Source organism: Aidingimonas lacisalsi, assembly GCF_008079445.1.
Lineage (GTDB): Bacteria > Pseudomonadota > Gammaproteobacteria > Pseudomonadales > Halomonadaceae > Aidingimonas > Aidingimonas lacisalsi.
This window is the reverse complement of sequence record NZ_VRYH01000005.1, coordinates 1-55865: the sequence shown is the minus strand read 5'-3', so window position 1 is coordinate 55865 and position 55865 is coordinate 1. Positions and strand designations below refer to the sequence as shown.

General features: G+C 56.4%; 58 protein-coding genes and 1 tRNA gene (1 of these 59 running past the window's edge). 42 read left to right on the top strand and 17 right to left on the bottom strand.

The features are described 5' to 3' along the window. A protein-coding gene (locus FVV99_RS11630) for a TetR/AcrR family transcriptional regulator (protein ID WP_148254260.1) crosses the window boundary here: on the bottom strand, positions 1 to 447 show its 5' portion. It extends 180 nt beyond the left edge of the window; the window shows 447 of its 627 coding nt (coding positions 1-447); the start codon lies at positions 445 to 447; its stop codon lies beyond the left edge, outside the window. 171 nt (positions 448 to 618) lie between these two features. Between FVV99_RS11630 and FVV99_RS11625 the strand changes: the two genes are divergently transcribed. Continuing rightward, entirely contained in the window at positions 619 to 1017 is a 399-nt protein-coding gene (locus FVV99_RS11625) for a RidA family protein (protein WP_148254259.1), read from the top strand. 125 nt (positions 1018 to 1142) lie between these two features. Here FVV99_RS11625 and FVV99_RS11620 read toward each other — a convergent pair. Both FVV99_RS11620 and FVV99_RS11615 read right to left on the bottom strand, forming a co-directional pair. Further along, a tRNA-Gly gene (locus FVV99_RS11620) sits at positions 1143 to 1216 on the bottom strand. A 348-nt stretch (positions 1217 to 1564) separates the two neighbouring features. Next, complete coding sequence (locus FVV99_RS11615; RefSeq protein WP_148254258.1) at positions 1565 to 1975, bottom strand: CBS domain-containing protein; 411 nt, start codon at positions 1973 to 1975, stop codon at positions 1565 to 1567. Positions 1976 to 2491: 516 nt separating this feature from the next. On the opposite strand from FVV99_RS11615, the gene FVV99_RS11610 reads away from it, so the two are divergent. Both FVV99_RS11610 and FVV99_RS11605 read left to right on the top strand, forming a co-directional pair. Beyond that, complete coding sequence (locus FVV99_RS11610) at positions 2492 to 2821, top strand: hypothetical protein (protein WP_330860364.1); 330 nt, start codon at positions 2492 to 2494, stop codon at positions 2819 to 2821. Between the two features lie 92 nt (positions 2822 to 2913). After that, the gene (locus tag FVV99_RS11605) at positions 2914 to 3072 is read left to right on the top strand and encodes a YqaE/Pmp3 family membrane protein (protein ID WP_148254257.1); all 159 of its coding nucleotides are present in this window, start codon (positions 2914 to 2916) and stop codon (positions 3070 to 3072) included. A 46-nt stretch (positions 3073 to 3118) separates the two neighbouring features. Here FVV99_RS11605 and glpD read toward each other — a convergent pair whose 3' ends face one another. After that, the gene (glpD, locus tag FVV99_RS11600) at positions 3119 to 4633 is read right to left on the bottom strand and encodes a glycerol-3-phosphate dehydrogenase (protein ID WP_148254256.1); all 1515 of its coding nucleotides are present in this window, start codon (positions 4631 to 4633) and stop codon (positions 3119 to 3121) included. Between the two features lie 222 nt (positions 4634 to 4855). Next, positions 4856 to 5359, bottom strand: coding sequence for a DUF6314 family protein (locus FVV99_RS18810; protein ID WP_236645398.1), 504 nt, complete (start codon positions 5357 to 5359; stop codon positions 4856 to 4858). On the opposite strand from FVV99_RS18810, the gene FVV99_RS11590 reads away from it, so the two are divergent. The 8 genes from FVV99_RS11590 (at position 5337) to FVV99_RS11555 (ending at position 11625) form a co-directional block, all read left to right on the top strand. Further along, positions 5337 to 6215, top strand: coding sequence for an EamA/DMT transporter family protein (locus FVV99_RS11590; RefSeq protein WP_148254254.1), 879 nt, complete (start codon positions 5337 to 5339; stop codon positions 6213 to 6215). The two genes, FVV99_RS18810 and FVV99_RS11590, sit on opposite strands and share 23 nt — an antisense overlap. 72 nt (positions 6216 to 6287) lie before the next feature. After that, positions 6288 to 7169, top strand: coding sequence for an NAD(+) kinase (locus tag FVV99_RS11585; RefSeq protein ID WP_148254253.1), 882 nt, complete (start codon positions 6288 to 6290; stop codon positions 7167 to 7169). Positions 7170 to 7203: 34 nt separating this feature from the next. Next, the gene (locus tag FVV99_RS11580; protein ID WP_148254527.1) at positions 7204 to 8187 is read left to right on the top strand and encodes a metallophosphoesterase; all 984 of its coding nucleotides are present in this window, start codon (positions 7204 to 7206) and stop codon (positions 8185 to 8187) included. 237 nt (positions 8188 to 8424) lie between these two features. Beyond that, positions 8425 to 9276: a rhomboid family intramembrane serine protease gene (locus FVV99_RS11575; protein WP_148254252.1), complete on the top strand. Its 852-nt coding sequence runs from the start codon at positions 8425 to 8427 to the stop codon at positions 9274 to 9276. A gap of 37 nt (positions 9277 to 9313) precedes the next feature. After that, on the top strand, positions 9314 to 9580 hold the full coding sequence (locus FVV99_RS11570) for a YeaC family protein (protein ID WP_148254251.1): 267 nt from the start codon (positions 9314 to 9316) through the stop codon (positions 9578 to 9580). A gap of 38 nt (positions 9581 to 9618) precedes the next feature. Continuing rightward, positions 9619 to 10416, top strand: a complete 798-nt coding sequence (locus tag FVV99_RS11565) for a DUF2797 domain-containing protein (protein WP_148254526.1) — start codon at positions 9619 to 9621, stop codon at positions 10414 to 10416. 53 nt (positions 10417 to 10469) lie between these two features. Beyond that, positions 10470 to 10958, top strand: coding sequence for a GNAT family N-acetyltransferase (locus FVV99_RS11560; RefSeq protein WP_148254250.1), 489 nt, complete (start codon positions 10470 to 10472; stop codon positions 10956 to 10958). 124 nt (positions 10959 to 11082) lie between these two features. Next, positions 11083 to 11625 (top strand): Hsp20/alpha crystallin family protein, encoded by a 543-nt coding sequence (locus tag FVV99_RS11555; RefSeq protein ID WP_161598995.1) that lies wholly within the window; start codon positions 11083 to 11085, stop codon positions 11623 to 11625. Positions 11626 to 11698: 73 nt separating this feature from the next. Here the strand turns inward: FVV99_RS11555 and FVV99_RS11550 are convergent, their stop codons facing one another. The 5 genes from FVV99_RS11550 to FVV99_RS11530 form a co-directional block, all read right to left on the bottom strand. Next, positions 11699 to 12499 (bottom strand): DODA-type extradiol aromatic ring-opening family dioxygenase, encoded by an 801-nt coding sequence (locus tag FVV99_RS11550; protein ID WP_148254248.1) that lies wholly within the window; start codon positions 12497 to 12499, stop codon positions 11699 to 11701. 103 nt (positions 12500 to 12602) lie between these two features. Continuing rightward, entirely contained in the window at positions 12603 to 13532 is a 930-nt protein-coding gene (locus FVV99_RS11545) for a metal ABC transporter permease (protein WP_148254247.1), read from the bottom strand. Then, positions 13532 to 14743 (bottom strand): metal ABC transporter permease, encoded by a 1212-nt coding sequence (locus FVV99_RS11540; RefSeq protein WP_148254246.1) that lies wholly within the window; start codon positions 14741 to 14743, stop codon positions 13532 to 13534. Before FVV99_RS11540 ends, FVV99_RS11545 begins: the two co-directional genes overlap by 1 nt. Positions 14744 to 14746: 3 nt before the next feature. After that, complete coding sequence (locus tag FVV99_RS11535; RefSeq protein WP_330860355.1) at positions 14747 to 15547, bottom strand: metal ABC transporter ATP-binding protein; 801 nt, start codon at positions 15545 to 15547, stop codon at positions 14747 to 14749. Further along, on the bottom strand, positions 15544 to 16512 hold the full coding sequence (locus tag FVV99_RS11530) for a metal ABC transporter solute-binding protein, Zn/Mn family (protein ID WP_148254245.1): 969 nt from the start codon (positions 16510 to 16512) through the stop codon (positions 15544 to 15546). The genes FVV99_RS11535 and FVV99_RS11530 overlap by 4 nt, the downstream gene beginning before the upstream one ends. Positions 16513 to 16849: 337 nt before the next feature. On the opposite strand from FVV99_RS11530, the gene FVV99_RS11525 reads away from it, so the two are divergent. Both FVV99_RS11525 and pepN read left to right on the top strand, forming a co-directional pair. After that, entirely contained in the window at positions 16850 to 17296 is a 447-nt protein-coding gene (locus tag FVV99_RS11525; RefSeq protein ID WP_148254244.1) for a YbaN family protein, read from the top strand. Positions 17297 to 17401: 105 nt separating this feature from the next. Then, the gene (gene pepN / locus FVV99_RS11520) at positions 17402 to 20050 is read left to right on the top strand and encodes an aminopeptidase N (RefSeq protein WP_148254243.1); all 2649 of its coding nucleotides are present in this window, start codon (positions 17402 to 17404) and stop codon (positions 20048 to 20050) included. Positions 20051 to 20099: 49 nt separating this feature from the next. Here pepN and FVV99_RS11515 read toward each other — a convergent pair whose 3' ends face one another. Then, positions 20100 to 20393 carry a hypothetical protein gene (locus tag FVV99_RS11515; protein ID WP_148254242.1) on the bottom strand — a complete coding sequence of 98 codons (294 nt, stop codon included), beginning with the start codon at positions 20391 to 20393 and terminating at the stop codon, positions 20100 to 20102. Positions 20394 to 20557: 164 nt separating this feature from the next. On the opposite strand from FVV99_RS11515, the gene FVV99_RS11510 reads away from it, so the two are divergent. Then, positions 20558 to 21253, top strand: coding sequence for an MgtC/SapB family protein (locus FVV99_RS11510; protein ID WP_148254241.1), 696 nt, complete (start codon positions 20558 to 20560; stop codon positions 21251 to 21253). A gap of 16 nt (positions 21254 to 21269) precedes the next feature. On the opposite strand, the gene FVV99_RS11505 is transcribed toward FVV99_RS11510, so the two are convergent. The 3 genes from FVV99_RS11505 to FVV99_RS19000 are packed head-to-tail and all read right to left on the bottom strand — an operon-like array spanning position 21270 to position 23547. Beyond that, complete coding sequence (locus tag FVV99_RS11505; RefSeq protein WP_201745078.1) at positions 21270 to 21656, bottom strand: CBS domain-containing protein; 387 nt, start codon at positions 21654 to 21656, stop codon at positions 21270 to 21272. A gap of 47 nt (positions 21657 to 21703) precedes the next feature. Further along, positions 21704 to 22054 carry a P-II family nitrogen regulator gene (locus tag FVV99_RS11500; RefSeq protein WP_148254239.1) on the bottom strand — a complete coding sequence of 117 codons (351 nt, stop codon included), beginning with the start codon at positions 22052 to 22054 and terminating at the stop codon, positions 21704 to 21706. Further along, positions 22051 to 23547, bottom strand: coding sequence for a DUF1538 domain-containing protein (locus tag FVV99_RS19000; protein ID WP_330860351.1), 1497 nt, complete (start codon positions 23545 to 23547; stop codon positions 22051 to 22053). The genes FVV99_RS11500 and FVV99_RS19000 overlap by 4 nt, the downstream gene beginning before the upstream one ends. Positions 23548 to 23727: 180 nt before the next feature. Between FVV99_RS19000 and yegS the strand changes: the two genes are divergently transcribed. The 3 genes from yegS (at position 23728) to FVV99_RS11480 (ending at position 25923) form a co-directional block, all read left to right on the top strand. Continuing rightward, complete coding sequence (gene yegS, locus FVV99_RS11490) at positions 23728 to 24654, top strand: lipid kinase YegS (RefSeq protein WP_148254238.1); 927 nt, start codon at positions 23728 to 23730, stop codon at positions 24652 to 24654. Positions 24655 to 24715: 61 nt separating this feature from the next. Continuing rightward, positions 24716 to 25144: a VOC family protein gene (locus FVV99_RS11485; protein ID WP_148254237.1), complete on the top strand. Its 429-nt coding sequence runs from the start codon at positions 24716 to 24718 to the stop codon at positions 25142 to 25144. Between the two features lie 164 nt (positions 25145 to 25308). Then, a complete protein-coding gene (locus tag FVV99_RS11480; protein ID WP_148254236.1) occupies positions 25309 to 25923 on the top strand; it encodes a hypothetical protein in 615 nt (204 codons plus the stop codon). 167 nt (positions 25924 to 26090) lie between these two features. Here FVV99_RS11480 and FVV99_RS11475 read toward each other — a convergent pair whose 3' ends face one another. Next, positions 26091 to 26297, bottom strand: a complete 207-nt coding sequence (locus FVV99_RS11475) for a cold-shock protein (RefSeq protein WP_092571174.1) — start codon at positions 26295 to 26297, stop codon at positions 26091 to 26093. Between the two features lie 384 nt (positions 26298 to 26681). On the opposite strand from FVV99_RS11475, the gene FVV99_RS11470 reads away from it, so the two are divergent. Both FVV99_RS11470 and FVV99_RS11465 read left to right on the top strand, forming a co-directional pair. Then, the gene (locus tag FVV99_RS11470; RefSeq protein WP_148254235.1) at positions 26682 to 27104 is read left to right on the top strand and encodes a TM2 domain-containing protein; all 423 of its coding nucleotides are present in this window, start codon (positions 26682 to 26684) and stop codon (positions 27102 to 27104) included. Then, the gene (locus FVV99_RS11465) at positions 27101 to 27742 is read left to right on the top strand and encodes a LysE family translocator (protein ID WP_148254234.1); all 642 of its coding nucleotides are present in this window, start codon (positions 27101 to 27103) and stop codon (positions 27740 to 27742) included. Before FVV99_RS11470 ends, FVV99_RS11465 begins: the two co-directional genes overlap by 4 nt. 36 nt (positions 27743 to 27778) lie before the next feature. Here FVV99_RS11465 and FVV99_RS11460 read toward each other — a convergent pair whose 3' ends face one another. Then, a complete protein-coding gene (locus FVV99_RS11460) occupies positions 27779 to 29737 on the bottom strand; it encodes a transglycosylase SLT domain-containing protein (protein WP_236645397.1) in 1959 nt (652 codons plus the stop codon). Positions 29738 to 29881: 144 nt separating this feature from the next. On the opposite strand from FVV99_RS11460, the gene FVV99_RS11455 reads away from it, so the two are divergent. The 9 genes from FVV99_RS11455 to sixA all read left to right on the top strand — a co-directional run bounded on the left by FVV99_RS11455 (position 29882) and on the right by sixA (position 39486). After that, positions 29882 to 30217, top strand: a complete 336-nt coding sequence (locus FVV99_RS11455) for a YkvA family protein (protein ID WP_201745077.1) — start codon at positions 29882 to 29884, stop codon at positions 30215 to 30217. A gap of 110 nt (positions 30218 to 30327) precedes the next feature. Then, entirely contained in the window at positions 30328 to 32211 is a 1884-nt protein-coding gene (gene htpG / locus FVV99_RS11450) for a molecular chaperone HtpG (RefSeq protein ID WP_148254233.1), read from the top strand. Positions 32212 to 32392: 181 nt separating this feature from the next. Then, the gene (locus tag FVV99_RS11445; RefSeq protein ID WP_161598994.1) at positions 32393 to 33874 is read left to right on the top strand and encodes a protein adenylyltransferase SelO; all 1482 of its coding nucleotides are present in this window, start codon (positions 32393 to 32395) and stop codon (positions 33872 to 33874) included. Positions 33875 to 34014: 140 nt separating this feature from the next. After that, on the top strand, positions 34015 to 34614 hold the full coding sequence (locus tag FVV99_RS11440; protein WP_148254231.1) for an isochorismatase family protein: 600 nt from the start codon (positions 34015 to 34017) through the stop codon (positions 34612 to 34614). Between the two features lie 367 nt (positions 34615 to 34981). Further along, a complete protein-coding gene (locus FVV99_RS11435) occupies positions 34982 to 36109 on the top strand; it encodes a Re/Si-specific NAD(P)(+) transhydrogenase subunit alpha (protein ID WP_148254230.1) in 1128 nt (375 codons plus the stop codon). Further along, positions 36106 to 36456 carry an NAD(P) transhydrogenase subunit alpha gene (locus tag FVV99_RS11430; RefSeq protein WP_148254229.1) on the top strand — a complete coding sequence of 117 codons (351 nt, stop codon included), beginning with the start codon at positions 36106 to 36108 and terminating at the stop codon, positions 36454 to 36456. The genes FVV99_RS11435 and FVV99_RS11430 overlap by 4 nt, the downstream gene beginning before the upstream one ends. Continuing rightward, complete coding sequence (locus FVV99_RS11425) at positions 36453 to 37838, top strand: NAD(P)(+) transhydrogenase (Re/Si-specific) subunit beta (RefSeq protein ID WP_148254228.1); 1386 nt, start codon at positions 36453 to 36455, stop codon at positions 37836 to 37838. The genes FVV99_RS11430 and FVV99_RS11425 overlap by 4 nt, the downstream gene beginning before the upstream one ends. A 102-nt stretch (positions 37839 to 37940) precedes the next feature. Next, positions 37941 to 39008 (top strand): NAD(P)H-dependent glycerol-3-phosphate dehydrogenase, encoded by a 1068-nt coding sequence (locus FVV99_RS11420; RefSeq protein WP_148254227.1) that lies wholly within the window; start codon positions 37941 to 37943, stop codon positions 39006 to 39008. Then, positions 39001 to 39486, top strand: a complete 486-nt coding sequence (sixA, locus tag FVV99_RS11415; protein ID WP_148254226.1) for a phosphohistidine phosphatase SixA — start codon at positions 39001 to 39003, stop codon at positions 39484 to 39486. Before FVV99_RS11420 ends, sixA begins: the two co-directional genes overlap by 8 nt. Positions 39487 to 39574: 88 nt before the next feature. Here the strand turns inward: sixA and FVV99_RS11410 are convergent, their stop codons facing one another. After that, a complete protein-coding gene (locus FVV99_RS11410) occupies positions 39575 to 40522 on the bottom strand; it encodes an AEC family transporter (RefSeq protein WP_148254225.1) in 948 nt (315 codons plus the stop codon). 357 nt (positions 40523 to 40879) lie between these two features. Between FVV99_RS11410 and kdgD (FVV99_RS11405) the strand changes: the two genes are divergently transcribed. The 14 genes from kdgD (FVV99_RS11405) (at position 40880) to FVV99_RS11340 (ending at position 55704) form a co-directional block, all read left to right on the top strand. Continuing rightward, entirely contained in the window at positions 40880 to 41797 is a 918-nt protein-coding gene (gene kdgD / locus FVV99_RS11405) for a 5-dehydro-4-deoxyglucarate dehydratase (protein WP_148254224.1), read from the top strand. Between the two features lie 32 nt (positions 41798 to 41829). Continuing rightward, on the top strand, positions 41830 to 42822 hold the full coding sequence (locus tag FVV99_RS11400; protein WP_148254223.1) for a TRAP transporter substrate-binding protein: 993 nt from the start codon (positions 41830 to 41832) through the stop codon (positions 42820 to 42822). Between the two features lie 58 nt (positions 42823 to 42880). After that, complete coding sequence (locus FVV99_RS11395) at positions 42881 to 43405, top strand: TRAP transporter small permease (RefSeq protein WP_236645396.1); 525 nt, start codon at positions 42881 to 42883, stop codon at positions 43403 to 43405. Between the two features lie 12 nt (positions 43406 to 43417). Further along, entirely contained in the window at positions 43418 to 44698 is a 1281-nt protein-coding gene (locus FVV99_RS11390; protein ID WP_148254221.1) for a TRAP transporter large permease, read from the top strand. A gap of 41 nt (positions 44699 to 44739) precedes the next feature. Continuing rightward, complete coding sequence (locus tag FVV99_RS11385) at positions 44740 to 45876, top strand: mandelate racemase/muconate lactonizing enzyme family protein (protein WP_148254220.1); 1137 nt, start codon at positions 44740 to 44742, stop codon at positions 45874 to 45876. A 3-nt stretch (positions 45877 to 45879) separates the two neighbouring features. Further along, complete coding sequence (locus FVV99_RS11380) at positions 45880 to 46746, top strand: amidohydrolase family protein (RefSeq protein WP_148254219.1); 867 nt, start codon at positions 45880 to 45882, stop codon at positions 46744 to 46746. A 39-nt stretch (positions 46747 to 46785) separates the two neighbouring features. Further along, the gene (locus FVV99_RS11375; RefSeq protein ID WP_148254218.1) at positions 46786 to 47586 is read left to right on the top strand and encodes an NAD-dependent epimerase/dehydratase family protein; all 801 of its coding nucleotides are present in this window, start codon (positions 46786 to 46788) and stop codon (positions 47584 to 47586) included. A 227-nt stretch (positions 47587 to 47813) separates the two neighbouring features. Further along, positions 47814 to 48731 carry a 5-dehydro-4-deoxyglucarate dehydratase gene (kdgD, locus tag FVV99_RS11370; RefSeq protein ID WP_148254217.1) on the top strand — a complete coding sequence of 306 codons (918 nt, stop codon included), beginning with the start codon at positions 47814 to 47816 and terminating at the stop codon, positions 48729 to 48731. A 33-nt stretch (positions 48732 to 48764) separates the two neighbouring features. After that, complete coding sequence (locus FVV99_RS11365; protein ID WP_148254216.1) at positions 48765 to 49805, top strand: type 2 periplasmic-binding domain-containing protein; 1041 nt, start codon at positions 48765 to 48767, stop codon at positions 49803 to 49805. A gap of 90 nt (positions 49806 to 49895) precedes the next feature. After that, positions 49896 to 50339 carry a tripartite tricarboxylate transporter TctB family protein gene (locus FVV99_RS11360; protein ID WP_148254521.1) on the top strand — a complete coding sequence of 148 codons (444 nt, stop codon included), beginning with the start codon at positions 49896 to 49898 and terminating at the stop codon, positions 50337 to 50339. 21 nt (positions 50340 to 50360) lie between these two features. Then, entirely contained in the window at positions 50361 to 51875 is a 1515-nt protein-coding gene (locus FVV99_RS11355) for a tripartite tricarboxylate transporter permease (RefSeq protein ID WP_148254215.1), read from the top strand. A 30-nt stretch (positions 51876 to 51905) separates the two neighbouring features. After that, positions 51906 to 53474 carry a galactarate dehydratase gene (gene garD, locus FVV99_RS11350; protein ID WP_148254214.1) on the top strand — a complete coding sequence of 523 codons (1569 nt, stop codon included), beginning with the start codon at positions 51906 to 51908 and terminating at the stop codon, positions 53472 to 53474. Between the two features lie 91 nt (positions 53475 to 53565). Continuing rightward, positions 53566 to 54891, top strand: coding sequence for an enolase C-terminal domain-like protein (locus tag FVV99_RS11345; protein WP_148254520.1), 1326 nt, complete (start codon positions 53566 to 53568; stop codon positions 54889 to 54891). A 57-nt stretch (positions 54892 to 54948) separates the two neighbouring features. Next, on the top strand, positions 54949 to 55704 hold the full coding sequence (locus tag FVV99_RS11340) for a FadR/GntR family transcriptional regulator (RefSeq protein ID WP_236645395.1): 756 nt from the start codon (positions 54949 to 54951) through the stop codon (positions 55702 to 55704). Positions 55705 to 55865 lie beyond the last annotated feature (161 nt).

Genomic DNA, 55865 nt, shown 5'->3' with positions numbered 1-55865 from the left:
AATAGGCTTCAGAGTACCTTTGGCGATCAGGCTGGTGACCGCTTGTCGCGTCCTTTGCAGACAGGCATTCTGGCTCGGCCATTGCGACGGATCGCCGAGGAATGCAGGTCCGTCTAACAGCACGATCCGCTGCACCTCGGGGTCAAGTGCCATCTCGATATAGGCAGCTCCTTCGGCGAGCAGCCCCTCCCAATCGTCTTCCGTTGCCGCACCAACCTCTTGCGCTCGTTTGGCCATTTCACCATCAATCTGGGCGACAACGGCGGCGAGTAGCCCCTTCTTGTCGCCGAAGTTGTGATAGAGCGCCCCACGGGTTAGGCCGACATCCGCCGTCAGTTCATCCATCGAGGCTGCAGCAAAGCCCTTTTCGGCAAACGCCCTGCGTGCGGCCGAGGTCAATTTGGCACGATTCTCTTCCATCGTTTCGATACGGCTTTTTGCGGCCATGGTTCACCCTTATTCCGGATACGTAACGTATCTGATTTGACATACGTCGCGTACCCTGTATATTTTTATATACGTTACGTATATCAAATCTCGCCACCTCTCGTGAAGTCCCGGCTGCTGATGGCGAAATCGGTTTCGCGCGAGACAACGATACCCTAGAAGGAGTATGATATGACGCAACGCGATGCCGTTTTCCCCGCAAACCGGCATGCTCTCTATGAGGAGCATGGCTATTCGGCCGCGATTCGCTCCGGCGATCTGCTGTTTGTTTCTGGCCAAGTCGGCAGCCGTTCCGATGGCTCGCCGGAACCGGACTTTACCGATCAGGTTCGGCTAGCTTTCGCGAACCTGGAGGCGACGCTCACTGCTGGCGGCTGCACCTTCGGGGACCTCGTCGATGTGACGACCTTCCACACGGACCCCGAAAGTCAGTTCGAAAGCATCATGGCCGTGAAGCGTGACATATTCCCACGAGCTCCCTACCCCAACTGGACTGCGGTCGGTGTCAACTGGCTTGCTGGTTTCGATTTCGAAATCAAGGTAATCGCCCGAATTCCTGATGACGCGTAGCCCGGCGCAAAGCGTGAGTCGCATAGGAGCTACCCGACTGGGAAAAGCCGTTGAGAGATAAAGCGGCGTGGTTGAGGGGGTTACGGCTTAACGGAAAGGACTGTAGAGAACCGTTGAGAGACGATTGGAGCGGGTGAAGGGAATCGAACCCTCGTCTTAAGCTTGGGAAGCTTCTGCTCTACCATTGAGCTACACCCGCAACGCGGTTTCTATAGTAAATCCAGTGGCTTATGTTAAGCAAGCTGTCTCACGTTTTTGCCGGATTCTGCTAGCTAAGCGCTTGTTTTAGCGTTTTATTGGTGTGTCGTGCGAGGCAGTGGCGCCTAGCTATGGCATCCGGACACAATTCTTTCGAATTTCATGGATAATTTTCGTCAGGCTGTGGTCACAGAGTACAGACGCATTCATTTCGGCAATAGCAGTCATGTAGAGATTTGCGTCTTTTTGCTAGTCGTTTCGATCCTTTCGCCGCCACATGACAACATGTGGCGGCTTTTATTTGGGTGTGCCAGCCTACCCGGTGGTGTCTCTTGGGTCGTGTCGTGCGCTATCGCCCCGTGCGCATGCGCAGGATGGCGTTGAGAACATCTCGTCGTGTCACGATGCCTACCAGACGCTGTTGCTCAACGACCGGATAGACTTTCGGTTTGGTGCCGAGCATTTCCTGGGCGAGGTCCGTAATGCTTTTGCTAGGCGTAACAGCTAACACCTCATGACGCATGAGTTCGCGCACCAGCGGCGGTTCATCGTTGAGATAGGCGCTCTCCAGTACCTTCCCCAATACATCCTGTTCAGAGATGAAACCGATCAGGAAGTCGCGTGCGTCGACGACCGGGGCGCCCGGTAGCCTATGCAATGCCAGTCCGGAGACCAGTGTCGTCACCGCGGTGTTGGCACTGACGCGATAGCAGTCACGGGACATGATGTCGCGAACGATGGTGGGTGCCGTGTTGGGCATGGTCAGTCTCCTTGTACCCAGGGTCTTAACCCGAACATACGCTATCATGACGCTGGCTGCCCTCTACCGTTATCCAGGACCGGCCTCGCTCCCTCGTTCAGCGTGTGTCAGACCACGGTTGACGCGAATGAGGTGGGAGCAGCCAGTCCTGTGAACGAAGCATCGCCAAATGCCGGGCAGTCGCAGTCTCCATAACGCTTCACGCATTCAGCATAGCTGAGTCTGGTGCAGGTTATCCGTGGGCTGCCTGATACGCGAGCCAACGATGTCCGACGAGAACCGGCTCGTGGTGCAGAGTCGCCCGTGATACGACATTGACGATTCGATGAAGGCCAGCGATGAAGGAACCAGTTGCGCGGCATGGGTTCCAATAATGAACAGGCCCATCTCCGGAGCCCCTTGAAACGGAGTTGGTGTGCTATCACTTTGTAGAAAAGGACGTTTGAACGCACCACAAATTTGCCGATAACACACGTGATGGTCGTGTGATCGCCTATTGTCTCGGAGTCGTCCATTATGGATGCGCGCGAATATCTCGCCAGAAAAGGCATCGACCTCGATGAAGAGGGCGACAAGCCGAATACCTTGGAGGAGTTGGCTTGGTCCAGAGCCCGTGAGGCGGGACAACATCGTCCCAATAGCGGTACGCCCCATGACTGGGAGGATTGGGAGCGCTACCACGATACCCTTACTCAAGGTGCCGAACGGATCGAGCAGAAGATCGATCCTGATGCGCATTTACACTATTGTGAAAGTGTTGGGGTGTTTGATCCCGAGATCCATAGCGTACCGTCGCGGGAGACGATGGCAAAAAAGGAGGAGTCATCGCGGCAGGGGGGAGGGTGACATCGTCAAGTGATGCTCAGGCCGAGCGTCACGTATGGGCATCCCAGCCGAAAGACGATGGCAAGCAACATGATCAGGGAGGAGGCAGAAAGATGGATCCGATTCGTATCATTTTAGCGATCATCCTGCCGCCAGTCGGCGTTTTCCTGCAAGTCGGCCTGGGCGTGCATTTCTGGGTGAACATTCTGTTGACGATATTGGGCTATGTGCCGGGCATAGTTCATGCTGTCTGGATCATTGCCCGTCGATGATCGGTCGTATCTCTGCCTGACGGATAGGGCAATGGCATGAGGGAAATCATGCTGTATGGCGTTGATGATGCTGTCGGTGGCTGGTGAGGTAGTCCCGTAGACGCCGATGGGCCTCGTCGTCTAGGCGCAGTCCCAGCTTGGTACGCCGCCAGAGAATGTCGTCCACTTCATTGGCCCATTCGTTGGTGACCAGGTAGTCCACCTCTCGCTGAGTGAGTCCAGCGCCAAACGATTCCCCCATGTCCTGTATTGACTGACAGCCGTCCAGAAAGTCGAGGCACAAGGTGCCGTAGCTGGAGGCGAAGCGACGCGCACGGCTCTCGCCCAGAAACGGGTAGTCTCGTAACAACTGGCGTTCGAAGTGCTGTTGCGATTCGATATCGCCGCCGGGCAGGCAAGTGTCGGCAGTCCATCGCGCTCCCATGTGCGGGAAGTGGCTGGCAAGCGATTGCAAGGCGGCTTCCGCCAATTTGCGGTAGGTGGTGATTTTGCCACCATAGACCGACAGCATGGGCGCTCCACTTTCATCCAGGTCCAGTGTGTAGTCGCGTGTCATCGCTGACGGGTCTGCCGATTCGTCATCGCACAAGGGGCGTACGCCTGAAAAATGGCTGATGATATCCTTGCGACCGATCGTTTCGCTGAAATGATGGTTGGCGACGTCGAGGAGGTAATCGATTTCCTCGTCAGCCATGGTCACTTGCGCCGGGTCACCTTCATAACGTTTGTCCGTGGTACCGATCAGACTGTAATCCTGCTGGTAGGGAAGTACGAAGACGATGCGCCCATCGCGGTTCTGAAGGATGTAAGCACGATCGTCCCGGTTCAGCCGCGGTACGATCAAGTGACTCCCTTGGATCATCCGAATCCCGTAACGAGGTTGCCGTCGGGCACCGTGGCGAATGAATGACTCTACCCATGGGCCGGCTGCGTTCACCAGTACGTTGGCCTGGCAGGTATGCGTCTCGCCGGTCAGCGTATCGGCTAGCGTCAGTATCCATTGACCCTGCGACTCGCGGACACCGATACAGCGTGTTCGGATCATGATGTCGGCACCATGATGGCGGGCCTGCATGGCGTTCAGTACCACCAGTCTGGAATCGTCTACCCAACAGTCGGAATACTCGAACCCCTTGGTGATCTCCGGTTGCAAGGGACTGTTGCGGTCAAAGCGGAGGCTGCGTGAGCCGGCGAGGCTGTCACGTTTGCCAAGGTGATCGTAGAGAAAGAGTCCTGCACGAATCATCCAGGCTGGGCGCAAATGGGGCTGATGGGGAAGAATGAAACGTAGCGGCCAGACGATGTGCGGTGCTTTCTTCAGCAGTACCTCCCGCTCTTTGAGTGCTTCACGTACCAGGCGAAATTCGTAATGTTCCAGGTAGCGTAGACCGCCATGGATCAATTTACTGCTGGCTGAAGAGGTAGCGCTGGCCAGGTCTCCCTGCTCACAGAGGCCGACCGTCAGTCCTCGGCCAGCGGCATCATTCGCGACACCTGCGCCATTGATTCCGCCCCCTATCACGAACAGGTCGTAACAGCGGGATACAGGGATGTCTCTCATATCGTTCTACACTGTGAATGTTTGAAAACGAAAATATACGAACATGAAGGGAACATCAATACTGAAATGTGTCATGCCTGCCATCGGATAGCTGAAGACAGCTCTATGGCGCCGTATGGAAGGGTGTTGAAAAGGTGGTTGTGCTCAGTGATTTTTCACTATTGATGCGATAGTTTCGGAAAAGAACATTTCGGCCGAATAGGATGCAGGCAATATCGGTCGTCAACGGTAGCTATAGTGGAGGAACTCATCCTTGCGAGGTCCCTGGATCGTCCAGAGGAGATCGAATCCCTCCTCATTGAGCTCGAGTCGCGCCGTGTAGTGATCGCTACCGCATATGTGGGGGTGGGCAGCCGTCAGGGCATGCGAGGCGCTATCAGGAACCAGGTCGAACAACCACACTGGCTGGTCACGCCCGTGTCGTTCATGCAACAACCGGATACGGTCGGTGGCGGTTATCCATCGATAGACATTGCTGAAGGCAACCTCGCTCTCGGTGCCCTGTGGCTGGAACTTCCCGCTCTCGAAAAATCTCACGCCCCTCTCGTCCGGTACGACCCGAATCGTCCCCTGGCCCTGCCCGGACCAGTGGCTTTGCGACTGTGTGCCTGATCTGACAGTCAATGACAGCCGCTGTATTGTAGCTAGGCGAGAGGTTAGGCGTATAATGGCCGTCAACTTTTCATCCTTATGGGGTTTACTGATGGGGTATCTAATCGGCGTCACCGGACTGTGGGCCTTTTCGTTCTCTCTGATCGGTGTCTATCTATCCGGGCAGGTGGACAGTTATTTTGCCGTACTGACACGCATAACGTTGGCGACCTTGCTGTTCCTGCCGTTCTTGAGACCTCGTGCGCTGGGGCATCGGTACAAGTTGGCACTGATGGCTATTGGCGCTGTACAGCTAGGGATCATGTACATTTTCTTCTACCAATCCTTTCTGCTGTTGACGGTACCGGAGGTGCTGCTGTTCACGATCTTTACGCCGCTGTATGTGACCTTGATAGACGATGCCATGGCAGGTCGTTTCACGCCATTCTATCTGGTGACTGCGGTCTTGGCTGTATTGGGAGCAGCGATCATCCGTTACCAAGGGGTGGATAGCGGTTTCTGGTCGGGGTTCTTGGTCGTTCAAGGGGCCAATGTCTGTTTCGCCCTGGGGCAGGTCGCCTATCGATATCTGCTGCCGAAGTTACCTGAATCGCTGCCCGTGTATAGTGTCTTTGGCTGGTTCTATCTGGGGGCTCTGGCATTCGCTGCACTGGCGTTTGCGCTATTCGGCAATACCAACCAATTACCGACCGTGGCGATTCAATGGGGAGTGCTGGCATGGCTGGGCCTCGTCGCCTCCGGCGTGGGGTATTTTCTCTGGAACCTGGGCGCCACGAGAGTGAATGCCGGGGCGTTGGCCATCATGAATAATGCGTTGATCCCCGCAGGACTGACGGTCAACCTGTTGATCTGGAATCGTGATGCCGATCTGCTGCGCTTGATGTTAGGTGGCGTCGTCATCGTCATGTCGCTACTGCTCAATGAATGGTGGGTGAGGCGGCATTCTCTATCCGCGACGACGGCGGAGTGAAGGGCAAGGCAAGGTTTGCCGCTCCCGCTCCGAGTCCGCATAATGGCGAGCTCGATCCAGGCGGGAGTGCGCATGACAACTTTCAAGACTATCGGTCTGATCGGCCGCATGGGCAGTGCCAGAGTCGTCGATACGTTGCGGCGTTTGATTCGATTTCTCGATGTGCATGGCTATCACATCATTCTTGAGGATCGTACGGCGACCGTGCTGCTGGATCATGGTCAACAGGAAGCCAGCCGACGCATGCTGGGTGATATCTGTGATCTGGTGATCGTGGTCGGCGGCGATGGCAGCTTGTTGGGTGCAGCCCGCGCCTTATGTCGTAGCGGTACCCCCGTGCTGGGGGTCAATCGTGGCCGCCTGGGGTTCCTGACGGACATCTCGCCGGATGAGATCGAAGAGAAGGTGGGAGAGGTGCTTGATGGGCAGTATGAGCTCGAGGAGCGCTTCCTGCTGGATGCCGAAGTGTATCGGCATGGTAAACTGGTCGGTGCGGCCGATGCCTTGAATGATGTCGTCATGCATCCAGGTAAAGCCGTGCGCATGATCGAGTTCGAACTGTTCATCGACAATCAGTTCGTCTATAGCCAACGTAGCGATGGATTGATCGTGGCAACGCCGACCGGTTCAACGGCTTATGCCTTATCGGGTGGGGGACCCATCGTGCAGCCAAAGCTGGATGCCATCACCCTGGTTCCGATGTTCCCGCATACCTTGTCGAGCCGGCCGATCGTCGTCGATGCGGCATCCGAGATCCGTATTCACATTGGCGAAACCAATGAGACCTACCCGCATGTCAGTTGTGACGGACAAACTCGAGTGGTATCCAAACCCGATGACATCCTCTATGTCCGGCGTAAACCGCAACGCCTGAAACTGTTGCATCCTTTCGGTCACAATTATTACGAGGTCTGCCGCAGTAAACTTGGCTGGAGCAGCCAGCTGGGAGATTGACGTGAGCGAGCGAGACGTTGCGAATGCGACCGATGTGGACGGTTATGACCTGATCGGTGATGTCCATGGCTGTGGTGCCACGCTAGTGTCTCTGCTGGAGCGGTTGGGCTATCGTCAGCGCGATGGCGTCTATTGCCATCCACGGCGACAGGTCATCTTTCTGGGAGATCTCATCGACCGGGGCCCTAGAGTGCGTCTGGCCGTGACGATTGCCAAGCGAATGGTCGAGGCGGGCGAAGCCTTCATCGTCATGGGGAATCATGAGTTCAATGCCCTGACATACAGTCGACGGGAACAGGGCGGTTCGCATCGATGGCTACGCGCCCACACGCCTCGCCACAATCGTGTCATCAAAGAGACGCTGGAACAGTATAGACAGCACCCCGGAGAGTGGCTGGAAGTGCTTGATTGGTTCATGCGCTTGCCGCTGTTTCTCGAGTTCGACGATTTTCGGGTCGTCCATGCGTGCTGGGATCAAGCATTGATCGAGAGGTTGCGCCGCGACTATCCGGATGGCCGCATTGATGACGATTTCCTAGAACGTTCGGTGAATCCCCATAGCGATGCCTTCGCTATCATCGACCGACTGACGCGCGGTAGTCAGCTGCGGTTACCGCCGGATGTAGAGGTCCGGTCCAGTGACGGCATCATTCGGCGTAGCTTTCGCACACATTTCTGGGCGCATCGGCCGCTGACGTATGGTGACGTCATATTTCAGCCGGATAACCTGCCTGGCGACTTGGAGTGGCGTGAACTCAGCGATAAAGAGCGTGCACAATTGAGTTACTATGGCCCGACCGAACCGCCGTTGTTCATCGGCCACTACTGGTGTGCCGGCATCCCGGCGTTACCTGCTCCCAATATTGCCTGCCTGGATTACAGTGCCGTCAAACATGGTCATCTGGTCGCTTATCGTTGGAGTGGTGAGACGCGCCTCAACGCCGACCATTTCGAATGGGTCAGCGTTCCGAAAGCGGAGCGCGCCCGTCCCCAACCATGGGAAATCGAGCTCGATTAGTCAGATACAATTCATTACATGATTTTTTTATGTTTGCGTGAACTCCTTGACGTCGTTGCTATCAGAATAGGTGTTCCCTTGAATGATCCCTTGCTCTTATCCGGCGGCCCTCTCCGCCGGATTTTTTCTTGTGGGCGAGCGCCGAAGTCGTGATCACCGAGACAGGGAGATGCCAGCATTTTTCTGAATGATTGGTATCATGGTGGTGTTCGCCATGCCGCGCATAAAGGATGTTTCATGTACAAGGTACTCAGGCTACCCCGGGATACCGATACCCGCCCGTTGCGTGAGGCGCTCTGGGCACATCGAATTGGTCACCGGTTTACCGAGGATGAAGAGGGGTACACGCTCTGGCTGGCAAACCCGGAGCAGCAGCAGGATCTGCTACGCCTTCTCGAACGTTGGAAACGCGGTGAGCCATTGTTGCCGAAAGGGCAGCAGACCCGTCGACGGATTCAGTCATCGTCGTGGACCATGCCGTTTTCCGTAGCACCGCTGACTTCCGCCGTACTGGTGCTATGTTTGATCGTCTTCGGCCTCATGGCGTTGCTGGGCGATCTGGTGATAGCCATGTTGGCCATCGTGCCGATCGGAGTGGTCAATGGCAGCTTGAGCACGGGGGATTTGGCGACGACGCTCGCGTCCGGCCAGGTCTGGCGTCTGTTTTCGCCCGCATTGCTGCACTTTGGCTGGATGCACTTGATCTTCAACATGATGTGGTTGTGGTATTTCGGCCGCCAGGTCGAGGCATTGCAAGGCAGTGGCAGGATGTGTCTGCTGGTGGTGGCCAGCATGCTCAGCGGCAACCTGGCCCAGTACGCGACGGGAACCGTATTGTTCGGCGGCATGTCAGGCGTTGATTTCGCTCTGCTTGCCTATGTCTGGTTGATGTCGCGTCGGGCGCCGAATAGCGGCTTTTTCGTTCCTCAGATGCTGGTCGTGTTCATGTTGGCCTGGATGGTGTTCACCATGACGGATTTTGCCGCCGTGGTTGGGTTCGGGAACGTGGCCAATGAAGCCCACCTGGGAGGACTTGTCGTGGGACTCGCGTTGGGCTGGTATTATTCGGGGCGGGCGAGTCGTTCTTGATGACGCCCGCACCTGAGCGAATCGACAGGATGACGCTATGAGCGAGATGACCTTCGACAAGATGATCCGTCACATGACGCCGGCCATTTATGACAGCCTCAAGCACGCGGTGCAGGTGCGGAAATGGCCCGATGGACGTGAGCTCACGCGCGATCAGGTCGAGCTTTGTCTGGAAGCCGTCATCAAGTATGAGATCGCGCATCACGTGCCCGAGTCACAGCGTGTCGGCTATCTGGAGCGTTCGGAGTGCTCGAGTGAAGGCTCGCATGGGTCGAATGAGGACAGTATTACGTGGGTGAATTGAAAGAGTGCGGTGTCGGCTTGCAAGGGTGTCTAACCAAGATGGCAGTCGTCCCGGGCGAGTCAGGCAGGCCTGCTGATTATACCTTGCGCGTCGGCGATGCCGGCCTGCCTCTCAATGAGCGCCTGGGCCACTGGCTGGGGCTGGAATGGACAGGTGCCATTGCCTGCACGCATTGTGGCCGTGCTACTCGGAAAAGTTTCGCCCAGGGCTACTGTTATCCCTGTTTCAAGACGCTGGCACAGTGCGATACCTGCATCGTCAAGCCCGAGACTTGCCATTTCTTCGCAGGGACTTGCCGTGAACCCGTTTGGGCGGAGCATCACTGCTTTCAGCCACATGTGGTCTATCTTGCCAATTCGTCCGGACTCAAGGTCGGTATTACGCGCAAATCCCAGATACCGACACGCTGGCTGGATCAGGGAGCCATACAGGCATTGCCCATTCTCGAGGTCGATACGCGTCAGCAATCAGGCTTCGTCGAGATGCTGTTCAAGGAGCGGGTGGCGGATCGAACCAATTGGCGGGCCATGCTGAAAGGTGAGGTCGAACGGCTCGATCTGGTGGCTGAACGTGACCGTCTACTGGCTCATCTCGATAGTGGTCTGGCTAACCTGCGTGAACGCTTCGGTGCTGAGTTCCTCCGCCTTCTCGATAGTTCACCGACCGAACTCGAATATCCCGTCCATCAATTTCCCGGCAAGATCGTCTCGCACAATTTCGACAAGCGCCGTGACGTTGGCGGAACCCTGATGGGAATCAAAGGACAGTATCTGCTATTGGATACGGGGGTGATCAACTTGCGTAAATTCACTGGATATGAGGTGGTCGTTACCTGATAAGAGTCGGGGGAACGTCATCAAGGTGAAATAAGCGACCAGGAAGCGTAGACATGACCTCCGTGTTACGCCGGGCATGTTCGGCCGATCTGAATGAACTCTATCGCCTGGAAGTGAGCTGCTTCGATGACGACCGCTTCAATCGGCGGCAATTGACGCATCTAGTACGTCGGGCGCATGCGGTCACATGGCTGGCATCGAATGAGGCAGGACATGCGCTGGGCTATGCGATCGTACTGTTTCGGCGAAATAGCCGGATAGCGCGGCTGTATTCGCTCTGCGTTCATCCCGCAGTACGGGGTGAGGGCATCGGCAGGCGTTTGATCGAGTCCGTCGAGTCGGAAGTCATGCGACGCCAACGGCACTACCTTACCTTGGAAGTACGTGCTGACAACCGTATCGCCCTGTCGCTATATCGACGCATGGGGTATCGCTTATGTCGCTGGCTGGATGACTACTACGCAGATGGGTGCGCCGCGTGGCAGATGGAGAAGCGACTCGGCCAGGCATCGGCGCGTGATGCGATAGAGTCGACAGCATAGACATTCACGCCCTTGAAAACGTCTGGATAGCCCCCTATATAACCTGATGAGTCGGGCGGCATTTAGCCGTTTGATTGCCGCTCGGATTGTGTTGTCTGTGCGTCACGAAAGCAGGAGGTGGCGTATGAATCTGCACAAGTTTTCACCCTGGAACTGGTTCAAGAGCGAAGATCAGGAAACAACGCAACGGCCGGTGTCTTCTTCCGTGGAACCGGCGCGGGAAGTATCGCCTTTCTGGCAAATGCATCGAGAACTGGACCGATGGATGGACAATGCCCTGCGGCGATGGAATCTGCCGGTTGGGCAGGAGAGTCTCGATGCCCTGGAAGGGATGATACGTCCCAGTGTCGACATCGCGGAACGTGACCACGAATATCGCATCAGCATCGAAGTGCCTGGTGTGGATCGTAAGGACCTCAAGCTTTCGCTGGATGATCACCGCTTGGTGGTCGAAGGCGAGAAGCGCCAGGAAAGCCGTAATGATGATGATCGCTATCAGCGAGTCGAACGCATCTACGGAAGCTTTCGGCGTGTTCTGGACCTGCCTGGCGATGCCAAGGCAGAGGACATCAGCGCCGATTTTGCGAATGGTGTTCTGACCGTGACATTACCGCGGGATACCAATGTGGCAGCGGCTCGACGTGAAATACCTATCCAGTCACCGTAATCCGCTATCGCGTCACGTCGATACCGGCATTCCCGGAGAGGGCCCGCTATCGCGGGTCCTGTTTCTTTCTGCCTCAGGCGGTTTGATACCAGGCATCGCACAGCGAGGAACTGGCGAGTGTCAGCATGCTGAGATTGCCGGATGCAAAGCTGTCGTGCAGCGCTATCATTGGCTTCCCCTGCATGGCTCCAAGGGTCATCAGCAGGGGTAAAAAATGCTCGGGCGTAGGGTGCGCGTGGAGGGCACGGGGAGCCTGCCTTTGCCATTCGGACAGTGCGGTCAGGTTGCCTTCCTGGGCAATGCGTTTCGTCCAGTCATTGAACGCCTGTGCCCACCCGTCTGGTGGTACACCTTCCGGATGGCGGTCGCCAAGGTTGTGAGTGGCTGCACCGGATCCGATTAGCCAGACATCCTCGCGCTCGGCAAAATCGCCCAAATGCCGGGAGACTGCGAGTTGCTGCTGTGGTTGCCAGGTCATGGGCACACTGACCGGCATCAATGGAACATCTGCTTCCGGCCAGATCAGGGAAAGCGGCGACCAGATGCCATGATCCAACGGACGTGTCGAGTCCGTTGATACTGGGTACCCCCGGGTGACCAATTCACTCGCCAATTGATGTGCGTGTGTCGCCAGGCCAGGCGCCGGGTAGTGCTGCTGATAGAGCGCGTCGGGAAAACCGTAGAAGTCGTGTAGTGTGTCTGGTCGTTCAGCACTGCCCAACACCAGGTCGGGGGTTTCGAAGTGTGCCGAAATGATCAGGGCTCCACGAGGTTTGGGCAGACGGTGGCCTAGAGCCAGCAAAAAACGGCGTGCCGGATGATCGCGCAACACGAGATCGGGAGAGCCGTGAGAGATGAACAGCGACTGAAGCATGGGACGCTCCTTGACGGAAGGATGTCCATCAGCATAGAGGCAGAAGAGCGCGTTGACAGTCAGTATCGCGGCAATGGTCCATTGCCGAAGCGGAAAGAATCGCTCAATCGGTGGTCATGCGTTCCATATTACCGTGTCGTCGGGGGGCGAATAAGCATGCTGCCAGCAGAATGGCACCAGAGACGGTGGCAATCATCCCGGCGGCGCTGAGCGATACATCATGCCCGAACCACCCTGGTCCATAACCTGCCAACACATACCCCAATACGGCACTGCTGCAGGCAAATCCTTGACTCCAGGCGATTTGAGTCAGAAGCCTATCGGTCATGAGGCGCGCGCTGGCGGCCGGGCATATGAACATGGCGATGACCAGGATCGAGCCTACCGCTTCGAAGGCGGCAATGGCCGTGATGGCAACCATGATGACTAGCATGATGTCGGTCAACAGCGGGCGTGCCCTGACGCTGGACGCGAACGCTGGATCGAAACTCCCGATGACCAGAGGACGCCAGGCTACGATCACAAAGATGGCGACTAGCAAGCCTACCCATGCGACTCGCGGCAATTGTGGCGGTAGCTTGGCCAGGGCGGCGGGATCCAGAAGTGCCGTCCAGTGGAGTCCTTCGAACCAGATCAAACTCTCCAGGTTACCGTACAGAGCATGTTGAACATCCAGATGAACGCCACTGGCATCGCTGACTTCCAGCATCAAGACCCCGAGAGCGAAGATGGCCGTGAAAGCGACCCCCATGGCCGCACTGGGTTCGACATGGCCGAGCCGTTTGATCGCTTCGATCAGTGCCATGGTCACGAGGGCAGCAACTCCGGCGCCGAGCATCATCGCTGAGGCGGCAAGTGTGCCGGTGATAAGGAAACTGGCGACGATACCCGGCAGAGCCACATGGCTGATGGCATCACCAATCAGGCTCTGGCGTCGTAGCACGAGGAAGTTGCCCAACAAGGCACAACTCAGACTGCTGATGGTCGCTACCAGTAGGGGAGCCAGGCTGAGGATCAGGAAATCACTACCCATCAGGCGCTCCGTGTCGGTAGGGGTAACCGGGTTTCCAGTGATGACACCATGTCCGGCGGCAGTGAGTCATCGATCGGTTCGAGGCCATGGTGGTCGAGTTGCGCTGCCTCATCGGGGTAGAGCTGGCGATACAGAGCCCACAGTTGCTCTTCATGTTCAGCATCACGAGCGGCGACCAGCCCCGGCGGTGTCGCGACACCGTCCCGACGTATATACCCCTGGCGTCTGAGCACCTTGAGCGTCAGTTCGTCGTAGATGGCTTCATCGCGGGCCAGGGCAAGCAATCCCTGGCGTAGATGCACCCGGCGACGAAAACGGCGTTGAGCTAACACCATGGCGACCATGCCTCGTCGTGGCGAGAACAGCAGACCGATTGCAAACAGCACGAATGCCGTCAGCACAATGAGCGGTCCCGTGGGCAGGCCGGCAGCGATACTGGAGATGGCGGCACCAATATAGCCGGCAACAGCGCCGCTCAACGCCGCTATGCCAACCAGACGGGAGGGCTGGTCGGTCCAGAAACGTCCCGTCACGGGGGGAATGATGGTCAAGGCGACGATCAGGATCAAACCGGTGATTTTCAGTCCGATGACCGTCACCGTCAGGAGTAACAGTAGCATCAGCATGTCGATGCGGTTGGCATTGATACCTTGCGTATAGGCGTATTGCCGGTCGAAGCAGACGAGCAGGAACGGTCGCCTGAACATGAAGACGATGATCAGCAGTACCAGTGCGCTGATCCCGATCAATTGTGCCTCGCTAGCAAGCATGCCGGCCGTGGCCCCGACCAGATAACCGGAGATGCCCGATTGACCAGTGACGTCCATTGCCTGAATCACGGTGATCAGGACCACGCCGAGACCGAATAGGGTCGACAATACGGCGCCGATGGCGGCATCCTCGCCCAGACGCGTGCGGTTCGAAATGCCTTGGACACCCCATAGTCCCGCTGCAGCACTGGCCGCTGCACCCAGCAATAGTCCAGGTAGCCAACGACCGTCCCCCGTGAATAGTCCGATAATGATGAAGGCCAGTGTCAGTCCCGGTAGTGTCGCGTGGCTGACGGCATCACTGACCAACGAACGTTTGCGCAGGACGATGAAACTGCCGATCATGCCTGCGCTGGCCCCCAGCATAGCTGACCCCAGGGTGACCAGGCTGGTGTTGTAGCCTGCGGTGAAAGTCAATGCCTGCCAGAGCAACTCAAGCATGGGTCAAGCCTGTGATACTGAGGAGTCGGGATGGGTGATTCGTTCCAGTTGGATGGCATTGAGCCGACCACCGTAAGCTTGCTGTAGATGCTCGGCGGTGAAAGTGTCTTGCACCGGTCCCATGGCAATGCGACGTACATTCAACAGCAGGACATGATCGAAATACTCACTCACGGTCGAGAGGTCGTGATGCACGCATAGCAGCGTCTTGCCTTCTCGCTTGAGTGATTTCAGGACTTCGATGATCGCTTTCTCGGTCGCCGCATCGACACCGGCAAAAGGTTCATCGAGTATCGTCAGGTCGGCTTCCTGGACCAGGGCCCGGGCCAGGAAGACCCGTTGCTGCTGGCCACCGGACAACTGGCCGATCTGGCGATCTGCAAATGCATCCATGCCGACACGAGCCAGACATGCCATCGCCTTGTCGCGATGTCGCCGTCGAGTGAACTGCCACCAGCGCATGGTATGGAACAGCCCCATGAGTACGACTTCCAGTACCGTCGTGGGGAAGTCCCAGTCGACACTGCTGCGTTGCGGGACATACGCGAGGCGATGCGCTTGCATGCGGTAAGGCTGTCCATAGACCCGTATATCTCCGGAGATACGCGGGGCGATGCCCAAGGCGGCCTTGAGCAGGGTCGACTTTCCTGCCCCGTTGGGACCGACGATCGCCATCAGGCTGCCTTCGGGGACTTCGCAGTCCACCGAGAAGACCACCGGTTTCTGGCCGTAACTGACCGTTAGCCCGGTAATGGTCAGCGGGCTGGTCGTGTCGGTATGCTGCATGGCGTGGGCCGTTTTCACTCGCTTTCCTCCGCATTGGCGGCCAGTTTGCCATTCAGGCCACGAGCGGGAGCCTGTCCTCCCAACGCCCGCGTTATGTAAGTGACATTATGGTCGATCATACCAATATAGGTCCCTTCGTAACTGCCTGCTGGGCCCATGGCATCAGAAAATAGTTCACCGCCAATGGCGACGTCATGATCCCGGGATGCGGCTCCCTCGATCAAGGCTTCGATATTGCGCCTGGGAACCGATGACTCGATAAAAATGGCACTGATTTCCCGTTCCACGAGCAAGTCGACCAGGTGTTCGATGCGCGCGAGTCCGGCCTCGCTTTCCGTGGAAAAGCCTTGTATGCCAAGTACTTCATAATCGTAGGCATCACCGAGATAGCCAAAGGCGTCATGGGCCGTGACCAGAACTCGCGAATGCGAAGGAACACTGGCAAGCGCTTTCTGCGCATAGTCATCCAGCCGTTCGATTTGCTCGAGAAATGCCGTGGTATTGGTTGCGTAATCGCCCTGATGTTCGGGATCGAGTTCGATCAAGGCGTCGCGCGCGGCTTCCACGACATAACGCCAGCGTTGCGGATCCATCCACACATGCGGATCGTACTGGTCACTGTAATCTTCGTGAGCGAGCCGCAGGTCCTGTGGCACCGATTCAGCCAGCGCATATACCGGACGATGTTCCTCCAGCCGGAACAGGAATTCCTCGAGCTGTGCCTCCAGATACAGGCCATTCCAGAATATGGCATCAGCACGGGTCATGGCGGCGATATCGCTGCGTGTCTGGCGATAAAGGTGCGGATCGACGCCGGGGCCCATCAGATTGCGCACATCGACATGGTCACCGCCGACCTGGCGCAGGGTATCCCCCACCATGCTGGTTGTTGCGACGATATTCAAACGTTCGTCGGCCGACACCATGCCGGGTGTCATGGCGATGATGGCCATGATCAGGCAAGCGTTGACAAGGCGTGCCATCGAAACCCTCTTTCCAGTTGGTTGGTATCGGTCCGTCGAGAACGCGATGAGCCTAAGCGATGATGGAGAAAAGGCTAATTGAATCACCCTAGATGCTCCATAGCCGCAACGCATTTCCCTCGGGCCGTGGGTTCGAGGTTGAATTGAGCCATCAATGAACAAGACGCTGGTGAATGACCGCGACCCGTACCGAGCATTCAGGCATTGATGCTACACTATACAGATCGTTCGACGCTGGTACGACTCGAGTCGTCAGGCGACATCCAACGGTCGGTATCGTCGCAGGCATTGCATCGACAACCCCGGGGCTTGTGGTGAGGTTCAAGGAGATATCTGGATGCCACGATCGTTGACAAGGTCGACGCTTCCCGTATTTCGGTCAGCACGCCAGGCCGCTTATCTGGTGTTGGCCTGGGTCAGTTTTGGCCTTGGTGTGATCGGCATGTTCCTCCCTCTGATGCCCACTACGTGTTTCATGCTTCTGGCAGTGTGGGCGGCATCGAAGGGTTCTCCGCGTTTTGCACGCTGGATTCGTGAGCATCCTCGCTTCGGTCCCCCGGTACGGGCTTGGGAGGATGAACGCGCTATTCCTCGTCATGCTAAATGGCTGGCCGTCATCATGCTGGCACTGTCGGTGCTGATCGTCGTCCTGACAGTCGATACGTTGATCGTGAAACTCGGCCTTGCTTTCGGGTTGTCAGGAGTGGGGATCTGGATACTGACCCGCCCTGAACCCCAGCGTGTCGGTGCCATGACCGATGAATCGCTGCCCGCACGGCGATGAGCGGTCATACTACCCGCCTGTCATCATCGTTAGCGCTTGATTTTGAGTCGATTGCCATGCCCCACTTACAATGAATGGCGATTATCCAACAGGAGCCTTCCTTTGATGTCAGCATCAGCACCGCAGCCGATCTATCTACATGATTACCGGCCTCCGGCCTATCGTGTCACTCACACGGAGCTCAAGTTCGATCTCGCCTCATCGGCGACCCGTGTATCCGCCAGGCTGCACCTCGAACGTCATCCTGAACGGCAGGAAGGGGAATTACCGTTAACTCTGGATGGTGAGGAGTTGCGTCTGCAGCGTATCGCCATTGACGGTCAGGAACTGGACGTCGATGAGTACGAGGTCGACAGTTCGTATTTGACCGTGCATCGAGTGCCCGACCGTTTCGTGCTCGATACCGAGGTAGAGATCGATCCTGCAGCCAACACGGCGTTGGAAGGCCTCTATCAGTCCAACGGTATGTATTGCACTCAGTGTGAAGCCGAGGGCTTTCGTCGTATTACCTTCTACCCGGATCGCCCTGATGTGATGGCGACGTTCTCCACGACGGTGATCGGCGACAAAGACAGTCAGCCGGTGCTGCTATCCAACGGAAATCCGGTGGAGCGGGGCGAATTGCCCAATGGCAAGCATTTCGTGACATGGGACGATCCGCATCCCAAGCCTTGCTATCTGTTTGCGCTGGTAGCTGGGGATCTGCAAAAGGTCGAGGATCACTTCACGACCATGAGCGGTCGCGAGGTCACCCTCCAGCTATGGGTCGAAGCGGAAAACCTGGATAAGACAGATCACGCCATGGCTTCCTTGAAGCGTGCCATGGCCTGGGATGAACGCACTTATGGTCGTGAATACGACCTGGACCGTTTCATGATCGTTGCCGTCAACGACTTCAACATGGGGGCGATGGAAAACAAGGGCCTCAATATCTTCAATTCAGCGGCGGTGCTAACCCATCCACAAACGGCAACCGATGCGACATTCCAGCGCGTCGAAGGCATCGTCGCCCACGAATATTTCCATAACTGGTCGGGAAATCGCGTCACCTGTCGCGACTGGTTTCAGTTGTCCCTCAAGGAGGGCTTTACGGTATTCCGTGATCAGAGTTATTCCGCCGATATCAATTCCGCACCGGTCAAGCGTATCGAAGATGTCTCCTTTTTCCGGACCGCTCAATTTGCTGAAGATGCCGGGCCGACCGCGCATCCGGTGCAGCCCGGTCATTATATCGAGATCGGGAATTTCTATACGCTGACCATTTACGAGAAAGGCGCAGAAATCGTTCGTATGCTGCGTAACCTACTGGGATGGGAGGCGTTCCGCCGAGGGAGTGATCTCTATTTCGAGCGTTTTGATGGACAAGCGGTCACCATCGAGGATTTCGTCGGTTGCATGTCAGACGTGTCCGGCCTGGATCTCGAACAGTTCATGCGTTGGTATTCTCAGGCAGGGACACCCGAAATCGATGCGATCGGTGACTACGACTACGCCAAGTGTGAATACCGTTTGACGCTGCGCCAACGGACACCGCCGACGCCCAATCAACACGAAAAGCTACCGCTGCATATTCCCGTCCGCTTGGGCATGGTAGGCACCAAGTCGGGCAATGATCTGGCCATGACGTTGAATGGTGAGTCTCTCGGCACGGATACGGTGATCCATCTGCGTGAGGATGAGCAGGAGTTCGTTTTTACCGATATCGCGGAAGCGCCGGTGCCGTCGTTATTACGCGGCTTCTCGGCTCCGGTCAAGGTCCGCTTTCCCTATGGGCGTGAAGACCTGGCTTTCCTGCTACAGCACGATTCGGACGGTTTCAACCGTTGGGATGCTGGACAGCGCCTGGCCTTGCTGGCCATGGACGACCTCATAGCCGCTCATCGCAATGGGGTGGAAAAAGTCATGGATGGGCGTGTGACAGAGGCATTCCGTGGGTTGTTGACCATGGAGGCGGACGATAAGGCGGTACTGGCCGAGATGTTGACGCTTCCCTCGGAGGCCTACATTGCCGAGCAGCAGCCAGTGGTGGATGTCGATGCCATCCATGCAGCCCGAACCTTCGTCAAGCAGTCGTTGGCCATGACACTGCGTGATGAGTTCATGGCCGTGTATCGTGCCAACCGGTCTGATGCGCCGTATGAACCCGAGCCGGGCCAGATCGCCGAACGCAATCTGAAGAACGTCGCCTTGTCCTATCTCATGTCGATCGAGGATGAAGAGGCCATCGAGTTGACGCGCAACCAATTCGATGCCGGACACAACATGACGGATGTGCGTACTGCGTTGACATTGCTGACCCACAGTTCACGGGGAGATCTCGCTGACCCAGCGCTCAAGACGTTCGGCGAGAAATGGGCTCACGATCCACTGGTGATGGATCAATGGTTCAGCATCCAGGTGACCCGACCCCAGTCGGATGCACTGGAACGGGTCAAGTTCCTGATGGATCATCCGGCGTTCTCGCTGACCAATCCCAATAAGGTGCGCGCATTGATCGGGGCTTTCGCCGGCCAGAACCGGGTCAATTTCCACCGTGCCGATGGCGAGGGGTATAAGCTGCTGGCCGATGTGGTCATTGAGCTTAACAGGCTCAATCCCGAGATTGCCGCCCGGATCATTACCCCGTTGACTCGATGGCAACGCTTCGACGAGTCACGACAAGCGTTGATGAAGGCCGAGCTCGAACGTATTCGTGGCGAGGATTTATCGCCCAACGTGTATGAAGTCGTGGAAAAGGCGCTGGCTGTGGAGTGACGCTGCACGTATCGATGCAGGCCGCTCATGGGAGCGGCCTCGTTGCCGCTCAGCCGACTAGCCAGCTCAGCACGATCAACCCAACGAATAGCCAGATCAACCCGCCGACGATACGGCGTCCCAGTAAGGCACGAATACCTTGGTAGAGCAGCCATAAGCCAATCAGCAGGAACAGCAGACTGAAGATCGAGGAGCTGATGCCCAATGCCTCGGTCAACCCGGTCACGAAGCGTTCCACGGTGTGGCTGATATTGCCGAAAAGGAGCGCCAGCAAGTCGATGATAAAGCGGATCGCTTCGCCGACGCGCTCCCCCAGCCAATTGGAAATTCCATCATCTTGCATGTGCCTGTCCCTGGAAGCGTGACATCGTGCCTGTATCGTACCAATCCCTCGAGCGGTACTGGTAGTCTGGGATATATAGCGTTGGTACTAGTGTGATGATCCATTGCGTGGTCGCGCTATGATGGATAACGAAGGTCGTGACATCGAGCAAGGAGGCGGTATCCATGTCGGAGGATCATTGGCTGATCGTGGTGAACCTGTTGGCTGCCTGGCTAGCGGGTAGCCTGATTGGACTCGAGCGCAGCTACCATGGGCGTCCAGCGGGGTTCCGAACCCACGCGTTGGTGTGCCTGGCATCGGCCATGTTGATGATCGTTACGACGCATCAGGCACAGTGGTTCGGGTCAGTCTTGCCGGATTCGGCGATCAATACCGATCCGACGCGCATGGCGCAGGGGATCATGACCGGCATCGGCTTCCTGGGCGCGGGTGTGATATTCAAGGAAGGCTTGACGGTCATGGGACTGACCACAGCCGCGTCGATATGGATGACAGCGGCGTTGGGGATTCTCTATGGCATCGGGTTCCTGATGCCGGCGGTGACCGTTTCACTGATCACGTTGCTGACGCTGTCACTGTTTCGCTGGGTCGAAGCCCGTATGCCGAGTCAGCATTTCGCCGATCATAGTGTGTGCTTTGCGGTAGGGGCGACTCCGGATGAGGACGCGTTGCGGCAGTGGATCAAGGCACATGATTGTCGCATCAAAACCATCAGTTACTCATTGATACAGCAGGGATCAGTCTTCGAGTACCGTATGACACTGCAGACGCTGGAACGCAATAATCTGACACGACTCGCATCAAGCCTGCGACAGCGTGACGATGTTATCACATTCTATCTGTGCCCGACGTCAGAGTAATTGCCAGAGTTAAGTGTTACTCGATCATTTCCATCACGGTTCCGACAATATCGTTCATAGTGACAATGCCCGTCAGGTCATTGTCGTGTAGGACAAGTACACGCTTGACACCATTATCCGTCATCAGTCGAGCGACGTGGCGTACGTCGAGAGATTCACCGACGCTGATGGCGGGCTTGGCACAGACGTCATAGATGTTGACCAAGTCGATATCGCCGTCTTCGGCGACAATCGTCTTAAGCACATTGGTGTAAGTGACGACCCCCCAGGCATCATGTGGTGTCTGCTGCTCCACGACCAGCGATTTCAGGTCATGGTCCTTCATCAATTTGAGAGCATCACGCAGTGATGCCAATGGCGATACGGTGACTACATCACGCACCATGATGTCCTTGACTAGCATAATTCGCCCTCATTAGGTAGTGAATGAGCTTGGAGGCACTCTGTGTCTCAGAGCGTTTCCTTGAGTTGTGCCTCGAAACGCTTGATCTGCGACATGTCGATACCCCCCAAGTGTTCGATTGGCAGGGTGAAGACGATACCTCGGGAATCCTCATCATCCGGATTGACGACAGCCTGGATGGCTTTGAGAACCTTAAGCGACAGCCCTTTTTCCAATGTCATCAGCATGATGGATTGGCTGCCCTCAAATGTTAGGCCGAAAAACGTTTTCTTGGGTTCTCCACCGATACCGCGTCCCGAGATCAACGTCATGCCGGCAGCTCCCGACTCTGTGGCTGTATCGATACACTCTTGCTCAAGTTCCTCGGCGACGATAGCTACCAATAGGGAAAATTTCATGATATCCGACCTCTCGTATGTGCCAACTTCTCGATCACGATGGCATAGCTCATTACCATGACTATAGGAAAGATCGATGCGAATGCGATAAGGCCAAACCCATCAATCAATACGTGACGACCATCGATGTGGCTCGCCAACCCGATGCCCAACGCTGTCACCAGCGGTACTGTCACCTCTGAGGTTGTGACTCCCCCTAAATCGAAAGCCAGCGCGACGATATAGCGAGGCGTGATGGCTGTCAGCAGGATAACCAGCGCATACCCGCCGATGATGTAATAATGGATGGAATCACCAGTAATGATTCGATGCACCCCAACCGTGATCCCAACAGCGACCCCGATGGCAACCAATATGCGTATGATATTCCCTTTTATTTTGCCTGCCGCAGCCTCTTCTGCCTGATCACCGATGGCGATCAATGCAGGTTCAGCCATGGTCGTTGCAAAACCGATGGCAAATGCGAACAGGTATATCCAGAACCAGCTGTCAAATCCAATCAATTGTTCGGCCATCTGCTTGCCGATAGGAAACAAGCCGAGTTTCAGGCCAACCACAAAAGCGTATAACCCTACTATGACGAGAGAGAACCCTACACCAAGCTGTAGCTTGTTTGTGAGGGGGTGCTTCAATACGAGATATTGGAAAAACAGGATGACCAATAAAATGGGTAAAACATCGCGTAGCATGACGAGCAGGTCGAGTAATGCTTGAATGGGTCCCGCAGGTGACATGCCTTCCTTACTGCTCGTAACGAGTCCTACATTACCTGATAGGTTACCTGGGTCTGCATACACTAGGATGCCGTATAGCTGCACGCTGATCATTGGTACCATGACAGCCAATGCCACCAGTCCGAAGCCATCCACTAATGGGCTACGACCACGGATCGAGGTGGCCAGCCCAATCCCCATGGCAGCGATCAAGGGGACAGTCACGATATTGGTCGTAACCCCCCCCGAGTCGTAAGCTAGACCGACAATTTCTTCAGGCGCGAAAAACGTCACGATGACCACGATGATGTAGCCGATGATCATGTACCAGTGAAGTGGATGCCCCAGGATGATTCGTAGTACGCCGCAGGCCATTACAATGCCAACGGAAGTGGCAACGACCAAGCGTAGCATCAGGGCATCGATGCGGCCTTCACTGATCTGCTGGGCTTGTTCTGCAACGGCGATCAGCGCGGGTTCTGCAACCACGGCCGAGAAGCCGATAGCAAAACCGAAAGCCAGGAGTATGGGCAGTGATCCTCGCCTTGCAAACTGGTTGGCGAGTCGTTTGCCTATGGGGAAAATACTGAGTTCGAGCCCTCTGAGGAACAATGCGACACCGACTGCCACGACAAGCAGACCTGCCGCCATGCTTCCTGCATCTTGAGGCCACTCTCTCAGCAACAAGGCCTGAAAAGCCACGACGACCAGGATGATTGGCAGTAGGTTGCGTATGGCATGCAGCAGTGCGCTGAGGAAGTCCCGAAATTGCTGTATCAAGCCTATTTTCCATTTGCCATCAAAAGGGTGAGCGCAGAGGGATACTATACTAGCGACATTGCTCAGAGACCCCAAGAATCATGTGGGTATTGATATACGTCAAATGCATCGATCCATTAATGGATGATTGCGCACGACGGGGTAAAGCGTGAGAGTCTCCGTACAACGTGTCGAAGGAGAATGAAGGTGGAATCATGCCAGTCAGCCCGTTTGATACTCAACGGCAAGTCGGCACAGTTTCCCGAGGTGAGAGAAGCGGTATTTACCCTGCGTGACTCCGGCTTCGACCTCGGCGTGGTTGTCACCTGGGAGGCCGGTGATGCACGACGGTTTGCATGCCAATCGGTCGAGGCAGGGGTGGAGCGAATCATCGCAGGCGGTGGCGACGGAACGATCAACGAAGTCGTGAATGGTCTGATGTCATTGCCGGAAGATCAGCGCGTGCCTCTGGGTGTGTTGCCACTGGGCTCTGCCAATGATTTTGCCAATGGCGTGGGACTACCGCTGGAGCCTCTGCCGGCACTGAAGATGGCCATGAATGCACTCCCCGTTGAAACGGATGTGGTGTGTTCCGGGCAGCAGTACTTCGTTAATATGGCGTCATGCGGTATCGGAGCGGAAGTGACATCGACGACGCCGGAACCCCTCAAGCGTTTTCTGGGCGGTGGAGCCTATTCGTTGATGGGGGCGCTCAAGGCGTGGAGCTATCAGCCTTATCAGGGGCAGTTACGCTGGCCTGAGGGCCACAGCCGCGCTCCGTTGTTTCTGTTGGCTGTCGCCAATGGGACTCAGGCGGGCGGTGGGCAATGTCTGGCACCTTCGGCGCGCCTCGATGATGGTTTGCTGGATGTCCTGATCGTCCGTGATTTCACCTCACTCGCGGAAATGAGACAAGCGCTTGCCGAAATTGAAGCGTTACCGAATAGCGGCGATTTCGTAACCTATTTTCAGACGACGCAGTTGCATTTCGACGGTGATGGTCCCTTGCCGGTAACGCTTGATGGTGAACCGTTCCACATCGATCATTTCGAAGCCACGATCGAGTCGAGGGCGATACGTATGCTGCTGCCACCGGCCTGTTCGCTGCTCTCTACCAAGAGGGCATGATGCACGCAACGTAGACTCCCGTACGTTGTGTACCGACAATGAATGTAGAGGAGATTCTCACATGCCTAATCCGTTTCATCTTGCCATGCAGGTCCATGACCTTGCTGAAGCCCGCCGATTCTACGGTGAATTACTGGGTTGCTCAGAAGGCCGCTCGAGCGAGCGTTGGGTCGATTTCAATTTCTTCGGCCACCAGTTCGTCTGCCATTTAAACCCGGAGCTGGGGGAGGGTGGTGCCGGTCTGCATCGCAACCCGGTCGATGGTCATGGGGTGCCTGTTCCGCATTTTGGTGTCGTGCTGGAAATGGAGGAGTGGGAGTCACTGGCTGATCGGCTACGTGCTGCAGGCGTGGCATTCGAAATCGAACCCTATGTGCGTTTTCAAGGCGAGCCAGGGGAACAGGCAACCATGTTTTTCCTTGATCCCAGTGGCAATGCTTTGGAATTCAAGGCATTTCGTGATATTGAAGGCCAGCTCTTCGCCACGTAAAACGGCGCGTTGTTACCTGGCTCAGAACGGCGCAGCCGAAGATCGGGATGGCGGTCGTGGATGAGTTGCTTTAGCGGTGGCGTGTTCGCTTGCGTTGGGGCAAGCGCTTTGATGCAATAACTGCACCTAATGTAGCTGTCGATTTGAATGACTGGAGAATGAGGATGATCAAGAAACCCTGGATGCCCTTGGTCCTGGTGCTGGCCCTTGGGTTAGCCGGGTGTGGTGACAGTGAGGAGGATGACACCGCCCAGGATAGTGGTAATGGCTCGGAGACGAGCATACAGGATGATGAGACCGCGCAGGATAGTAGTGGCGGCTCGGAAACGGCTGTACAGGACGATGAGCCGGAGGCCTCCTCCGAGACCGATGATGATGAGCTGACAGCGTCGACGGAGGACGACGTGCCTGCCGGTGGTGGTGGCGATATTGCGAGCGGCAGTGAAGGTGGCGACGATCCGGCATCCGGAAGTCCGGAGGGCGATCTCGAAGCGCTGGAAGAAGAGGTCGAAGGCGCTGATGCCGAGGCGGAAACGCTCGGAGAAGGTCCTGATGTGATTGACGATGAAGATACGTTGCCGGGTGAAACGAGCCGTTCGGATGTCGACGAGTTCATGGAAGAGACAGAGCGCCGTTTCGATGAAGCGCAGCGCGAGATAGATGAGCAGTTCAAGGAGATCGAGAGTCAGGACCCTGCTGAGGGACTTGATGATCTCGAAGGCGTAGAGGAACCGGACACCGGAGAAGCGCCGTCTTCGAACCGTAGCGACGAGCCATGAAAGAATGTATGAGGGCCGCTCTTCGGAGCGGTCCGCTAGCCCGAGCATGATGAAAGTCGCGGCAAGGGTAGCAATAAAAAGGACCCACGCGATGGTGGGTCCTAGTTAGCCTGCATGGTCGAGTCACGGGAAGGTGACTACATGCTGGCTAGATCAAGATACCAAACTCAGTTGGTGACCTTGATGTTAGCGGCCTGAAGGCCTTTCTTGCCCTGGGTGACGTCGAAGCTCACCTTCTGGCCATCTTGCAGGGTTTTGAAGCCTTCAGCCTGAATTTCTGAGAAGTGGGCGAACAGATCATCACCACCCTCGTCCGGAGAGATGAAGCCATAACCCTTGGTGTCGTTGAACCACTTGACAGTGCCAGTTGCCATTGTCGATTTCCTTAACTAACTAAATGATGTTACCGGGACAGGGCGAAACGCCTCAGCGACCCGTTGTGCGTGGGTCCAGCAAAGAAGAAGTGCGCACGTGGAGTCTCGAAGGAATCGATCAACAACTGACGACTTTCTTACTTGCAAACCTACGCTGCTGATCATGCAACAGTAGAGGAGATGCGTCAAGCAAATCTGCATCGCCTCCTGCCCGTTCCGCGATCTGCAGGAATTACTGTAGATGGAAATGAGCGAGGCGTCCAGCCAGTCGCGGTTTCTTTCCTATGATCGGCGCATCAGACAGCGTTGCGAGACGCTGCTGGCTGGGCGAAGATGCGTCAGGCAGACGTGCACGGGGCATTTGACGTAAAACAAGGACTCACTATGGCGACATTAGGTACGGCTCCCAATGATACGCACAGCAAGCTACTGGGGTATCTGCTCTGGCTGTTCGGCTTCCTGGGGGCACATCGTTTCTACTACGGCAAGCCGGTGACCGGTACGATCTGGTTCTTCACCTTCGGGCTGTTGGGTATCGGCTGGTTGATCGACCTGTTTCTGATACCCGCCATGGATCGTGAAGCGGATTTGCGGTTTCAGGTCGGGCCCATTGATTATTCACTGGCTTGGATTCTGCTGACCTTTCTCGGCGTATTCGGCCTGCACCGAATGTACATGGGGAAATGGTTGACCGGCATTCTCTACCTGCTGACGGGAGGACTGTTCCTGCTCGGTGTGCTGTATGACTTCTGGACGCTCAACGATCAGATTTCCTTGCGTCATTCCAGACGAGATATTTTTCAATGATCGACGAACAGTTTCTGCCATTCCTGTTGGCCATCACCTTGCTCACGCTCAGTCCCGGGGTCGATACCTTGCTGGTTATCCGCAATGCCAGCCGTGGAGGCCTGCGTGATGGAGTACTGACCAGCGTGGCGATCTGCAGTGGATTGTTCGTTCATGCGACGGTTTCCGCACTGGGGATCTCGATGCTACTGCTGCAATCCGCGTGGGCGTTCAATGTCTTGAAGATGGCTGGTGCCGCCTATCTGGTCTGGTTGGGGCTACAGAGCCTTTGGAGTGCCTGTCAGGGACAAGGGTTGCGCATTGAGGAGGTCCATACCGCGCGTCGGCCGGTAGCTTTCTGGGTACCGCTGCGCGAGGGGCTGCTGTCTAACGTCCTCAACCCCAAGACGATCATGTTCTACATGGCCTTTCTTCCTCAGTTCCTGGCACCTGACGATCCGGCGTTGATCAAGTCGCTGTGGCTGGCTGGGGTACACTTCGTGGTTGCCAATGTCTGGCAGATTGCGGTTGCCGCGGTGGTGGGCGGAGCCACCCGTTGGTTGGCCAAGCGATGGGTATCGCGAGGCCTGGATGGCATGACTGGCGCCGTTCTGGTGGTCTTCGGTTGCAAGTTGGCGCTTCAGCAACGTCCCGCCTGAGTCGGTTTGCGGCGGCCCATCGAGTGAGTCGATCCGTTACTGCCTTGCCAGTAGCGAAGGGCTGTAGCTGACATCACGCTCACGGGGTGTCATCATCGCCACGCCTTGGGTCTCGCCACCGTTCGCCAGACTCTCGAAGATCACGCGGTAGGCCATGACCGCCTGGACGTAGTTGCGCGTTTCGCTGAAAGGAATGCTCTCGACGAACAGGTCGAACTCTTCCGGTGCATTGCGTAGCCAGCGATCGACTCGGCCCGGCCCGGCATTATAGGCGGCCGTTGCGGCTAGTCGATTGTCGCGATACCGCTCGAGCATCTCACTGATATAAGCGCTTCCCAGTCGGATGTTGATCTCGGGATTCTCCAATCCCGTCGGGCCTGGATCACCGATACCCAGCTTGCGGCTCACGTGCGTTGCCGTGCCAGGCATCAATTGCATGAGGCCACGGGCACCCGCAGGCGAGGCGGCTCTGGGGTTGAACGCACTTTCTCGACGCGCGATTCCCATTAGCAGGTAGGGGTCGACATCATTGTTTCTGCCCCATTTAAGGAACTGGTCGCGGTAAGCGCTGGGAAAGCGCCAATCCAGTGCATCCCAGAGGTCGGCCTGGATAGTGGTCTGGATCATCTTCACGAACCAGCCTCGGTTGGCAGCATAGTCGGCCAGCGCTCGCGCTTCCTGAGGAGAGGCATGTTCGATGGCATAGAACCATTCACTGTTGGCCAATCCAGGTTCACCAATACGCATCAAGGCTTCAGTGCGCTGGACCTGCGGCCAGTCGGCAATCTCGTTTCGGTATGCGTCATTGAAGGACGTGCGCTCCAGATTCAGAGAATACGGGCGCTCGAGACGATCTGCGGCGGCAAAACCGTAAAAGTTGCGTTCGACCGCAGCGGCGGCATACGCCGTCTCGGCTGTTTGCGGGTCACCGAGTTCTTCGAGGGCACGCCCTAGCCAGTATTGCCAGCGGGCTTCCTGACGGGGTTCATCGGGCATGCGATGGATCCAGTCGATGACACTGCGCCAGTGACGGTTGGCCAGTGCTTCGCGTACGCGCAGAGTCAGTAGTTCCTGATCGTCTAGCCGAGGCAACACCTGATCGACCCAGGCGCGATTGTTATGGACATCCCTGACCATCGAGTAAAACGCCAAGTCTCGCTCGATAGTCTGGCGCTGTTCGTCATTGACGGGGACATGGCGCGCGATTTTGCGCCAGGCTTCCAGGGCCGCTTCGGTATCGGCACGAGTGAAACCGTACATGGCCGCGGCGAACAGGGGCCCGCCACCCTGCCCATCGGGCCCGATACGGGTGGGAACTCGGGTAATGGCGGTATAATCATTCTGCACGCGTTCGACGGCATCGATACCTGTCTGCCAGCCACTGCCGAGCTGGCGTTCCAGATAACTCATCAGTCCGGCTTCACCGGCCTGCCATGCCAGCATCATCCGTTCCCAGATCAGGGCGTCATCGATCGTTCCATTGGCCATCAGCCGTTGGAAAAGCGAGTCGCAGGCCGACGGTTGGGAATGCGCGCTCAGCCACAGTTGTCGACCACCTTCCGTCGCTTGTCGGGGGTCGCGTTCAAGCAGGGCACGATAGTAGTGGCATCGGCGGGTGGTATCATCGGGCACCACGTCGCTGATGGCCAACACTCTGTCATATCGCTGTGCTTTTCCGTAGGCCGTAATGGCCTGGTTTCGCATCCACCTCGATAACGGTGAATCCGAGTGCTCGTCGATGAATGCCTGTACCTCGCTTGCGGATGCTGTCGGAAGTCGGTCGCGCAAACGGTGGTAAGCGACATAACCAGCGAGTTCGTGGTCTTCGATAGCCGCTTGATCAATGGTCGACCAGTCTTTCTGGCGGGCGGCGTCCAGTGCCTCGCGCATGTCGCTATCACTACTCGCGGATGCGAAAGGTGCGGCCAAGGGGAGACACAATGCCAGACCGGCAAGCGTCATGTACCAGCGTCCGAAAAGGCTCGATCCGCGCATCCGGTGAATCTCCTATGCTTGCCTTGCAACCAGAATGCTCCCTATCCTCGCCGATAGTGAGGTGCTTGAGTAGTGTCGCCAGAATCCGACAATCGAGCAACAACGAAGTGTCACTCGATGTCGGCCCCGCCAAGGAGAGCATCGATGCCTAAATTGACACGTCACACGCTGTGGGGCCGCTTACGCCAGCGCGCGGGGGCCTTGAGCCGGTTGAAGCGGGCGCTGCGCTGGTTTCTGCCAATGACTGCCGACGTCATCAAGGGGCGTTATCGTCCTGTCCCCTGGCAAGCATTTGGCTGGATGGCGGCCGCAATCATTTATCTCCTCTCGCCGCTCGATCTGATCCCGGACGTGCTGCTGCTGATCGGCCTGCTCGATGATGTGGTCATCGTCGGCTGGTTACTGACACGCGTCGATCGTAGCCTGGATGACTACCGACGCTGGAAGGGTGAGACACCATCCGCAACCGATCATTGGTAAACGGTGCTTGAAATGTGTCATCCGAGCCCCATATTTCGAACACGACACGACGACCGGCATTCCGTGTCGGCATATATCAATGTCTGAGTGATCGATGAGGGACTCGATTCATGTCCACCGCTACCCATGAAGAAACATTAGGCTTCCAGACAGAAGTCAAGCAGCTATTGCACTTGATGATTAACTCCCTGTATTCCAATCGGGAGATATTCCTGCGCGAGTTGATATCCAACGGCGCCGATGCTTGTGACAAGCTGCGTTATCAGGCGCTGGACAACGACGGCCTGTATGAAGATGACAGCGAGTTGCGCATCGAGATAGAACACGATGCCGAGGCGGGAACCGTGACACTGCGTGACAATGGCATCGGTATGAGCCGCGATGATGTCATTCAGAATCTCGGCACGATTGCCAAGAGTGGCACGGCCGAATTCCTCAAGCAGCTATCCGGTGAGCAACAAAAGGATGCCAAGCTGATCGGTCAGTTCGGTGTCGGTTTCTACTCGAGCTTCATCGTGGCCGATGAAGTGACGGTCAGGACACGGCGCGCCGATCTACCGCACGATTCAGGGGTCGAATGGCATTCCCAGGGAGCCGGCGAGTTCACGATCGCTGATATCGAGCGCGCTGCACGGGGCACCGAAATCGTGCTGCATCTCAAGGAAGATGCCAAGGAATTCGCCGACGACTTTCGCCTCAAGAGTCTGGTTCGCAAGTACTCCGACCATATCGAAGTGCCGGTTCGTATGCCCTCGGTCGAGAAAGACGACGAAGGCAACGAGACGCATGGCTGGGAAACCGTCAACGAGGCGACGGCATTGTGGGTTCGTCCCAAGTCGGAGATTAGCGAGGACGAGTACAAGGCGTTCTATAAGCACGTCGCACATGACTTTTCCGACCCGCTGACCTGGAGTCACAACAAGGTCGAAGGCAAGCTGGAGTATACCAGCCTGCTGTTCGTACCCGAGCGTGCTCCTTTCGACTTGTACGAGCGCGATGGGGCGCGTGGCCTCAAGCTCTACGTTCAGCGCGTGTTCATCATGGACGATGCCGAACAGTTCCTGCCGCTCTATCTGCGTTTCATCAAGGGAGTGATCGACACCAAGGATTTGTCGCTCAACGTCTCCCGAGAGTTGTTGCAGCAGGATCCGCAAGTCGACAAGCTCAAGTCGGCCCTGACCAAGCGTGCCCTGGACATGCTGAAGAAACTGTCCAAGGACGAGGAAACGTACCAGACGTTCTGGAATACGTTCGGCAGCGTCCTCAAGGAAGGACCCGCCGAAGATTATGCCAATCGTGACAAGATTGCCGAGTTGCTCCGTTTCGCCACGACGCATACCGACAGTTCGACGCAGGATCAGTCCCTGGCGTCTTATGTCGAGCGCATGAAAGAGGGGCAGCAGAAGATCTACTATATCGTTGCCGACAGCTTCAATGCGGCCAAGCATAGCCCCCATCTGGAAATTTTCCGCAAGAAAGGGATCGAGGTTCTGCTACTGTCCGATCGCGTCGACGAATGGCTGATGAGTCACTTGACGGAGTACGACGGTAAAGCATTCGTGGATATCGCCAAGGGCGACCTGGATCTGGGCGAGATCGAGGACGAAGACGAAAAGCAGGCACAGGAAGAAACGGCCAAGGCCAAGGAAGGTCTCGTCAAACGCGTTCAAGAGTCGCTGGGTGAGGAAGTACAGGAAGTCAGGATCACTCATCGTCTGACCGACTCCCCGGCATGTGTGGTACTCCCCGAGCACGAGATGGGGTTCCAGATGCGTCGCATCATGGAGGCGGCCGGCCAGAAACTGCCCGAAGTCAAACCGATACTCGAGCTCAACCCCGAGCACGCGCTGGTGACACGACTCGAGACATCCGACGGCGATGCCTTCTCGGATCTGTCTCGCATTCTGCTGGATCAGGCGATCATTGCGGAGGGAGGCCACCTCGATGACCCGGCCGCTTATGTCAAGCGGCTCAATGAGTTATTGACTGTGTGACAGTATCATTCATTGACTATGAACCCTACTCGGCTGCAATGCGGGTAGGGTTTTTTTGTGCTCTGGTAACGTCTTGCCTGCGTGCTCTGGAACCCTATGGCATCGGCCGATGACGCAGTTTGGTCGGGGGAAGCGCTAGGCGTTACAGTGGCAGTCAATGCACATGCCATCCGAGAAGACCATGACGCTGCACGATTTGCGTTTCGATAACGCCTGGGCAAAATTTCCTGATGATTTCTTTACCCGCGTCACTCCGACGCCCTGGTCAGGCACGCGCGTGCTTGACGTCAGTCCGCTGGGGGCGAGTCAGCTCGGGCTCGATGCCGAAGCACTGTGGAGAGACGAAGACGAGCATGCCACGCTGACATCGTTGATGGCCGGACGCAAATTGTTACCGGGCATGGAACCTATCGCTCAGAAATACACCGGTCATCAGTTCGGCAGTTACAACCCGGCGCTTGGCGACGGTCGCGGTTTGCTGTTGGGTGAAGCCGTTACCGACAGCGGTTTTGTCGACCTTCATCTGAAAGGCGCCGGTCAGACGCCATATTCACGCTTTGGTGATGGCCGCGCCGTCTTGCGTTCATCGATTCGAGAATACTTGGCCGGCGAAGCGATGGCGGGGTTGGGGATTCCCACCACAACGGCGTTGGCGGTCGCGGTCAATGAGGAAAAGGTCATGCGTGAACGTGTCGAGCCGGGGGCTACGCTGTTGCGCTTATCGGAGAGTCACGTTCGTTTTGGGCATTTCGAGTGGTTGTACCAACGGCAGCGGCCAGAGGATATCGAGCGCCTGGCATGGCATGTGATCGAGCGTCACCGTCCGTTACTGCGTGAGGCGGAAGCGCCCTTCGAGGCCTTGTTCGAGGACACGGTAACGCGGACAGCGGATCTGATCGCAGCATGGCAAGCGTACGGTTTCGTCCATGCGGTGATGAATACCGACAATATGTCGTTACTGGGCCTGACGATCGATTATGGTCCATATGCGTTCATGGACCGATATCAACCACGCCTTGTCCCCAATCATACCGATGCCGAAGGCCGTTATGCCTTCAATCAGCAGCCAGGCGTGGCGCTTTGGAATCTCGCTGTCTTGGCGCAATCGCTGACGCCGCTGATTGATGTCGAGCGTTTGCGGGCCATTCTGGATACGTTCGAGCCACGCTTGCAATCAACCTACGCCGACTACATGCGCCAGCGTTTGGGCTTGGCTGAGAAATGGGAGGAGGACCACGCTCTGGTATCGTCCTGGCTCGCGTTGCTCGAGAAGCATAGTGCGGATTTTCATGGGGCGTTTCTATCGCTCGTCGATTACGATGGTAGCCAGGCGTCGTTTGCTGATGTGGCGGCTGCCCTGGAGTGTGAGCCCGATGATGACGCCTTGGTGCAGTGGTTGCGGCACTATACTGACCGCTTGGCACAAGAACCGCGATCTCGGCAGCAGCGCCATGACGCGATGGCAAGCGTCAACCCGCGATATGTCCTGCGTACGCACCTGGCCCAGTCGGTGATCGAGTCGGCTGAAGCGGGGGACAGTGAGCCGTTGCGGACGTTTCGCGAGCTGCTTGCCGACCCCTTCACCGAACGGCCTGACATGGACGTATGGCAACAAGTGCCGTCTCGTAACGCGCCTCCCGTCAATCTATCCTGCTCGTCCTGAATGATCGAGCGACTGCTGAAGCATCATCCCCGGTGAGCCCGTGCGTGCGGTATCAGGGGATGAATCGTTTTCCAAACAGCCTTGCGGGCAGATTGCCGCGCTAACTCCTATGCTGCAAGGATGTGGTCAAGGAGGTGCCCATGGGGACCCAGGTCGGTAATGCACGGTTGCATCTTTATGATGCTCGCGATGAGCGTTCGGCATTGATGCTTATCGATGTCCAGCAGGCCATCGATGAACTGGCACAGGCCAGTGAGTTCAGTAACCCTTGGATGGAAACGCGATTAACGGATTTACTGGCGTGCTGGCGTGGTGGCAATGGTCCTATCGTGCATGTCAGGTATTTTTCGCATGCGCCTAAATCCCTCTACCGCAGTGGTCATGTCGGTGCCGAATTCAAGGCGTGTGTCCAGCCTCGTCCTGGTGAGCGCATTGTCACCAAACATGTAAGCAGCGCTTTCGTCGGCACCGACCTCGAGACGTGGTTGGGGCGCCATGGAATCTCCCAATTGGTGGTTGCCGGGTTCTCCACGACTGGTGCTGTCAGTACCAGTGTGCGTCACGCCGTGTGTCTCGGTTTGTCGGTCAGCGTTGCTCAGGATGCCTGTGCCTGTCTAGCGGTTGCGGATGGGCATGGCCGCTCCTGGGATGCCGAGACGTCGCATCGGTTCAGCCTGGCGCAGCTCGAGACGCAAGGCGTGAGCGTGGAATCGACACATGACTTGATTCAGCATTTTTGATACACCGGGGGCTTAATAATAGGTCAGACCAATTGCATATTGTCTGTCCATAACGATAACGTATTGCTTATGGTGATGATAAAGAAATTTTCATGGTTGATTAGTCATGGAAATCCTTTTAAATCATGAGGTTGATTCTTTGTTGATTTATAAAATAAAGCTTATACCGATAATAAGGTATGCCGTATACTGCCTTTTTTTGCAGAAAGACTTGCGTTTGACCGGGTTTATTAAAAAACTACGTGATCCGCTTTGTTTTCATGACGTTTTCGTGAGTGATAGCGAAGCATGATGTCATGAAGGTATGACGAGACGCCGATGCAACGGCGATGCTAGCCATCATGATTGGACACAAGGGAGTTTGCCGATGTTGAAGATCCTGATCCCTAGGGAGCACAGGCCTGGTGAGTTACGCGTGGCACTGGACCCTGCCACGGCGATGCGGTTGACGCGTGACGGTTGCCAGGTGGCTGTCGAGAAAGGGGCCGGGGAGCGAGCCCATTTCCCGGATGATCATTATGGAGAACCGGTCACTATCGTTGAACGTGACAAAGGGTTGGCCGATGCGACGGCCGTCCTGTGCGTGCGTGCTCCCAGTGTCGAGGAAGCTGAAGCCTTACCGGAAGGGTGCGTATTGGTCGGTTTGCTGGCTGCTCATGCCAATCTCGAACAGGTGGAAATCTATCGCAAACGGCGCATCACGGCACTCGCCATGGAACTGGTGCCGCGTATCTCGCGTGCCCAGAGCATGGACGCCTTGTCCTCCCAGGCTGCGGTTGCTGGCTATCATGCCGCCTTGCAGGCCGCTGAACGTGCACCGGTCTTTTTTCCCATGTTGACGACGGCAGCGGGCACGGTTCGCCCGGCCAAGGTAGTGGTGATCGGCGCCGGCGTCGCCGGGCTCCAGGCGATCGCGACTGCCAGGCGCTTGGGGGCACAGGTCGAGGCCTATGACATCCGTGCGGCAGCGCGCGAACAGGTCGAATCGCTGGGCGCCAAAATGATCGATACGGGGGTCGATGCATCGGGAGAAGGCGGCTACGCACGTGAACTCAGTGACGATGAGAAAGCGACCCAGGCCGAAGCGTTGGCCAAGCGTCTGAGCGAAGCGCATGCTGTGATTTCCACAGCAGCCCTACCGGGCCGGCCGGCTCCCAAGATCATCACCCAGGCGATGGTGGAGCGTATGAAACCGGGGGCGGTCATCGTCGATCTGGCGGCCGAGGGTGGCGGCAATTGCGAGCTGACCCAACCCGGCGAAACCGTTGAGCATCACGATGTGAGCATCCATGGGCCGCTGGATATTCCGTCACGCCTGGCGGTGCCAGCCAGCGAGATGTATGCCCGCAATCTGTATAACCTGTTGTCGCCATTCATCGAGGATGGCGAACTCGAACTTGACTTCGAGGATGCGGTGATCGGCCCGATGTGTCTGACCCGCGATGGCGAAATCGTCAATGAACAAGTACGTCAGTGGATGGAGGACGACTCATGATCGAAGGACTCTCCGCACTCTACATTCTCATGCTGGCGGGATTCGTCGGCTATGAGGTCATATCCCGGGTGCCGGTCATTCTGCATACCCCTTTGATGTCGGGCTCCAACTTCGTGCATGGCATCGTCGTGGTCGGGGCCATGGTAGCGTTGGGACAGGCCGAGACCTTCGGTGAACAACTGATCGGCTTCATCGCCGTCGTGCTGGGAGCCGGCAATGCAGTGGGTGGCTATGTGGTCACGGAACGAATGCTGGAGATGTTCAAGAGTTCCGACAAGCGCCAGGGGAAGGAGAGTAACGACAAGGCGAAAGCGCTCAAGGAAGCCGCCAAGGGAGGTAAGGTATGAGTGCATTGATCGAAACCAGTTACTTTGCCACGGCCGTCCTGTTCATCCTTGGGCTCAAGCGTATGTCACACCCCACGACGGCGCGCAGCGGGGTGATTTGGGCCGGTATCGGCATGGGGCTGGCAACGCTGGTGACCTTTTTGCATCCGGAGATTCGCGGTCAGTATGGTCTGATGCTGCTGGCGATTCTGATCGGTGGCGGGGTTGCCTGGTGGAGCGCCAAGCGTGTGGCGATGACCGATATGCCCCAGATGATTGCCATTTACAACGGCATGGGTGGCGGTGCCGCGGGGGGGATCGCCGCGGTTGAATTGATGCGAGTTGCTGGAGACCCCAGTCTGATCGAGTCCCATGGCCATCTAGCGCTGTGGTTGGGGGTACTAGGGGCGTTGATCGGGAGTGTGGCTTTTTCCGGTTCTGTCGTGGCATGGGCCAAGCTCGATGGGCGCATGAAAAAGGCCGTGCGTTTTGCCAATCAACAGCAGATCACCCTGGCTGTACTCGTGGCTGCGGTGTTGCTTGGCATCTGGGTGGCTGCCGCCACGCCGGGTATCTTCGTGCTGTTGATCTTCTTCCTGTTGGCCCTGGCATTCGGCGTGATGGTGGCGCTGCCGATCGGCGGGGCAGACATGCCGGTCGTCATTTCCCTGTTCAATGCGTTGACGGGCCTGGCCGTGGCAATGGAAGGGTTCGTACTCGACAATGCGGCAATGATCATCGCCGGTACCGTGGTCGGGGCTGCGGGCAGTTTGCTGACGCTGTTGATGGCCAAGGCCATGAATCGCTCGTTGATCAATATCCTGTTCAAGCAGTTCGGGCCGGTCAGTGAGGAAGCGACCGAGATCGAAGGCAGCATCAAGGATGTCGGTACCATGGATGCTGCAGTGCAGATGGCCTATGCCGACCGTGTGATCATCGTGCCAGGATATGGCCTGGCTGTGGCGCAGGCGCAACACAAGCTCTGGGAAATGGTCGAATTGTTGCAGGAGCGCGGGATCGAAGTCAGTTTCGCGATCCATCCCGTCGCAGGGCGCATGCCCGGGCATATGAACGTGCTGCTGGCTGAAGCGGGCGTGCCTTACGACATGATCTTCGACCTCGAGGAGATCAATAACGACTTCGAGACGGCTGACGTGGCGTTAGTGATCGGCGCGAATGATGTGGTCAACCCCGTTGCCAAGACAGATCCCGACAGTCCGCTATATGGTATGCCGGTGCTCAATGTCGACGAAGCCAAGAATGTCCTGGTCGTCAAGCGTGGACAGGGAACCGGATTTTCCGGTGTCGAGAACCACCTGTTCTATCGTGACAATGCACGTATGGTCTATGGCGATGGTCAGAAGGTCATTACCGAGATGATCGCTTCGATCAAGACCCTGTGATCGTTATCGGGGCAGACACGACCGTAGACGAGGGGAGGGGCGCAAGTTCCTCCCTTCATTGGTTACAATGGCGTCCTTCATCAACTGGGCTAGGGAAGGTTAATGTCCGAGCAGGTTATCAAGGTCGCGGTACTTGGCGGTGGGAGCTTCGGTACGGCGCTGGCAAGCATCGCCGCTGACAATGGCGCCAAGGTGCAGCAGTGGCTGCGTGACCCGACGTTGGCTGACGAAATCAATCGTGACCATCGTAATTCGCGCTATCTACCGAATTACGCGATCAATCCCTCGGTGGAAGCCAGCAACGACATGCAGGCGGTTCTCGAGGGGGCCGAGCTGGTTCTGGTCGCCATTCCCTCCAAGGCGTTTCAGACAATCGTCAGACAAGCAGGCGCCTGGTTAACGTCTGAGCAGATACTGGTCAGTACGACGAAAGGAATCGAGGAAGATGGTTTTCTGTTGATGAGCCAAATTCTCGAACGCGAAACCGGTTTTTCCCATATCGGTGTGCTGTCCGGCCCCAATCTGGCCTCGGAACTGGCCGATAAACAGCTGACGGCTACCGTCATCGCGAGTGACGACCCTCTGACCCGGGCGCGAGTGCAGAGCGTACTGGGATGCGAATATTTCCGAGTTTATGCCAGCAACGATCGCTATGGGGTCGAGCTTGGTGGTGCCCTCAAGAATATCTATGCCATTGCGGCTGGCATGGCCGCTGCGCTGGGGATGGGGGAAAACACGCGTAGTATGCTGATGACGCGTGCGCTGGCTGAAATGAGCCGCTTTGCCGTCGAACAGGGGGCGAATCCCATGACCTTTTTGGGGCTTGCCGGCGTTGGCGACCTGATCGTTACCTGCTCGTCCAGTCTGTCACGCAACTACCGGGTAGGTTTCGCGCTGGGCGAGGGCAAGACCCTGGAGGAGGCCGTCGACGCGCTAGGACAGGTGGCGGAAGGTGTCAATACGGTACGTCTGGTATGCAACCAGGCGCGTCGGGATGGTGTCTACATGCCGATCGCGGAGGGGCTTTACCAGGTCTTGTTCAACGAGATCCCGGCGCGCGAGATGGCCAGGCTGCTGATGCAAGGTGAACAAAGCAGCGATGTGGAGTTCATCCTGTCGCGAGAGGCGGTGCAGCAGGCACGCAAACTCGAGGAGGACGATCATGACTGATTCGCTATGGATCATGCGTCATGGTGAAGCTGCCCCAGGGCGCCCCGATCATCTGCGTGAATTGACCGAGACCGGGCGACGGGATGTGGAGCGTATGGCCGAATGGCTGGCCGATTCCCTGGATACATCAAGCCGAGACCGTTTGCGCTTGGCCGTCAGTCCTTATCAAAGAGCTCAACAAACGGCAGAGATCGTTGCCGGTAGACTAGGGTTGACGCTTGAAACCCTGGCACTGATCACTCCGGACGATCCGGTGGAAGACGTCATCGATTGGTTACAGGTCAACGGCGAGGGAGTGCCGTGGTTACTGGTCAGCCACATGCCATTGGTCGGTGAGCTCACGGCACGTTTGGTCGATGGCCAGCGTAGCCTGGGCGGTGGATTTCCTGCGGCCGGTGTCGTGGGCCTGCAAGCCGATGTCTGGGCAGCAGGCTGTGCCGATTTGATTGGCTTCCAGGCGCCATCGAGTCTCGACTGAGAGATGCATCGTCATGAGTTGCATCGTCAATGATCGGGTCTACGTGACTCCCGGTCTTGAAGAGCAGCTCGAGGTCGTCGTGAATACGTCAAATGAGGTCGAGAGCCCGTAGTGCGAATACGCCCCCGGTAATGGTCAGGCTGGCCAGCAAGGTGCTGATGGCGATGATGTTGGCAGCGAGCTTGGCGTTACCGCCCATGGCCTTGACCATGACGAAACTGGCGGCTGCTGTCGGGCTGGCGAAATACAGAAACAGCAAGCCGAGCTGTCGGCCCGAGAATCCTGCCCACCAGGACGCCAGTGTTCCAAGAATGGGCAGCGTGACCATCTTCATCAGGCTGGCACCTATGGCGACGTGGCGAGATTCCTTGATCCCCCTGATGGATAGCGTGCCACCTATGCATATCAACGCCAGTGGGAGAGTCAAGGAGGCGAAATACTCCCCCGACGTCATCAACCAGGTCGGGAGAGTGATCTGGAACCACATGAAAGGCAGGGCAGCGAGAACGGCTAGAATCAACGGGTTGAGTGCGATATGGCGGAATATATGATGCCAGTTGGCACGTTCGCGCCCTCCATGGATGACCAGGACGAAGACGGACAGGATGTTGTAGCTCAGAATCACGACACCTAACAGCAATCCGCCTGCCGACAATCCATAGTCCCCATACATCCCGGCCGCCAGCGCCAAGCCGACGATACCGCAATTACCGCGGAACGCCCCCTGAACATAGACCCCACGGTCGGCCGGTGATACCCGCCAAAGAGACCAAGCCCAACTCAGCAGGAAGAGCGCTACTGTCGTGAGGCCAAAGAACGCCATCAGTTTCGGATCGAACGCTTGCTCCATGTCAGCGTGAATCAGGCTGAGAAAAATCAATGTCGGCATAGTGGCCTTGAATACCAGAGCGGATGCCGTATCGATGAAGGTTCGGTCGATCCAGCCGATGCGTTTCAGTGCCAAACCCATGAAGACCATGGCAAAGACAGGCAGCGTGACGTTCAAGGTTTCGGCAAACACGCCAGCCAGATTCATGCGCTATCTCCGTACCAGGTCGTTTCAGCGAGTGGGTACTCAACTGCCGCGATGTTGGAGCGGGCAGGCGTCAACCGAGGTCGTCGTCTGAGGATGATGATGTTCACAGTATGGAGTAGGTGGGCAGCTTTGGTTGATGATTCAGTCGGTTACCGGTGAGTTCATCGAAATGATGAGTCAACCATCTTCATCAATGCGAGACTCAACTTTGGTATGAAGTCTCGTCATTATACTTGCTCATGGTTCGCCCTGTCTCCTACGTTACCTTATGTATGATGTATTACAAAAACAAAGGGATCATGATGCCGTGCTTGCAGAGGCCGGCCGTCTAGTCAAGTAGCACGAGAGGACATTCTGGTGACGTTTTCCGGAGAAGAAGTCAAGCAAGCGGTAGGGGACGGTCTGTTGTCGTTCCCGGTGACCGATTTCGACAGCGACGGACACTTCGACGAGGCGAGTTATCGCCGTCGTCTGGAGTGGTTCGTGAGTCACGAGATTTCGGCGGTATTCGTGGCCGGAGGCACGGGCGAGTTTTTCAATCTGACGCTGGACGAGTATCGCCGGATCGTGAAGGCGGCGGTCGAGGTGGTTGACGGGAAGCTGCCGGTGATTGCGAGTGCGGGATTGAGTATCGGCAGTGCCCGGGCCTTTGCCCAGGCGGCGGAGGAAGCGGGTGCGGATGGATTGCTGTTGATGCCGCCGTACCTGACGGAGTGTCCGCAGGATGGGCTGGTCGAGTATGCCCGCCAGGTCTGTGCCGCCACGTCATTGAGCATCATCTACTACAACCGCGGCAACGGTGTGTTGCAGGCGGATGCGGTGCAGCGCCTGGCCACGGCCTGCCCCAATCTGGTGGGGCTGAAGGACGGCAAGGGCGATATGCAGTTGTTGAACAAGATCGTCAAGACGGTGGGTGATCGTCTGGTGTACGTCGGCGGGGTGCCGACGGCGGAGATTTACGCGGAAGCCTATCTATCGATCGGGGTGAACACGTACTCCTCGGCGGTATTCAATTTCGTGCCGGAAATGGCGGTGACGTTCTACAAGGAACTGCGCAAGGGGAACAGTGAGGTTGTGCGACAACTCACGAATGAGTTTTTCATCCCCTTTGTGGATCTCAGGGACCGGAAGGCGGGGTATGCGGTGAGTCTGGTCAAGGCGGGTGCGGACCTGATTGGCCGGCCGGCGGGCGCCGTACGAGCGCCGCTGACGATGCCGACTTCCGAAGAGCGCCAGCAGCTCGAAACGCTGGTGGCAACGGTAAAACAACGATAACGGATCAAGTAGTCAATCGAGAGGAAAACGCCATGCGCATAAACAAGATGAATACAATACTGATCGCTGTCGCTTCCGTGGGGTCGTTGGCGCTGCTGTCGGGATCGGCCCAGGCGGCCGAGTGGCGAGGGTGGAATGTCCATCCCGAAGGGTATCCCAACACCGAAGCGCTCGAGTCCTTCGCCGATAAAGTGGCTGAACGTACCGAGGGGCGTATTGAACCGCGCATGTACAACAACGGTGTCCTAGGGGATCAACCGGATGCCATCGAGCAGACTCGCAATGGGGCTCTCGATTTCGGCAATTTCAACATGGGACCGATGGGACCCATCGTCAAAGAGACCAATGTTCTCTCGTTACCGTTTCTGTTCAGCAGCCGTGAGCATATGCATGAAGTCATGGATGGTGAAATCGGTGAGCGTTTTGCCGATGCCCTCGAGGACAAGAATCTGATCGCGCTGTCATGGTTCGACTCCGGGGCACGTAGCTTGTATAACGCCGATCATCCTGTCGAGGAACCGGCGGATGTAGAAGGCCTCAAGGTTCGGGTGATGAACAACGATCTCTATGTCGAGATGATCGAGGCGTTGGGGGGTAACGCAACCCCGATGGCTTACGGGGAGGTTTATCAATCTCTCAAGACGGGAGTTATCGATGGCGCAGAAAATAACTTCCCCTCGTTCGAGTCGAGTGGGCATTACGAAGTCTCCAAGTACTATTCGCTGACCGAGCACTTGATCATTCCCGAGTGTCTATGCATCGCCAAGTCCAAATGGGAATCCCTGTCCGACGAAGATCAAGACATCATCCGTGAAGAGGCCCTGGCTGCCGCTGAGCTTCAGCGTGAGCTCTGGACAGAAGGGTCCAAGGAAAGCCGTGAGCTCGTTGAAGAGGATGGCGTCGAGATCAATGAAGTCAACGACAAGTCGGCCTTCCAGGAAAAGATGCAGTCAGTGTATGACACCTTCCTCGAGGAGAATCCGGAGCTGGAGTCGCTGGTGACGGATATTCAGGACACCAACTGATCATCCAAGTGCCTCTCCTGGGGAGCTCCCGGCTTTCCAGGAAGGCCGGGAGGGCATTGTGAGTGCAACTCCGGATAAACGATTCAGGGATGGTGTCGACTCGAGATCTGCATTGGATCGGGTGCTGGATGGCATAGCCCGAATATGCCTGATCACCGCCGGCATCCTGCTCGTGTTGTTGATCGCCATTTTTGGATGGCTGGTGTTTGGACGTTATGTCCTGAACGATACACCAACCTGGGTCGAGCAGGCATCACTTGTCATGGTCGTGTATATCACCTGTCTCGGGACCGCCGTAGGGGTGAGAAACAACACGCACCTGAATATCGATTTCATCAGGGAAAGTTTGCCCGACGTCTGGCGTCGACTGCTGCACACCATTTCCGATCTCTTCGTGATCGGTTTTGGCGGTTGCATGGTTTACCAGGGGTGGCTTCTGGTCATGACCAATCTGGAGCGCGCAATTCCCATGATTGGCATATCGGAAAGCTGGCGTGCTGCGCCTTTGGTCATCTGCGGGGCATTGATGGTCGTTTTCGTGGGTGCCGACATGGCCAAACGCATGCTTTCAACCCGCCATTGAAAAGGATTCAACATGGGTCTCGCCATCCTCTTTGGTCTGTTCTTTTTGGGACTGATATCGGGCGCTCCCGTCGCCTTTGCCGTGGGATTGGCTGCAGTCGGCACGTTCATCTATGAGGGATTGCCGCTTTTCGTGGCGTTTCAGCGGATTCTGTCCGGCATTTCCGTGTTCTCGCTGCTGGCCATTCCTTTCTTCATCTTCGCCGGTGAGCTCATGCTCCAAGGGGGGATTTCCAACCGGCTGGTGCGACTGGCATCGGCCATGGTCGGCCGGATGCGAGGGGGGCTCGGTCTCGTCAACGTCAGTTCGTCAATGCTGTTCGGGGGAATTTCCGGCTCTGCCGTGGCGGACACGTCAGCATTGGGATCACTACTGGTCCCGGTGATGAAAGAGAAGGGATACGATGCCGATTATGCCGTCAACGTCACGGTGACATCATCGGTTGCCGGTGTCGTTATACCGCCGAGCCACAACATGATCCTGTATGCGGTGGCGGCTGGTGGCGGCATTTCAGTGACCCAGTTGTTCATTGCCGGCATCGTGCCGGGGATCCTGATGTGTCTGGCATTGGCCATCGTTGCCTATATCGTTGCTGTTCATCGCGGCTACAAGGGCGAAGCCTTTCCCGGATGGCAGGTGTTGCTGATCAGTTTTTTCGCCGCATTGCCGGGGCTGTTCACCGCCGTCATCATCGTGGGCGGCGTGCTTTCCGGGGTGCTGACCGTCACCGAGTCAGGGGCCTTCGGCGCCATCTATGCCATCGTGGTAACGGCACTGGTGTATCGCGAGCTACGCTGGGAATCGTTCAAGGCAGCTGTCGCTCAATCGGTCAAGACGACGGCCCTGGTCATGATTCTGGTGGGGTGTGCTGCCGCATTCTCCTATTTGCTGGCGCTATATAACGTTCCCGAGTTGCTGATCGGAGTACTTACCGCCATTTCCGACAATCCCCTCGTCATTCTGCTGATGCTGAACCTGCTCTTGCTCGGCCTTGGCATGATCATGGACATGGCCGCGCTGATCCTGATCTGTACCCCCATTTTCCTGCCTGTCGCGGTACAGGCTGGTATGGATCCGATCCAGTTCGGAATCATGTTGATGATGAACCTGGGGTTGGGGTTATGTACGCCCCCAGTCGGTGGTTGCCTGTTTGTGGGGTGCGTCATCGGTCAGATCAAGATCGAGCATGCCGTGCGCACCATCTGGCCGTTCTATCTGGCTCTGTTTCTTGCCTTGATGCTGGTCACCTATGTTCCAGCGGTTTCTCTCACATTACCCGGCTTGTTCGAATAGCGGTGTCGCCGAGACACCTGGGAACGCAAAGGAATCGTAAGATGAAAGTTCAGTCCGTTCGTACTCATGTTCTCGACTACCCGCTCGACACTCAGTTCGAGAGTGCTTCCATGCACTTTTCCCGGCGCCAGCACTGCCTGGTCGAGGTCGTTTGCGATGATGGCACCGTAGGTTGGGGAGAATGCCTGGGGCCGGCTACGCTGAATGCGGCCGTGGTCGATGCCTATGGGGCTTCACTGATCGGTAAGGACCCACTGAAGACGGAAGTGATCTGGTTGGAACTCTACAATCGCTTGCGCGATCAAGGGCAGCGAGGTTTGACCGTGACGGCACTCAGCGGGATTGACATCGCGCTATGGGATATCAAAGGCAAGTATTTCGATGTGCCGATCTCGACCTTATTAGGTGGCAGAGTGCGTGACAGTGTGCATGCATACGCCACGGGATCCTTCCGGCGCGAAGGTGTCGATCGTGTGACTGATATTGCGCATGAAGTGGCCGGCTATCGCCGAGAAGGATTTCATGCCGTCAAGATCAAGATCGGCTTCGATGTCGAGGAAGATCTGGCTGTCATCGCTGCGGTACGTGATGCGGTCGGGCCGGATGTCCGCCTGATGATCGACGCCAATCACGGTTATGATTTCCTGGAGGCCGTGGAGGTGGGCGTACGGGCGGCAGAATACGGTGTGGATTGGTTCGAGGAGCCGGTGTTGCCGGAGCAGATATCGACGTATCGGGCGGTCCGTGCCGAGCAGCCGATTCCTGTCGCGGGCGGTGAAACCTGGCATGGACGTTACGCCATGCAGGAGCCACTGGAAACGCGAGCCATCGATATTCTTCAACCTGATATCTGTGGTGTCGGCGGTTTCACGGAAATGCGCCGTGTCGCCGATATGGCTGCCATGCATGGAGTACGTCTCGTACCTCATGTGTGGGGAACGGCCATCTGTATCGCCGCCAGTCTGCAGTTCATGGCGTCACTGTTGCCGAACCCGCCGAGACGCCATCCCATTGACCCCATTCTGGAATTCGATCGTACCGAGAACCCGTTCCGTCAGGCGGTCGTCGTCACGCCCCTAGAACATGAATACGGCGTCGTCCCGATCCCCGATGGTCCGGGGTTGGGGATCGAAATCAACCGTGATGCCTTGTCGCAGTATGCCTTGAAGGAGTCGTAACGCATGGAAACCACTTCTCCCAATACCAGGCCATTGGATGGTCCACCCCCGAAGCTCAAAACGCCCCCCGGTGCCACCGATTGCCATATACACCTCTACTTGCCGGGATATGAGTCGCAATCGCCCAATTCGCCGATAAGCGAGTGGGCGACGGTAGCCGACTACCGTCGCGTCCAGGCACGTCTAGGGTTGGAGCGTGTCGTTGTGACGCAATCCAATGCCTATCAGTTCGATAACCGAGCGTTACTGACCGCCTTGAATGAGCTCGGAACCCGATCAGCACGCGGTGTGGCAGTCGTGACGCCTGATACACCGGAAGATGAATTGCGTTCCTGGCACGATCAAGGGGTTCGTGGTGCTCGAATCATGAATCTGCACGGCGGGGCGGTAAGTACGGATCATATGCTTGAGGTCGAGCGCGTGATCCGCCCCTTCGGGTGGCACTTGATGGTTCAGTTCAATGGCCGTTATCTCGATGATTACGTCGATGAGCTGCGTAAGATCGAGTGTGACTACATCATCGATCATATCGGTAAATTCATGGACCCGGTGCCGGCGAATGATCGGCGGGTCGATGACATTCTGCGTCTGCTCGATCAGGGGAATGCCTGGGTCAAGATCTGCGCCGGCTATGAGGCCAGTCTCACTGGTGGTCCTCACTATGACGATGTCGGAGCGATTGCCCGACGGATCATTGCGCATGCGCCGGAACGCATCATCTGGGGAAGCAACTGGCCTCATGCCAGGGTTTCCCAGGCTCGGTATCCCGACGATGCCGAGCAGCTCGATGTCTTGCTCGAATGGGCCAACGCCGAATGGCATCGGCAGATTCTGGTCGATAACCCGGCCGTACTCTATGGCTTCGAGTGATGTACCGACTTTCCGGTATGCAGCACAAGGAGGAACAGTATGCTTGATCGTATTCTGGTAACCGGCGCCGCGGGTGGGCTCGGCAGCAGTTTACGTCCTCACCTGACACGACTGGCCAAACAGGTTCGGTTGTCGGATATCGCCGATCTGGGAGAGGCCGCCCCGCATGAGGAAGTGGTCGCGGCGGATCTAGCAGACGGGCAAGCCGTCAACGATCTGGTGCGTGACTGCGATGGCATCGTGCACTTGGGAGGCGCGTCGGTAGAGCGGCCTTGGGAACGTATTCTGCATGCTAACATCATGGGGACCTACAACCTCTATGAGGCGGCGAGACGGCATGGTGGTTCCCGTATCGTGTTCGCCAGCTCCAATCATACGATCGGTTTCTACGAACGTACCCAACGCTTGGATACACGGGTGCCGCACAAGCCCGATTCTCTCTATGGCGTTTCCAAATGCTTCGGGGAGGATCTGGCCAGCCTTTACCATGACAAGTTCGGGGTCGAAACGCTGAGTGTCAGGATCGGTTCCTGTTTCGACAAGCCTGCCGACACGCGAATGATGGCAACCTGGCTGAGTCTCGAGGATTTCATTGCCTTACTTCACAGGGCCTTCGTCGCGCCCAAGCTGGGTCATACGGTGGTCTATGGTGCGTCGGACAATGCCGAGCAGTGGTGGGACAATTCACAGTCCCGCTTTCTGGGGTGGGTGCCAAAGGATGGTTCGGAGCCATGGCGTGCCGAGACGGAAGCCAAAGACACCGATTTGCATCCCGATGATCCCGCCGTGGTGTACCAGGGAGGGAAGTTCGCTGCGTTGGGCCATCCCGACGATGACTGAGCGCTGAGAGTCCATGCTTACCGAGCGGGTGAGCTAGCCCGCCCGGATTAAACTTTGGTCTTAACTGTGCTTGAGTCACTTGCTTCCGATGTCGTCAGGCATTAGTTTTCTATTTGTATGATGTATGACAATGATCCTCGATGAGTCGTTGTCCATTCACGATACCTCGCCGCGCCCAGGGCTTAGAGGGCCGGCCGTCAAGTCAAGCAGCACGAGAGGACATTCTGGTGACGTTTTCCGGAGAAGAAGTCAAGCAAGCGGTAGGGGACGGTCTGTTGTCGTTCCCGGTGACCGATTTCGACAGCGACGGACACTTCGACGAGGCGAGTTATCGCCGTCGTCTGGAGTGGTTCGTGAGTCACGAGATTTCGGCGGTATTCGTGGCCGGAGGCACGGGCGAGTTTTTCAATCTGACGCTGGACGAGTATCGCCGGATCGTGAAGGCGGCGGTCGAGGTGGTTGACGGGAAGCTGCCGGTGATTGCGAGTGCGGGATTGAGTATCGGCAGTGCCCGGGCCTTTGCCCAGGCGGCGGAGGAAGCGGGTGCGGATGGATTGCTGTTGATGCCGCCGTACCTGACGGAGTGTCCGCAGGATGGGCTGGTCGAGTATGCCCGCCAGGTCTGTGCCGCCACGTCATTGAGCATCATCTACTACAACCGCGGCAACGGTGTGTTGCAGGCGGATGCGGTGCAGCGCCTGGCCACGGCCTGCCCCAATCTGGTGGGGCTGAAGGACGGCAAGGGCGATATGCAGTTGTTGAACAAGATCGTCAAGACGGTGGGTGATCGTCTGGTGTACGTCGGCGGGGTGCCGACGGCGGAGATTTACGCGGAAGCCTATCTATCGATCGGGGTGAACACGTACTCCTCGGCGGTATTCAATTTCGTGCCGGAAATGGCGGTGACGTTCTACAAGGAACTGCGCAAGGGGAACAGTGAGGTTGTGCGACAACTCACGAATGAGTTTTTCATCCCCTTTGTGGATCTCAGGGACCGGAAGGCGGGGTATGCGGTGAGTCTGGTCAAGGCGGGTGCGGACCTGATTGGCCGGCCGGCGGGCGCCGTACGAGCGCCGCTGACGATGCCGACTTCCGAAGAGCGCCAGCAGCTCGAAACGCTGGTTGGCATTGCCAACAATGTGTAACGCTAAATCCACGCAGCTCATAGAGGTGTATTCATGAAAAAAACAATTCTCGCACTGTCCGTTGCTATCGCCGGTACCGGCGCATTCAACACGGCCATGGCAGAAGAAGAAGCGCCGATCGATGGCAACTTGCGCATCGTCATCGGCTCGACATCAACGGGTGGTGATACATACCAGAACTCGGAAATCGTGGCTCAGCAACTGTCCGACAAGCTCGACATGAACGTCAAAGTCGATGCGGTAGGTGCGACAGAGGCTTTCAAGGCTCTGGAGCGTAGCCCTGACGGCAACACCATGATGATCTTCCACGACATGGCCTATTTGGGGCACTTGTATGGTGTTCGTGGTTACGAGAACGTTTTCGAAGAGTTCAACGTGGGGCCGTCGATCGCGATCAATCCTGGTAACGCCTATCTCGTCGCCAAGGATTCACCGTACGAGACGCTGGATGACATCAAGGAAGCAGTGGCCGATGGTGAGCGGGTGCGCGTTTCCATCCAGCCTGGCGGTGTTTCGGAAATCGGCTTTAGTGCTTTGAAGAATGCCATCCGCATCGAGCACCCCGGCGCCGAGGAAAACCTGGTTGCAGTCAATTCCGGCTCCCAGTCGGATAAGAACCAGCAGATGTTCGACGGTTTGGCGGATGTCATCAATGGCTCGGTGCAAGCCAACGAACAGTTTACCCGGCTGCCGGAAGACGATCAGAAAGCCATGCGTTTCGTTTGGCTGACAGCTCGCCAGGATACGATCGAGCAGACACTCGAAGAGGGAATGGGAGAAACGACTCGTGAAGAGTTGCTGGAGTTCACGGAGCCGAACGTGACCGTGACCCAGGATGGTGAGAAGAACTTCACCTTCGATAAGGAGTTCTTCTTCATCTACAACGAGGACATGGATCAGGAAATCGTCGACTACATGGATGAGGCCTTGGCCGAGATCTATGACGAAGGAGAGATCCAGAAAACGCAAAAACAGTCCTTCTTTATTCCTAATTTCAAGCCTTCGGATGAGTCAGAAGAGTACCTCCAGGAAAAGATGAACGAGTACGAGGAAATCATCAACTCGATCGATTGATGCCTCGCACTATTGAGACCGGTGTTTTGCACCGGTCTCTTCGTCATTCGTATCCCTCTATCGTTTCCGATATAGGCCGTGACTTTGAAAATGGAGGGTAACTTCTTGTCATTCTTTGATATCACGATTCCCTTCGACCAGTCTCATTTGTTTTTCCCCAGAATCATTACATGGTTACTATGCGGATTGTTCGTTTTGGTGGTTATTCAGAATGCCAGACCGATCATATCCAAATACCGTTCTGGAGGAATGACGGAGCTTCTGGATCTGGAAGGTTTTCATAAATTCAAATTTTTCGGCACTGTCGCTCTTGTCGTCGTCTACTTCATCATGATGGATGTGGTTGGTGGCTGGTTCCCCAATATGGGGTTTGGTTTCCTTTTTGTATCGATGCCTTTCATCTGTCTGATGGGATTGATGTATGTGCATGAGATTACTAGGAGAACGCTGACAACGATCGTCATTGTGTCGTTGGCTTCACCGCTATTGGCATGGTTCGTGTTAGCCAGGCTGTTTCATATTACCCTGCCGTAATCCAATAGAGGCTGAGTACGCATGGAATTTCTTTCTGCGCTGTCACCACTGTTTTTTCTGCTGATCGTCTTTGGCGTTCTGGTAGGCATCATTTTTGGTTCCATTCCCGGGATGACGGCGACGATGGCCGTTGCCGTCTGTTTGCCGTTGACGTATGCCCTGGATTTGACGAATGGCCTGGCGCTGTTGCTGGGGTTATATGTCGGCGGTATAACGGGGGGGCTGGTTCCTGCCGTATTGCTGAAAATTCCCGGGACTCCGTCATCAATTACCACGACGTTCGATGGCTATCCCATGGCGCAGCGTGGTGAAGGGGAGCGGGCTCTCAAGATCGGCATCGTCGCTTCCCTTTTCGGTGGCGTGTTCAGTGCGATCATTCTGTTCCTGTTCGCACCGATTCTATCGGATTTTGCCATCAAGTTTTCTTACATCGAGAAGTTTCTCATCATTTTCCTGGCACTGACGGTGATAGCCTCACTTTCCGGCAATATGCTGATGGGCATATTCAGTGGGGTGCTTGGTGTTTGGTTAAGCCTGATAGGTACCTATTCCATTACGGATGGTGGTAATGGTGAACTGCGGCTAATGTTTGATTTCATGGTGCCCTACCTGGAAAGCGGATTTTCTCTACTTCCGGTATTGATTGGCCTGTTCGGCTTGGGAACTGTCTTCATTGAGGCGGAGCAAGGTGTCAAGAAAGAGGTGTCGAGTCAGTCGCTGAGAATGTCTGACCAGGTTCGTTTTTCCATGAGTGTCTTCAGAGGAAAATTAGTCAATCTTCTCCGTTCATCCTCTATTGGTACCTTCGTTGGAATGTTGCCGGGTATTGGCGGTAGCGCAGCATCCGTTCTGGCTTACACCCAGGAAAAGAACTTTTCCCGCGATCCCTCCCAGATGGGTAAAGGAGCACCTCAAGGCCTTGTCGCGTCGGAATCTGCCAATAACTCCTTGACCGGGGGGGCATTGATTCCGCTTTTATCACTCGGTATTCCGGGAGATAGTACGACTGCCATTCTGATCGGTGCATTCACATTGCAAGGTATTCAGGTTGGCCCACTATTTATTGGTGACAACCTGGATACCTGGTACACGATGGTATTTGCCTTGTTGGTAGCTAATTTCGTGATGTTTGCCATCATGTTCTTTGCTATCAAACATATTGCCAAAGTCGTTGCCGTACCGAAGTATATTCTTTATCCCGTCATTATCATGATGTGTGTCGTGGGGGCCTATGCCATCAATTATGGCATCATGTTCGACGTATGGACGCTGTTCATCTTCGGTGTCTTCGGATACGTGGCGCATAAAGTGGGGATTGAAATCCCTCCCTTGATTATCGGATTCATCCTTGGAAGTTCGGCCGAAATCTATTTCGTGAAAAGTCTGGAATCCTACGGAAACTTTATGATCTTCTTTACCAAGAGTCCTATCGCCGTCTTCTTGTGGGTCCTGATTTTCATGTCGATCGCGTTTTCCATCTACTTGAACATAAAGTCACGCCGTAAACGGAGCGATGAGGTCGAGACACAGACCTGAGCTCGGAAAGGTTCGATCAAGAGAGAGACCATGACGACCAATCTCGTTATCAAAGTTCATGACAAGGACAACGTGGCCATCGTCGTGAACCCCGGTGGCCTGCACGAAGGTGATGTCTTATTCGACGGTACCGTGCTGACGATGTCCGCCCCCGCAGGCCATAAGGTGGCTCTGGCCGCTATCCCCGAGGGAGAGCCAATTCTGCGTTATGGCGAAGTGATCGGCACGGCGCTTGAATGCATTCAACGCGGCGATTGCATCAAGGAACATCAATTGCAGCTACCGGACGCTCCCGGGCTGGAGGAACTGCCGCTGGCAACGCGTCCCTCCCCAGCGATGGAACCGCTGAAAGGCTATACCTTCGAGGGCTTTCGTAATCCGGATGGGAGTGTCGGCACCAAGAATGTGCTGGGCATTACCACCAGTGTGCAATGCGTCGCGGGCATGACCGATCATGTCGTGGCGCGTATCAAGCAGGAACTTCTACCACGTTACCCGAATGTCGACGATGTGGTGGCGCTGAATCATACCTATGGCTGTGGCGTGGCGATCAATGCCCCCGCGGCGATCGTTCCGATTCGTACCCTGCAGAATATTTCCCGCAATCCTAACTTCGGCGGCGAGGTGATGGTGATAGGGTTGGGATGCGAAAAGTTGCAACCTTCCCGTCTGGTATCGGATGAGCAAGGGGCGGAACCTGTGCGCATCCATGACACGACCGAGGACGCTGAACTGGCGGCCGACACCCTGCAACTGCAGGATGAGTCGCTGACCAGCTTCTCGGACATGGTCGACAGCATCATGGCAATGGCGGACCGCCACTTACAGAAACTCGACCGGCGTCGCCGGGAAACCTGTCCCGTGTCCGAACTGGTCGTCGGCATGCAATGTGGCGGAAGCGATGCCTTTTCCGGTGTCACGGCCAATCCAGCGGTAGGTTACGCTACCGACTTGATCGTTCGTGCCGGCGGTAGCGTGATGTTTTCGGAAGTGACCGAGGTACGTGATGCCATTCATCTGCTGACACCGCGTGCCATCGATGAAGAGGTCGGTCGGGCGCTGCTGCGGGAGATGGCCTGGTACGACGACTATCTCGAAGGCGGTAAGGCCGATCGTAGCGCCAATCCGTCGCCCGGCAACAAACGCGGTGGTTTGAGTAACGTCGTGGAAAAGGCGTTGGGGTCGATCATCAAGTCCGGCAACAGTCCGATCGTCGACGTCCTGGGACCGGGAGAGCGTATTCGCCGCAGAGGACTGACATTTGCGGCAACGCCGGCCAGCGATTTTGTCTGTGGCACGCTACAACTCGCTGCCGGGATGAATCTGCAGGTGTTCACGACGGGGCGTGGCACGCCCTATGGTCTGCCAATGGCGCCGGTGATCAAGATGTCCACCAATTCCTCCCTAGGGCAGCGTTGGCATGACCTGATCGATATCGATGCCGGCCGTATCGCTACGGGCGAGGCGAGTATCGCCGATATCGGCTGGGAACTGTTTCATCTCATTCTGGATGTTGCGAGTGGTAAAACGGAGGTCGCTGCCGACCGTCTCGGATTGCATAACGATTTGGTGCTTTTCAATCCGGCACCAGTAACTTGAGGGCTATTCGGCACATGTGTGAGCGACGTCGTGAGCCGATGGTGCCCTTTGACAAGAGCGTAGCAAGAGTCAATCGACAGGATGGATGATGATGTTTCCCGAAATTACCAAGATGCGTGTGGTTCCCGTAGCCGGTTACGATGGTTTCCTGCTCAATCTTAGTGGTGGGCATGCACCTTGGTTCGTTCGCTGTGTCGTGATTCTCGAAGACAGTGCCGGTCGGCAAGGCGTCGGAGAGATACCTTCCAGCGCAGGCATTCTCAAGGGACTCGAACAGTGCCGCTCACTGGTGGAAGGCTCGCGGATCAATGCTTTCAAGCAGACGCTCAACCAGGTTCGCCTGGCGCTGGCCAGCAACGGACGTGAGGAACGTGGACGCCAGACCTTCGATTTGCGCGTCGCAGTGCATGTGATGACCGGCATCGAGTCAGCCTTGCTGGACCTCTATGGGCAGGCGGTCGAGTTGCCGGTTGCGGATCTACTGGGTCAGTACGGTCGTCAGCGCGATGAAGTGGAAGCGCTGGGCTATCTGTTCCTGCTCGGCGATCCGGCCAAGACGGATCTGCCTTATCCCAAGGCGACTGCGCCCACGGATGCCTGGGATGAGGTACGCTATCGTGAAGCGTTGACACCGGACGCCGTGGCCAATCTGGCCAAGGCAGCGTATGAGCGCTATGGCTTCAAGGATTTCAAGCTCAAAGGCGGGGTGTTGCGTGGCGAGGAGGAAGCTGATTGCATTCGTGCTCTCCATGAAGCCTTTCCCGAGGCCCGGCTGACACTGGATCCCAATGGTGCCTGGAGCCTCGATGAAGCCGTGAACGTGCTATCTCCGATACGCGATCTGCTGAGTTATGCTGAAGACCCCTGTGGCCAGGAAGCTAGCTATTCCGGGCGTGAAACGATGGCCGAATTCCGCAAGCGCACCGGTTTGCCAACAGCAACCAACATGATTGCTACCGATTTCAAGCAGCTACAGTATGCCGTGCAATTGAATGCCGTCGATATTCCGCTGGCGGACTGCCATTTCTGGACCATGCAAGGAGCGGTCATGGTGGGTGAACTCTGCCATGAGTGGGGAATGACCTGGGGGTCACACAGTAACAATCACTTCGATGTCTCACTGGCGATGATGACGCATGTAGCTGCGGCTTGCCCGGGAGAGATCACCGCTATCGACACGCATTGGATCTGGCAGGATGGTCAGCGCATCACCAAGGCTCCCTTCCAGATTCATGACGGCAAATTGTCGGTACCGAAAGTGCCTGGACTCGGCATCGAGGTCGATGAGGAGCAGTTGATGGCGGCTCACCGCTTGTACAATAGCCTGGACGTGGTACAGCGCAATGACGCCATGGCAATGCAGTACCTGATACCTGGGTGGGAGTTCGATCCCAAGAAGCCGGCAATGGTTCGTTAACTGCCGCTGGGATGATAGGATAGACTAAAAGTCATACTTTTGATGGCAGGTAGCGTTATGGCCCGAAATACCGATGTGGCGGCTGATCTAGGCCAATTTGATGTCAGGCGGGTTTCTCGCGAGGGAAGCTTGTCCCTGCATGTGGCGGATCAACTTGAAACGCTGATCACGCAAGGCAAGATTGCCGTAGGTAACAAGCTACCGACGGAAAATAGCCTTTGTGATTCGTTCGGGGTCAGTCGTACCGTGATTCGAGAAGCCATCACTCACCTGAAGTCACTCGGTCTGGTCGAGACCCGGCGTGGTGTCGGAACGACCGTGATGCGCTCGGCACCGATCGAGGCAATGCCAGCCGAGCGCATCAGCGCCACCACGGTTGAAGACATACTTCATATCCTGGAGTTGCGTTTGAACCTGGAGCCGGCGGCAGCCGAGCTGGCCGCTATCCGCCATGATGAGAGTGATCGTTTGACTCTCAGGCAACGCCATGACGATTTTATTCGGGCCTATCATGAAAAATCCCAGGCCAGAGTCGAGGATTACGAATTCCATTATGCGATAGCCATTGCGACCAAGAATCCGTTTTTCCGCTCGTTTTACGAGCAACTGAGTCAAAGCGTCATTCCGCGTGCCAAACTGATGAGTGTGGAAATCAACACGGAATCGACGGAAAAGTATCTTGAACGTGTACTGGATGAGCACTCCTATATTCTGGAGGCGATCTTGTCACGTGAAGCTGAATCGGCACGAGAAATGATGTACCAGCATTTGAGTCGTGCACGCAGTATGTATGCAAAATATCAGGAAGCCTGAAGGAGGAATTGTGTCGGTAACAGGTGAGATGATCATTGGCCAACAGGCCGTGACAGGAAACAGCAAACCAATCAACGCCATCAACCCCGCCACCGGCGAGACGCTGGAACCGACCTACGTCGGCGGCAGCAAGGCCGACGTCGAGCGGGCCTGTGAACTCG

What these genes read in the sequence shown, in the direction of transcription:
- FVV99_RS11480 (WP_148254236.1), top strand. Translation starts at nt 25,309, where the DNA reads ATGATCAAGAAACCCTGGATGCCCTTGGTCCTGGTGCTGGCCCTTGGG.
- FVV99_RS11555 (WP_161598995.1), top strand. Translation starts at nt 11,083, where the DNA reads ATGAATCTGCACAAGTTTTCACCCTGGAACTGGTTCAAGAGCGAAGAT.
- FVV99_RS11525 (WP_148254244.1), top strand. Translation starts at nt 16,850, where the DNA reads ATGCCACGATCGTTGACAAGGTCGACGCTTCCCGTATTTCGGTCAGCA.
- FVV99_RS11445 (WP_161598994.1), top strand. Translation starts at nt 32,393, where the DNA reads ATGACGCTGCACGATTTGCGTTTCGATAACGCCTGGGCAAAATTTCCT.
- FVV99_RS11365 (WP_148254216.1), top strand. Translation starts at nt 48,765, where the DNA reads ATGAAAAAAACAATTCTCGCACTGTCCGTTGCTATCGCCGGTACCGGC.
- FVV99_RS11470 (WP_148254235.1), top strand. Translation starts at nt 26,682, where the DNA reads ATGGCGACATTAGGTACGGCTCCCAATGATACGCACAGCAAGCTACTG.
- FVV99_RS11570 (WP_148254251.1), top strand. Translation starts at nt 9,314, where the DNA reads ATGAGCGAGATGACCTTCGACAAGATGATCCGTCACATGACGCCGGCC.
- FVV99_RS11385 (WP_148254220.1), top strand. Translation starts at nt 44,740, where the DNA reads ATGAAAGTTCAGTCCGTTCGTACTCATGTTCTCGACTACCCGCTCGAC.
- FVV99_RS11420 (WP_148254227.1), top strand. Translation starts at nt 37,941, where the DNA reads ATGTCCGAGCAGGTTATCAAGGTCGCGGTACTTGGCGGTGGGAGCTTC.
- FVV99_RS11390 (WP_148254221.1), top strand. Translation starts at nt 43,418, where the DNA reads ATGGGTCTCGCCATCCTCTTTGGTCTGTTCTTTTTGGGACTGATATCG.
- FVV99_RS11550 (WP_148254248.1), bottom strand. Translation starts at nt 12,499, where the DNA reads ATGCTTCAGTCGCTGTTCATCTCTCACGGCTCTCCCGATCTCGTGTTG.
- yegS (WP_148254238.1), top strand. Translation starts at nt 23,728, where the DNA reads ATGAAGGTGGAATCATGCCAGTCAGCCCGTTTGATACTCAACGGCAAG.
- pepN (WP_148254243.1), top strand. Translation starts at nt 17,402, where the DNA reads ATGTCAGCATCAGCACCGCAGCCGATCTATCTACATGATTACCGGCCT.
- FVV99_RS11545 (WP_148254247.1), bottom strand. Translation starts at nt 13,532, where the DNA reads ATGGGTAGTGATTTCCTGATCCTCAGCCTGGCTCCCCTACTGGTAGCG.
- FVV99_RS11455 (WP_201745077.1), top strand. Translation starts at nt 29,882, where the DNA reads ATGCCTAAATTGACACGTCACACGCTGTGGGGCCGCTTACGCCAGCGC.
- FVV99_RS11565 (WP_148254526.1), top strand. Translation starts at nt 9,619, where the DNA reads ATGGCAGTCGTCCCGGGCGAGTCAGGCAGGCCTGCTGATTATACCTTG.
- FVV99_RS11400 (WP_148254223.1), top strand. Translation starts at nt 41,830, where the DNA reads ATGCGCATAAACAAGATGAATACAATACTGATCGCTGTCGCTTCCGTG.
- FVV99_RS11360 (WP_148254521.1), top strand. Translation starts at nt 49,896, where the DNA reads ATGGAGGGTAACTTCTTGTCATTCTTTGATATCACGATTCCCTTCGAC.
- FVV99_RS11605 (WP_148254257.1), top strand. Translation starts at nt 2,914, where the DNA reads ATGGATCCGATTCGTATCATTTTAGCGATCATCCTGCCGCCAGTCGGC.
- FVV99_RS11430 (WP_148254229.1), top strand. Translation starts at nt 36,106, where the DNA reads ATGATCGAAGGACTCTCCGCACTCTACATTCTCATGCTGGCGGGATTC.
- FVV99_RS11460 (WP_236645397.1), bottom strand. Translation starts at nt 29,737, where the DNA reads ATGCGCGGATCGAGCCTTTTCGGACGCTGGTACATGACGCTTGCCGGT.
- FVV99_RS11475 (WP_092571174.1), bottom strand. Translation starts at nt 26,297, where the DNA reads ATGGCAACTGGCACTGTCAAGTGGTTCAACGACACCAAGGGTTATGGC.
- FVV99_RS11530 (WP_148254245.1), bottom strand. Translation starts at nt 16,512, where the DNA reads ATGGCACGCCTTGTCAACGCTTGCCTGATCATGGCCATCATCGCCATG.
- FVV99_RS11505 (WP_201745078.1), bottom strand. Translation starts at nt 21,656, where the DNA reads ATGCTAGTCAAGGACATCATGGTGCGTGATGTAGTCACCGTATCGCCA.
- FVV99_RS11410 (WP_148254225.1), bottom strand. Translation starts at nt 40,522, where the DNA reads ATGAATCTGGCTGGCGTGTTTGCCGAAACCTTGAACGTCACGCTGCCT.
- htpG (WP_148254233.1), top strand. Translation starts at nt 30,328, where the DNA reads ATGTCCACCGCTACCCATGAAGAAACATTAGGCTTCCAGACAGAAGTC.
- FVV99_RS11435 (WP_148254230.1), top strand. Translation starts at nt 34,982, where the DNA reads ATGTTGAAGATCCTGATCCCTAGGGAGCACAGGCCTGGTGAGTTACGC.
- FVV99_RS11610 (WP_330860364.1), top strand. Translation starts at nt 2,492, where the DNA reads ATGGATGCGCGCGAATATCTCGCCAGAAAAGGCATCGACCTCGATGAA.
- FVV99_RS11560 (WP_148254250.1), top strand. Translation starts at nt 10,470, where the DNA reads ATGACCTCCGTGTTACGCCGGGCATGTTCGGCCGATCTGAATGAACTC.
- sixA (WP_148254226.1), top strand. Translation starts at nt 39,001, where the DNA reads ATGACTGATTCGCTATGGATCATGCGTCATGGTGAAGCTGCCCCAGGG.
- FVV99_RS11485 (WP_148254237.1), top strand. Translation starts at nt 24,716, where the DNA reads ATGCCTAATCCGTTTCATCTTGCCATGCAGGTCCATGACCTTGCTGAA.
- FVV99_RS11585 (WP_148254253.1), top strand. Translation starts at nt 6,288, where the DNA reads ATGACAACTTTCAAGACTATCGGTCTGATCGGCCGCATGGGCAGTGCC.
- FVV99_RS11515 (WP_148254242.1), bottom strand. Translation starts at nt 20,393, where the DNA reads ATGCAAGATGATGGAATTTCCAATTGGCTGGGGGAGCGCGTCGGCGAA.
- FVV99_RS11440 (WP_148254231.1), top strand. Translation starts at nt 34,015, where the DNA reads ATGGGGACCCAGGTCGGTAATGCACGGTTGCATCTTTATGATGCTCGC.
- glpD (WP_148254256.1), bottom strand. Translation starts at nt 4,633, where the DNA reads ATGAGAGACATCCCTGTATCCCGCTGTTACGACCTGTTCGTGATAGGG.
- FVV99_RS11625 (WP_148254259.1), top strand. Translation starts at nt 619, where the DNA reads ATGACGCAACGCGATGCCGTTTTCCCCGCAAACCGGCATGCTCTCTAT.
- FVV99_RS11590 (WP_148254254.1), top strand. Translation starts at nt 5,337, where the DNA reads ATGGGGTATCTAATCGGCGTCACCGGACTGTGGGCCTTTTCGTTCTCT.
- FVV99_RS11615 (WP_148254258.1), bottom strand. Translation starts at nt 1,975, where the DNA reads ATGCCCAACACGGCACCCACCATCGTTCGCGACATCATGTCCCGTGAC.
- FVV99_RS11380 (WP_148254219.1), top strand. Translation starts at nt 45,880, where the DNA reads ATGGAAACCACTTCTCCCAATACCAGGCCATTGGATGGTCCACCCCCG.
- FVV99_RS11340 (WP_236645395.1), top strand. Translation starts at nt 54,949, where the DNA reads ATGGCCCGAAATACCGATGTGGCGGCTGATCTAGGCCAATTTGATGTC.
- FVV99_RS11375 (WP_148254218.1), top strand. Translation starts at nt 46,786, where the DNA reads ATGCTTGATCGTATTCTGGTAACCGGCGCCGCGGGTGGGCTCGGCAGC.
- FVV99_RS11355 (WP_148254215.1), top strand. Translation starts at nt 50,361, where the DNA reads ATGGAATTTCTTTCTGCGCTGTCACCACTGTTTTTTCTGCTGATCGTC.
- FVV99_RS11510 (WP_148254241.1), top strand. Translation starts at nt 20,558, where the DNA reads ATGTCGGAGGATCATTGGCTGATCGTGGTGAACCTGTTGGCTGCCTGG.
- FVV99_RS11500 (WP_148254239.1), bottom strand. Translation starts at nt 22,054, where the DNA reads ATGAAATTTTCCCTATTGGTAGCTATCGTCGCCGAGGAACTTGAGCAA.
- FVV99_RS11465 (WP_148254234.1), top strand. Translation starts at nt 27,101, where the DNA reads ATGATCGACGAACAGTTTCTGCCATTCCTGTTGGCCATCACCTTGCTC.
- FVV99_RS11345 (WP_148254520.1), top strand. Translation starts at nt 53,566, where the DNA reads ATGTTTCCCGAAATTACCAAGATGCGTGTGGTTCCCGTAGCCGGTTAC.
- garD (WP_148254214.1), top strand. Translation starts at nt 51,906, where the DNA reads ATGACGACCAATCTCGTTATCAAAGTTCATGACAAGGACAACGTGGCC.
- FVV99_RS11575 (WP_148254252.1), top strand. Translation starts at nt 8,425, where the DNA reads ATGTACAAGGTACTCAGGCTACCCCGGGATACCGATACCCGCCCGTTG.
- FVV99_RS11540 (WP_148254246.1), bottom strand. Translation starts at nt 14,743, where the DNA reads ATGCTTGAGTTGCTCTGGCAGGCATTGACTTTCACCGCAGGCTACAAC.
- FVV99_RS11425 (WP_148254228.1), top strand. Translation starts at nt 36,453, where the DNA reads ATGAGTGCATTGATCGAAACCAGTTACTTTGCCACGGCCGTCCTGTTC.